Source organism: Sphingobium sp. SJ10-10 (assembly GCF_036038995.2).
Taxonomy (GTDB): Bacteria; Pseudomonadota; Alphaproteobacteria; order Sphingomonadales; family Sphingomonadaceae; genus Sphingobium.
Genome location: NZ_CP158132.1, coordinates 2,950,716 through 3,008,386, shown reverse-complemented (window position 1 = coordinate 3,008,386; position 57,671 = coordinate 2,950,716). Strand labels below are relative to the sequence as shown.

Sequence of the window (57,671 nt, the reverse complement as noted above, 5' to 3'; positions counted from 1 at the left end):
AATAGGGGCCAGCAGCGGTTGTTTCAAAAAGCGTTACGGCCTCGCCCCAATGGTTCCCCCTATGGCGCCCGACCGGAAAATTATGCAAGCTCGCAAGGCCCGCGAAATTTCGGGTGGAAATCATCGCACGTCTCGCGATGTAGCGGAAATTGCCCGGAAATTGTGCCCAGAATGTCGGTTCGATGGCTATGTCCTCGCGCACCGCGACAATCCCGAGATCGGCCAGGATCGCCGTCACCTCGGCAACATGGCCGTTCAACGCCTCAAGATTTTCCGCCCACAGGACGATCGAAGCGTGATGCTCTCCAAAACCGGCCCGTCGCGCGGCGACGTCATCCTTTGCTCGCGACAGTTCATCCCGCAATGAGAGGGCTTCGTCCTCCACCGCGCGCATACGACGGAGCGCAAGATTCATGCGCCCCAGAGCCTGACCTCGCTCGACGAAAGCGAAGGATTGGCTCACGGTCATCTCAAAAGGCAGACGACAGAGTTCGTCGAACATGCCCGGAAAGGTCTGACCGGGATAATCCTTGATCGAGACCACGGCTCCGAATTTGCGCGGGTATATTCCCGCACCGGCAAGTTCCAACGCATCCTGGCCGAAACTTATGCGACGAAACGGCAAATAATCGGCGAGAGGGCCATGCGGCAGCCCCATGGGGCGCATTTCGGCGTTGTAGATATACCCGAGGAATTCGAGTGGCTCCGAACGCGGGCCAGTGGCGGATTGCTGCACCGAAAGCATCCTTGGCCCATAATTTGCCAGTGAAGCCATGATCGCTTCGCTTGCGGCCTGGAGCGATCGCTTCGCGGCCGCGAACTCCGCTGCTGCGCCCGTCATGTTTCGCGCAGCAAAGTTCCGGAACCGGTCCAGCAAGCCGGATCGCCCCTGCATAGGACGCCGCACGATCGTCAGAAACAGGTCGTTCACATACATCTGGCGGGATGCCAGCCGTTTGCGCCATCGTTCGTCGAGATCACGGGAAAATGAGTCTGGATAATGCGCGTCGAGCGTCATCTCCGCCTTGCGGCGTATGACGTGGTGATAGATTGCAAATTGCGGTGTCCCGACAGCCTGGAGCATCGCGTCGCGAAGCTGGGCGCGGTAATTGACCTCGTTGGTGTCCGCCGTCTCGAACAGCAGGCCATCGAGGCATATGGTCTGCATCAGGAAACCGTCGACAGTCTCGATCGTCACATCGTCCACGTGCCGCAGATAGGGCAGGTGCGAGGCGCCCGGTTTCTCGCGCGCGATGACCTTCGGATCGCGTGTCAGGGGCGGTAAGAGTTGCATTTCCACACAGCATGATTCCGGACACGCGGGCATCGGCTCACCCGGGTGATCCACAGGTCAAAGAAGCGGGGCTCGCGGAGGCACAGCAGAACACCGACAAAATGGACAATCAGTGCGACTGCGATCGTCCAGGGGGATTTGAAGATCAGGAACAGCTCTGTGGCCAGGATGCCGTTGAGGATGAAGAAATTGAAGGTGACCCCCGCCAGCATCTGTGGCCTGGTCAACGCCACGAACACCGTGTCACGCGTCAGGCCATCCGCCACGGGTTAGCCGACCACCGCTGCGGCCTGAATTCCAGCAACGATACTAGCTGCGCCGAAGAGAATGAAGCACCCGAGTATGACGATCGCGCCATGCCGCCAATTCATGCGGCCCGTGAGCATCATGAAGCCCACTGACGCCACGGCGATGACAGCAATGACGGTCGCAACCGTGCCAAGCAGCGTCCCTTCCAGCCAGCGTACCGCATTGACCAAGGCCCCTGAGCCCTCTGGGTCCACCACGACCGTCGCATAAGCTGGATTGGCGATGGCACTGAGGGCCAAGAAAAAGCCGCAAAATTTGAACCCGCTATCGCTCACCCCATTTATCCCCCACAAGCCCAAGCTTTGATTTTTGTCATAGATATAGCGCAATCGCTACGATTTTTATCTCCCCTCATCTGAAATCTGGATGTCGTGTTCAGGCGTCTCGACCAATGCAAATTTCATCTCAGTTCCTGCATAAGATGAACCGAAATACCAAATACACAAGACAAAATCATAAACCGTATCTGGCTTTATGATCCATCTGATGCAATTTTAAAAATCCGATCATACGCCTAATTACCAATATTATCCCTGCCTGGGCATGGATCATCGTGATCTAATCTTAGATTTAGTGCGCCACCGCCAAATTAAGTGTGCCATCCCAAATCCAAAGATAAATGCAACGCCAGCAATGCGCTTATCAACAAAATTTGAAATTAAGAAATGAGAAACTAAAAATAATCCGATCCCTAATCCAAAGATAATTAGAATAGCTGATATCAACGAACCAATTGCAAATCTATGCATAGAAGATATTCTATTAAACCTTCCAAGAAGAGAATAAGAAATTATATTAGAAAATTGCGCCCATAATTCTAACATTATCCCGATAAAGATGCATGCCGCAATAGGCGCGATATAATTCATTGACCGTTTCCTAAAATGCCACCTAGAAAGTTCCGAATGACACCAGATCTGGTAAGAGCATTTCCGATTCGGTCCCATTCATTCACGCCGCGGCTGATAGCAGGATCTGCGACATCGTGAATGAACTGAGTACGCCCGTTTGGTGCGTAACCAACGCCACCTCCTACCGCGCCACCCAGAATACCTGTGCCGGCTGAGATTAGAATGTCGTCTGACGTGGTGCACTTTCCGTTGAACCAATTTGCCAGCGCCGATTGGGCAACATTGGAAATTCCGCCAAGCCCGATCGCGCCAAGTGTGCCAGGAGCAGCCAGAGGCGCAACGAAGCCCGTTACTCCTCCAATTGCCGTAGCCACTATCACGTCGCTGACATCGATATCGGAAAAATGGCCACCATTTTTGTAAAGTTGTGCCGCAATATTGCTACCGCCGCCGACTATAGCTCCAATAGCACCGGTAACGATGTTCAATGCGACCTTTCCGTCGGGATCGACCTGAGTTATCGGGTTTCCGTTAACGTAAATATACGGATTGACCCCGCCATAGAGACCTATTGGATCGGTCTCAAGATACCGCCCTGTGGCAGGATCATAATCACGGAAGTAATTATAGTGCAGTGCGATATTAGGATCGTATTGCTGTCCAGGGAATCGCAGCGGATTAGCAGCCGTCGTACCAACCGGCTGGGATACGGTATCACCGAATATTCCTGCAATACGCTGCCAGGAAACCGTCCCGCCAGGATTGAGCATCTTCTGAGGCTGCCCGACCTGATCGTTCAGCAAATAGCTGATCGTGCCGGCCGCATCGATCACTGCCAGCGGCTGGCCTTCAAGGTAGACGTAGTTGCGTACCAGGGTGCCAGCGGTCGCGTGCTCAGCGAGCAGCAGGCCATCCGGCGAGAACAGAAAGTGGGTACCGCCGCCGGTGATCGTCTCGACCGAACGCTCACCGAAGGCATTGTATTTGAGGGCTGTTGTGCCTGAAGCCGAGAGGCGCGCATCGGCATTGTAGGTGTAGCTCGCCTGTGTGGTGTTGCCCAGCTTGCGGGTGAGCAGAGCGCCATTGGCATCGTAGGCGTAGTTCAGCGTCGAGGAACCGGTCACCGCCTTCGTCAGTTGGGTGTTGGCCGTCGCATAGGTATAGGTGGTCAAGGTGGTTCCGCCATTGATCAGCGAACGGGTCAACCGGTTGCCCACGGCATCGTAGGTGTAATTGTCCGTGCCCCACACCCCGGTGCCCTGCGTAATCCGGCCCGTCAGGTCATACTGGAAGGTCTGGCTGAGGCTGCCCGAGACGCCATCCGTGATCGAGGAGATATTGCTGGCCGGATCATAACCCAGTGTCAGGTTCTGCATCGTCGCAGAACCCACAGCCTGTCGTCCGCTCAGGCGATAGTCGAGGTCGTAGCTGTCGGTCAGTTGCACTCCGTTTCCGAGCAGCGCCGCCTTGAGGGGGCCGAACGGCATGTAGGTGACATTGCTGGCAAGCGTCACCGCTCCTGCGGCAGCGTTGGCCTGGGTGGTTACCCCCGAAACCTGTCCCAGCGTGTCGCGCTGATAGTTGACGATCCGACCCGAAGGATAGGTGATCTTGGTCAGCTTGCCGGCAAGATCATAGGCGTAGCTGGTGCTATAGGCGACGCCCGCGATTGTGCGCGTCTCCGCCACCCGGTTGCCATAGGCGTCATAGGCGAAGGTCGCCGTCCCCGCCGCATCGGTCAGCGAAGTCAGCCGGCCCACGCCTTTATTGCCGCCGGTGGTCGCATCGTAGCCATAGGTCACGTTCTCGGTCGTGCTCGAGGGATAGGTCCTCGTCAGCGGCCGGTCGAGCGCGTCCCATGTATAGTTCGTGACGATCTTACGGGCATCCTTGCGCGACAGAACGTTACCGGCAAGGTCGTAAGTGTAGGTCGTGGTGCCGTTGTCGGGGCTCACAACCTGGGTCACGAAGCCAAACCCGTTCACCGTATAAGTTGTGGCATGCGGCTTGGCGTCGGTGATCGATGTGACGTTATCTCGTCCGTCATAGGCAGTCTGGGTGACGGCATTGAGCGCGTCGGTTGTCTGCTTGATCCGATTGAGCGCGTCGAACGCGTTCTGGGTGACCGCATTGCGAGGATCTGTCACTCGCGTAAGATTGCCGTTGTTGTCGTACTGGTAGCTCGTGGTCTGGTTGGCAGCCCCAATGCTGGTCAGCAGGCGTCCCAAACTGTCGAACGTCGCACTGTTGGCCATCAGCACCTGGGAGCTGACGTCCTGGATTTGCATCTGCGTGCGATTGCCCATGGCATCAAGTGCGAACACCGTCTTGTTGCCGGCCCCGTCGGTGATGCTGGTCAGGCGGTGAGCAGCGTCGTAACCGTAGGTCAGGACCACCCCGGTGGGTGAAGTCACCGAAGTCAGCAGGCCGTTGATGTCGTAGCCGAATGTCGTGATGGCAGGGGTGGGGCCCTGTACCGTTACCCCGGTGACACGCCCCAAGGGGTCGTAGGTCATGTTGGTCACGACACCGTTCTGATCGGTAATCGCGGTCGGAAGCCCGGCCGCATTTACCGTGTTGATCGTGGTGACGCGGTTGAGTGCGTCCTTTGCCGTGGCGAGGTTGCCCTGCGCATCATAGGTATAAGTTGTGGTCTGGGTGACATCTGTGCGCGGACCAGTGACGGTCGCGAGCAGACCTAGCGTATTATAGGTGTAATTCCAAATCCGAACAGGACCATTTCTGACGCTGGTATCGGTTTCCTTGCGCTGGGTGATTCGGCCGGATGTGTCATAGGTCATATCGACCGTCAGGTTCGGCGCGACGATCTTTGTGGGTACCCGAAAGTTGTTCGACCAGGTCGTGGTCGTGGTGCGCGCAAGCCCATTGACGTCCTCGGTGCGGCTTGTCTCGTTCTGCTGGGTGTCGTAAGCCAGCGGGGTGACGATCCCGTTCCAGTCGGTCTTCGTGAAGCTGCCGAAGTTGCCGGTCAGTGACATCGATGCGGCGGGCACGGTCGCGCTTTGCTGGCGCGCAATAGCGGTCATAACGAGAAGATGAAGGTTCGGATCTCCCGGATAAACCGGACCCGCCTTTGCGAAGGTGTAGACTTCGACCTGACCGTTAGCGTTCGTGACCGTTCTCTTTGTGGCCTGATCGTCGTAAGAAATGCTGACCGCGTTGGCGCCTAGAGGGCCTTGAGCAGTGAGCACCCGCCCAATCGAATCATAAGTCGTGGTGTCTATCGCTACTCCAGCGGCGTCGGTCACACTCGCCAGCAGCGGCACCTGCGTGCCTGACTGCGAAGCCGCATACTGATAGCCGCGGCTGTCAATCAGCGTCCCATCGCTCTTGCGCCTCACAACTTGGGTCAGGACCGAAGCGCTCGGAACATTCCCGTCCACAGCGCGGGCCTCGTAGGTATACTCCAGCCTCGTCCCGTCAGGAAGGTCAATCGCCGAGATCAGATTGCCATTCCAGGTGATGTTTACGACCCGACCCAAGCTGTCATTTATCTGGATCGGACGGGCGTAACTGTAATCGCCAGCAGCATAGACATAATTGCGCTCGTATCCACCCTTCCAGCGGGTTTTGATGAGACCGCCCGACGAAAAAGTGTCGATTCGGTCATGTTCATCCTGATACTCATAGATTCCTGCACTGACACGCCGGAAGCGATCACTGCCTTCGTCGGCGGCTCCGCTAGAGCACTGAACATAATCATTCCCGTTTTGAGTGAATGATTGGGTAGAACAGGCTGGCCAATCGACACCATCAGCAGCACTGTTGAGGTTCAGGAAACGCGTCTGGGTACCGTCCTCGCGAGAAACGAGGATATTATAATCAGGATAACTGGTTTGTATTTTGCGGCCGATCAGGTCGGTTCGCCAAGCCAGACCGAACCCGACGCTTTGCGCATCGCGAGGCATCAGTAGACTGCGATAATAGCGCTTTATCTCTATTGGATAGGCCCCGCCACTAGCGTAGTCGGTGACTTCTTCAACTTTGGCACCGCTCGAAAGTGAAACTGGATCACCCACAGAGGGGAATTGGCCAGGAATGCCACTGCAGCCATCGCAGGCAGGCTCGGCCCGGGCCACATAGCTCGGCGGGAGGCAGGCTCCCATGGCATAGAGAGCGCCATCGCTGCAACTCTGTACCGATACTATTCCGTCGACCGTATTTTGATCGGAATTGTATTGGCACAGATACGTAGGATGAGCGACGTTGTTGATAATCGCGTCAGAGTACGGTGTCGCAGAAATCAGGTTAGTAACTGAGTGCCCGAAAGCCGGGATGTAGGTGTTCTGGTTCGACTCACAGGCTTGTTGGGCGGTAGCGAACCCAGCCACGACCCCGCCGGACTGCCCGGCCCATTGGAGGGTGGCCCCGGTTGTCTGGGCCACGACGGCATTGCCGAAGGAGAGTGCCAGCACAAGCGCGAGCGGAGTTTTGCTCAACAGATTCTTAGACGTTCGAACGAGGCGGCGAACACTCTTCGAGCCAGCCACTTGCTCCAGATCAGTGCAGAGATAATCGTTAGGCACGTGACACCCCCTACAATTAGTCAGCCCATATTGTTTTTGATTCTCTTGTTACGCAATAGAAATATTTCTGTAGTAAATTCTTATTTACCTTAATTTATAGGATGACTTGACATTCGGAATGATTACGGCAAATTTCAGACTTTCACCCGGCAGCTACAGAAAGGCGAGCTGTGCCCAAACTCCCCATCAGATTTGGAATAGGTATAATCCTGGGCGGACTCTGCGTGGGTTCACCTTCGTTCGCTCAGGAGAAAAGCCAAGCTGATCAAAGCGGGCCTACAGCGGATAGTGTCGCGCCCGCTGCGCCTCGCAACCTGCTTGTCCTGAGCCTGCCGGAAACAGGCAGTAAGACGGAAAGCGATCACAAGAGTACGGGTGCGGTCACAGTGACGTCAGCACCCGTCCGCCCGACGAACGCACCGGTGGCACCCCCACAGTAAGGCTCGGTTCAAGAGGGTAACCGGATCCCGGTTTGCAGGGCTTCATCGTAGATTGCGGCCCGGATCATTCTTTTCCCAGCCTCCTTTTGCTCTACACCCGTCGCGCGCGTCGCTATCCATTCGGGTACATGCCAGCCTTCTGGTAGGGACCGGGCAACTGCGCCCGGCAGAACTGACCAGAGTATTATGCCGAAAAGGAAAGCGCCCGCGTCGACCCAAAGCAGAAGCTCAAACTGCTTGTCGGTTGCGCGCATTCGCCTCACGGCGCCAATGGTCACCTGTCGTTTGGGCGGATCCCGATCTCGAACCAGATCGGCGCATCCGCGACATGAAGCGCTTCCCGGGCGGGCGAACGACGATGGCCGCGCGCCGTTCTTGCATGATTAGGGCTTCCCTATCCTGATAAGGCATCGCACCGGCTCCTTGGCCGTGGCGGCAGCCCTTTCGCAAGCGGCGACGGTCTCGCGGTTCTCCTGCCGCATCTCGGCGGCATCCACGATCGCTTTCCAGCTTTCCGGGTTCCCGGCGCGCATGAGGCGGATACCGGCATCCCATAGCGACGCCTCGCCCAGGGTTCGACGTGCAACCCGCTCGGGCCAGAGCCAGCTTTGCGGGCCGATGCTGGCCGCCCAACCGGGATAGATCAGCCAGAAAAGCATGACGACCACTGCCGCGCCTATGCCGGTGTAGAGCATGTGCAAGCATTGCTGCTGCTTCGTGCGAATCGTGCCGATCGCGCGCATCTGGTCCGCGTGGGTATGGTGGTGCAACTCCTGCGATTTCTTGATGGCGGCCCTGTCGGTCTCGCGCGCCGCCTCCGCCGCCGCGCCGATGCGCTTTGCCATGCTCTCGGGCGTCAACTGCAAGGCGGGTGCGTCCATGATGGTCTTCGTCTGTCCCGCCAGCATGGCGAGATGGCCGCCCATCCTGGCGAGCGTGGGGCTATAGTCGGGTATCTCGATGCTCTGCTTCTCGATGGCGATATGCTCCAGCGCGCGCGTCATCATCGCCATGCGTCCGTCCAGCCGCTCCTCCATCCCGGCCACGCGCTCCGACAGTCGCGCAAACGCCTCGGCCGCCGTGTCGTCTGGAACGGCGTCGGGGCCACTGAGTAGCGATTGTTCTTCGTCGTCCATGCCGTTGTCTCCTTGGGTTAGCGGCTCATGCCACGGCTGATGTCGCGTCCGTGATCGAAGGGAATGGAGGATGCGAGGTCGCGGGACAGGCTGCGGCCCATCTGCTGGCCGATCTCCAACCCCAGTTCGCGGCTACGCAGGCCCAGCACCGATTCAAGCTGGGCGTCGCGTTCGAGACTCTTCGCCATTCCCGCCATCTGCTGCGCGGCACTCTTCGCGCCCCGGAAATTGCCGTCGCGCACAAGCTCGGCATGGGTGCGCTGCAACTGCTGCCAGCCTTCCACAAACCGGTCGGCGCGTTGGAACGGGTCCATGCGGATTTCGGCCTCCAACTGCATGGCGCGCATAGCGGCCTGGCCGCGCCCCTCGGCGGCCTCACGAACAAGTTCAGGGCTGCCCTTGAACGCGTTGCCGAGGTCCGATGCGCCCTCGGGCCGGATCGCGTTCAGGGCGTCGCGCGCCTGGGCCAGCGCCTCGCGCTGGTGCGGCATGGCGTCGAGGCCCTGCGCGCGGGTCTGCTGTATGGCGTCGAACGCCCTGGCGTAGCGTTCCACCGCGCCGCGCATGCCGCCCGCGCGGATGGGCTGCATGTCCCGCTGCGGCAGCTTCTCGCGATCCCCTTCCTGCTCGGGCTTCTTCTCCGTATTGGGCTGGAACCCCGCGAATATGTCGCGCTCCTGCTGCGCCGGAATCTGGGGCCGGAAATTGTCGAATATCCCGCGCGCCTTCTCGACCGCGGGCCTGACGATTTCCGCGACCCGTTCGCCGAAGCTGATGCCGCGCCGCTCGGCGAAGTCGCGGGCCGGATCGGCCTTCGCATAGTCCGTGGCCATGTCCTTCGTCCGCTCACGGCTGAGCGTGCGGACAAGCCGGGACTGATCGCGAAAATCGTCGCGGCCATAATGGAGCGCCATGCCGTCGCGATGACGGGACATGCCGACATAGGCGCCGTGCCGGTCCATCCCCGGCGTCGCCAGCACATGCGTCCGGTCCACGGTCATGCCCTGCGCCTTGTGGATCGTGGCGGCATAGCCATGGTCGAAGTCGCGATAATCCTTGGTGTCGAAGGTGACGCTGCGCCCGTCATCGGTGCGCACGACCATATGCCCCTCGCTCACATGTCCGATGGTGCCGAGCGTGCCGTTCTTGACCTCAAGGCTGCGCTCGTTGCGCAGGAACATGATGCGGTCGCCAGACGCGAACTGCCGCTCGCCGCGCTCGGCCTTGATCGTCACATCGTCGCCCAATTCACCTGCGCCGCGCATCGCCTCCCGCGCGGCCTGATTGAGTTCGCGCACCTCGTCATTGGTGTGGGTGAGAATGATGCGGCTGGCTTGCGGATTAGTCTGCCGCTCGCGGTCCCAGCGTTCGACAAGATCGCTGCGCGCTGCCTCGCGCGTCTCGGCCTGATGCACCATGTCCTTGTCGGCATAGGCGGCAATCGCCTCGCCGGTCCTGCCGGTGGCGAGATGGCGGGTGGCGTCGCGCTGCCAGTCGAGGCGCTGGCGGCGAACCTGGGTGATCTCGACCCCGCCATGCCGTTCATGGAGCGCGCGGAACGCCGCACCCGCCTCGATCGACTGCAATTGTTGGGGATCGCCGACCAGCACGATCTTCGCGCCAGCCTTGGCGGCATGGGACAGCACGCGCTCCATCTGGCGCGTGCCGACCATGCCCGCCTCATCGATCACCAGCACGTCACGGGCGGTCAGAAGATCGCGGCCCTGCACCCAGCCATGCTCCATGCTGGCGATGGTGCGCGAGGCGATGCCGGACCCATTCTCCAGCCCCTCGGCGGCGATGCCCGCGAGCGCCGCGCCACGCACATTCAACCCCGCGCTTTCCCACACGTCGCGGGCCGCGCCCAGCATGGCGCTCTTGCCGGTTCCGGCATAACCCAACACCAGTGACAATCCACGCCCGCCCGTTATATGGCGCAGCGCGGATTCCTGCTCTGCTCCCAGAGCAAGGCCCTCACTCCCGGCGGCACGAATGGCGTAGTTCGCTGCCGCCGGGAGACCATCGCTCCGGTCCATCGCAAGCCGGTCGGCGGCACGGCTCATCCGCTGTTCGGTCTCGATCATGTCGCGCGAGGTGAACCGATCGTCGCCGCGCCCGTCCTTGCCCAGGGCAATGAGGTCGGGCGAGCCGCGCACCGCGCGCATGGCGGCGTCGAACTGCGCTTTCCCGTCCGAATGCCGGTGGAGGAACACCGCCATGTCGCGGCGTGTGAACGTGGCTTGGCTGTGGGTGATGGCGTCGAGCGCGATGCCGGGATCGGCGATGATGCGTTCGCCGTTCGCGCGTGCGATCTCGCGGTGCATTTCGGCGCGGTTGGCTTCGAGGCCATGCGCGTCCATACGATGCGCGGGGCCGCCGATCTTGCTTTGCGGCTCAAGATCGATGCCCTGATCGGCCAGGCTGCGATGATCGATGCGGGCGTCTATGTCGAGTTCGGCGAGGCGCGCATTGACATGATCGGCCCACCGCTCGCGCCATTGCTCGACAAGTTCCGTGCGGTTCCATTCGCGGACCTTCTGCCCGAAACCATCGGGACCGACTTCGCGCATGGTGAGCATGACATGGGCATGGGGCTTGGGCTGGCCGTCCGCGTCGATGTCCCGATGCACATTGAGATCTGCGATCATCCCGCGATCCACGAACTCTGCCTGGACGAAATCGCGCGCCAGATCGATGCCCTGGTCCCTGGTCATTTCGCGCGGAATGGCGAACTCGACCTCGCGGGCAAGCTGGGCGTCCTTGCGCTTCTCGACGGCCTCGACCTCGTTCCAGAGGGTTGCGCGATCCGAAAAGCGTTCGGGCGCGCCATCGGGCAGCATGATTCCGCTATGCTCGACGCCGGAGCGGGCGCGGAAATCATGTGTCCGATCGAGGCGCTCGTCGTGCAGGCGTTCGCCCGCGCGATAGGCGGCGGCGGAGACCGCGCTACGTCCCGAAGCACGCCCTATGACCTGAGCTGAGAAATGGAAGATCGCCATGATGGCGATACCATTTACACGACAAAGCGCACGTCGGAACGACGTATAAGCGCGCCCTTCTCGAAATTTTCTCGGAAGGGACTAGGCGGTATCAGGCTGTCCCGGCGACTCTACTGTGCAGCGGAGAAGTTTATCTTATCATCGGCGCATCGTCACTCAATGGAGACTTTGCGATGCGTAAACCGCGCGACTTCGATTCGGAACTCAAAGCCCTTGCCGACAAGGCAAAGGCGCTCAAGGAACGCCGCGTGCGCCAGTTGGGCGAACTGGTGGCGGCGTGCGGAGCCGATGCCCTCGATGCCGATCTGCTCGCCGGGGCGTTGCTGCAGGCCGTCGCAGCGAAGGACTCGGCGACGAAGGAGGGTTGGCGCAAGACGGGCGCGGCCTTCTTTCGCGGCGAGAAGCGCCAGCCTGCGAGCGGAACTGAACGCGGGCCTACCGGCACTTTCCCGCTTGAAGGCGGCTCGGCATCGGCTTGAGGCACGAAAGGCGCGAACCGACATGCGCGAATGGGCCATCAAGCGCCGCGAACGCACGCGGCACCTAATCGAGCTGGGCGGCCTCGTCATCAAGGCCGGATTGGTCGATCTGACCGACGATGATCGCGCCATCCTCTACGGCGCCTTCCTCACCGTCGCCGACAGGCTGCGGGGGCCAGAGCGGAGCAATGCGCTGGCGCTGTGGCAACGCAAAGGCAAACGCGCGTTCGAGGCAGAGAAGCCATCGGCTAATTGATCGTCGCAGGTGCGGAAGCCACATCGCGCAACCACTGTTCGAACCGATCCGGACCTCGCATGATATGGCGAATGGCACGGAGCATGCGATGCCGCACGATCCATTGGAACGTTCCCATGCGTTCGGAAATCTGCGCGTAACTCAGTTGCTTGACGCGATTGAGGAAGAAGGTGTCGTAAACGCGTGGAGGCATGGCCGCGACGATCATCTGCATGAGTGTCTGGTCATCGTCGCCATCCTCGGACCATGGGATCGGACCAGCGATGCCCAATGCCGCTAACCGTTCCTTGCAATAGGCGCGATGGCGCCGATGCAGGTCAGCCTCGGCAAGGGCGATGCGCGGATCGTTCCGGCGTCGGGGTTCTGCCCCATCAAGCATGATGCGGATCATGCCGAGCGCCTCGACGAGGCAGGATTCCACTGTCTGCGGGTCGATGGACAATCGGCGGGCGATTTCATCATAGGACAGGGCATCCAGACGAACGAGCAGGAATATGACGCGCGTCAGGACCGGCAGGCGGTCGACGGCTTTCCTGTAGGCGGCGAGCCGCTCGACCTCGGGGTCAGGCGCATCGGCCATGACATGCCTCTCGATGAACCGAGACCATGTCGTTCAGCCGCTCGCGGCAGAACCGTTCGGTCAGGCTGTGTAGCAGCGCCACGCGTTCCATCGCCCATGCCAGTTCGTCGGAACCGATGCGATAGGAACGGCCATAGCGGACTTCGATATAGGCACGGCGAATGCAGCCGAAGGCGCGGCGCTCGAACGGGGTTGCGCGCGGCCATGCGATGGACAGGCGCGCGTCCAGCCCCTCGGCCCTTTCGCGCAGTTGATCCAGCGCATGGGTGCGCGGACCATGCAGGGTGATCGTCCAGACGATGCACTGGTAAAGATGCTCGCACGCCTGATGCAGCAACAAAGCCGCCATGGGCGCATTGCCCTCGCTCCGGTAGAAGACCGCGCCCAGCAGGAAATCGCTTGCCCGATCATGCCAGCGGGCGAACTCGGACTGTCCCCGCGCACGCCGTTCCGACAGCGGCAGAAGACGTGGCGACGGGAGGTGAAAACCTTCGATCTCATAGAGCGGGATGCCTTCGCCCGCGATGGCCACGAAATGGGGAATGCCCTCGGCCAAGGCGTTGTTGACCTGTTCGAGGCTATGGACGGTCAGCCGCACAGGACGGGCGATCTCGCCAAACTCCCATGCGCGGCGCAGACGGTCGCGCACCAGCCACCAGTCTTGTTTCCTGCGCGCAAGCCTCGGATGATTGACGATCGCCAGAAGATGGAAGGCATCCTCCGGCGCGACATTCCACGCATTGGACCGCGCATGGGAGCCGTGCAGGATCAGGGTAAGGATACGGCCTGATCGATATTGCTCGGACAACCTGCCCTTAAGGCTTTCCGCGAAGGTTTCGAACAGCATCGCCGTGACGCGGCACAACTCCTGCCGCATCGGCCATGCCAGACGTTCCCTGTCGGTGGACGGCGTCATGACCGGGCTTCCCGCTGTTCGCGGCGCCAGCCGTTCGGGCGGCGATGGCCGGTGACGTCATGGACGCGGTCGAGCAGGGCGCGCAGCAGCGGGCGAACCTCGTCCACCGTGAACCCGCCATTGTCGGGGGGCGGCATATCGATCCGATGGGCATGGCCCCATTTCCAGTAGGGGGAAAGAACGGCAGCGAGCCGGGCCATCTCGGGACAGTCATGCCCGAAACCGGTCGCGTTAGCATGGGCGAGCGATTTGGCGACATCCAGCCGGATATGACGGGCGTTCCACTCATCGGCAAAGCCAACGTCGAGCAGGTGAGAGGACAACGCGAGCTGGGCGACAATGCCGGATCGGTAAAGCATCTCACCGCCGTCATTGTCATAGAGGCCGTGCTCCAGTCCCTGATAAAAGGACTCCGCATTGTGATAGCGGAAGCGGCTCAGGCTTCGCCCCGCCTTGGTCCGAACAAGGACTGCCGGTGAATCGCCATAATGGTCGTGAAGATCGGCCAGAGCCTCACCCCATGGCGAGGCGATCAACGGAACCGCAACAGGTGTGGCGATCAGTGCCCGGAGCAGCGCGCGGCGCGATGTACCGCCTACCGAATCATCAGAAGGAAAATTGGGTGAGGTCATCGGCCTGCCTTCCTCATTTCGCCATCCTGAAACGCCGAATGGCGATCCAGAGATATTAAGCGGCACCGCTTATAACTCGAAATGGGGGAAATATGCAATAACCGGCACCGCTTAATCTGCTTCCGGTTGAATGGGTGTCGTGCGCGGTTACGACACAATTATGGGAAGGCCACCGCTCAACGTGAAATCGACCAACATCCGTTTGCCGGAAGGCCTCGGCGAGCGAATTGACAAGCTGGTTGGCCGGCAACGCAGGGCCGCGTTCATCCGCACTGTGCTTGAACGGGAAGTGGAGCGGCTGGAGGGTGAACAAAGTGCAGCCGGGAAGGGCAGCGGGTCATTCCCCGCTTGACGGAAAACCCCAAACGACGGCTTTCGAGTATTCGCTCAACGCGGCGGGATTTCCGTGTTTTGCCAATACTGGTAGTAGCAAAAGCGCCCGGCCATGCCGGGCGGCCTTTCGATCCAGGTGCGCTTATCCGTCCCGATCCCGATTGTAGCTAGGCGAAAATAACCCGGAGCCGATGTCGTCTCCGGGTTGAGCAGGGTTAGGCGGCCTGAGCCATGGACTGATCCTCAGCACTTTCATCCGAAGGCTTTCCGATTTCCAGCAGCGGGGCGATCAAGTTCCACCGTTCGACGCTGCCGACGCCCCCCCGGTCGGTATAAGCTCTGGGCGGAAAAGCCATCCAATGCGGCACCCAACCTTCGTGCCTTGCGCGCCCGCCCGTTCCCGCAAGATAGTCCCGGACGATCTGGCGCTGTACCTTGACGCTTTCCCCGGCATTGGCCGCCGCGACGGTCTTGCCCGCCACCTCGGCCACGAGATGGCCGATCACCTCCCGGTCGCGAACGAGATCGAGCAGGGCATCGTCGACCTGCCAGACCTTCGCCATATCGACGTTGAGCAGCGCGCCCAGCAATTCGACCGTGGTGCTGCCCGCTTCCAGCGTCTCGCCCATGACGATGGCGAGAATGTCCAGCACGGCGTCGTCGGTCAACGTCATCAACTGGCGAAACAGGCTGGGCAGGCCGTGATCGCCCGCATAACCGTTGGTGACGGTCGGTGTATCGGCGTCGAAGCCCAGCGAGGCCAGCACGGCGCGGCGCTTGCTGTCGAACAGCACTTCCGACGCGCTGGTTTCCACGCTCTCGGCAATCGCATCATTATGGGTACGCTGCCGCTCCACATCGGTCCGCCATAGCGACGATCCGACAATGGCGTGGGTGACCATCAGGCGAAGGGCGATCGCAGGCTGTGACAATAGCGAGGCGCGCACGGCGGCATGGCGATGAAGATCGACATAGTTCTGGATCGGCGCACTGACCTCCGGGCGAACCGGCTTGGCGACAGTCTCGCCTTTCTCCCGCTTCCGTGCTTCCTTGATGGTGATGTAGCCTTCCTGAAAGGTGACGTCCCCACGATGGCCGATGGCGGCATAGACTTTTCCGCCCTTTTTCTTGGGGCAGCGCTCATGCTCCCATGTGTGGAAATAGTCTCCCCGCTCCAGAATGACGACCTCGGTCCATCCCGCTTCGCGATAGGTTTCGGCGCGCTCCTCGACCGCCGCCATTTGCGCGGTCCAGAAATCGGAAGCGCAGGCGAAATAGGCATCTTCGCCGAACAGGTCCGAGACGATCTCACCGCCATAGCTGGCGAGATCGAACAGGGCCGCCTTGGTGGAGATGGTGGCACCGCCCAAAAGCCATGCCCGTAAATTCTGGCCGACCGGGGCATGACGATCATCATCGTCCAGCATGGCCAGCCACTCGCGCTGCTGCGCCTTCGAGGCGAGGGTCAGGTGGCGGACGGTCACGGCGTCGATCCGGTCGGCCCGGTAGAGATTGCGGATGCGAGGCAGGAGATTGCCCAACGCGAGGGTGCGCTTCACCTGCAGGACGGTAAGGCCAAAGGTCAGGGAGATATCCTCCACGCTTCGCCCCTCCCGGACCAGCCGGGTGAATGTTTCGTGCCGGGTCATCTCATCGGGGTCCAGCCGGGCGATATTCTCGATCAGCGAGGCCTCCAGCGCCGCCGCGTCGTCGCCTGCCTCCATGACGGCGCAGGGCAGGGACGCGATACCATCAGTCTCCCCCGCGACGGCCAGCGCGGCATGGTAGCGCCGCTTGCCCGCGACGATCTCGTACGTCTCCGGTGATCCATTCTGCCGCACGATCAGCGGCACAAGCACACCCCGCGCGCGGACGGAGGGCAGGATGTTGGTGAGATCAGGCGTCTTCTTCACACCCCGCATGTTGACGGGCGAGACCGAGAGACGGGCGATATCGATATGCTTGAGTTCCATGTTTCTTCCTCCTTGCCAAAGACCGGCCCCGGACTGCGGGGTGGGCGGCAAGAGCGCACCGGCAGGCACGTCGGCAGAGGCGGGCCGCACCCGCAGGGCTGGAACGAAGAGGAAGACCCGGCGAAGACGGGTTGCCGCGCGCCGCGACGGGCCTAAAGGGGAGCGACAGCCCACACCGCTTGCCGGAGCCGGTCGACTTCATCGCGCAACGCGCGATGGCCGCCAGTAACGGCGAAGCCGTTCCCCTGCGTCAATGATCGTCACGCCAGGGGCGACGAGACGGTGCGCAGCACCGGCTCGGTGGAGCGAAGCGGAATAGAGCATGACCGCGCGGAATGCGCGGGGACGCCCGCTATTCTGTCATGCCCGAGAATAGGCTCGGAGCGATCCGTTCAACCATTCCCGTCGTTTATCTCCTGTGGCCACATGCGCGCGCCATGAATGACGCGAAGCAAGCGCACCGTGTCCCCGACGATCTGATAGGGTACGACATATGGGGTCCGGGCCACCACGAGTTCCCTCGTGCCTTCGACCCGGCCGGGGCGGCCACTTTCCGGAAAGTCGATGAGCCGGCGTGCCGCATCCTCCAGTCGGTCATCGACAAGCGCGGCCGCTCTCGGATCGTCTTCCGCGATCCAGGTGAAAATCGCCATGCGGTCGGCGGCCGCGCGTCGCGACCAGGCCAGTTTCATTGCGGGGGAAGGCCTTTGCGCGCCTTCTCTCGAAGCGTTGCGAATGTCGCCGAGATGTCCTCATCGGGAATGTCGGGCCGTTCGTCGTCCAGCGCCTCCTGCACCCGTGCCCTGAACCACTCATCATAGGCCTGCTTCTCCACGAGCAGCTCCATGGGGACGATGCCCTCGCGGGCCGTCCGGGTGAGCAGGATACGGACGGCATCGGACACGGTCAGCCCCATCTTTTCGAAGATGGCGGCGGCTTGCTCCTTCACATCCGCGTCGATTCGCGTCTGGATCAGCGCATTATTGGCCATGTGCACACTCCTTCGCCTCCAATGTAATGCAATCGCATGACGATTGCCACCGGGAAGCGGTGGAGGGTGAGCATTCCGGCGGCACTGAAATGCCCAAATGGGCACAGAAATGCGCAAAGCGGCACTTCAATGCCTCCCCCCTTGCGAGGCGGGATCGTTTGACGCAGGCTGATCACTGGCGGGCAGACCTTCGTAATTTGGAGGAGTTGCCATGAACGAATCGACCTGAGCCAAGCGCCCGGTCGCATGAAATGCGGCTCCGGCAAAACGTTGAGCGCTGTGTCCTTGGGTTGCGGTGGGAAAAAATCTGCGCCGTCCATTTCGCGCGGCCAGCCCTACGCCGATTTCCACCCTGTTCCGCCACGGACCGCCAAAGCCTGCCAGCGTTTGCCGTCCTGAACCCCAACGCTCCCAATTGATCCGTTCTGCCCTCTTGCCGGGCGAACGGAGCCGCTCAATGCTGACCTTTGGGGGCGCGTCCAGCAACATGAATTGAAAGAACTGCCCCATGAACAATCCTGATCGTATCATCCGCATGAAGACCGTTCTGGCCCGCACCGGGCTTTCCCGTTCTACCCTCTATCGCAAGATCGCGGAGGGGACGTTCCCCAAGCAGATACCGATCAGCGTCCACGGCGCTGGCTGGCACGAATCTGCCGTCAATCGCTGGATTGCCAATCCGGCCACCTATCGGGAGGAGGGTTGTACCTCGGGATGATCGGTCGAGAAATCTCGACCGCTGGTACGCATCTGCCGAACGATTTCTCTCAAAGACCTCGATTGCTGGTCTGCCATGGCCATACAAGGAATCATCCTTGACGGGCGCTTTTCCGATTGCAGCGGCGCCCGAACTGCCCATTCATTTACGGTAAAGGCTGGGACATGCTCGGTCCGGTTTCGAGAAGCATCTGCCGAGTAGCGGAGATCCATCGGCGATAGAGACTACAATATCCTTTCGCGCGAGAGCCTTACTGCGCTGGCTGCAGAGCAAGATCGCTGGGCAACATCCGGAAGAAGCTGACCGCATCGTACGCTGCCGGAGACTTGCGGACTCTGAGAACCACGAGACAATCGGTCGCGCGGGTCTGGACGCGGACATATTTGGCGATGTCACGCGCGTGCTCGTGCCAGAGGTCAGCGCTGAAATAGGGATCGCGTTCCAGGGTCAGCGCGAGTGCGAAGATACGGTCGCCGATCTCGATATAGACGAACATCGGATCCTGGGTCGCGCGCCCGAGTCCGCTGTTCCAGCGCCGCGCACGCTCCTCCATGCCTTTCAGCGTACCCGGATTCTGATTGAAGATCGCCTCGATCATGTCGAACCGATGCCGGCTGTCGCTTGCATAGAGCTCGGCCCCGAGCCGCCGCCAATAGGGCGGCAGGTGCAGTCCCGGCGTATCGAACCTGCGTCGGTCCACGCGTGCTTCCTTATGACCGCGCACCGGCGCGTCGGCCTTGTGGAAGAAGACCTGCTTATCCTTGAGCGCCTCGCTGTCGATGCGAAAGCCGTTGGTGATGTACAGGGATAAGAGATCCTGCTCATCGCCCATGAAAACGAGCTGTCGCTCGATCACCGCGCGGCGCGTCAAATAGTGGAAGAAGGCTGGTTCGCTGTCGAGAAAGGCCGTGAGCATCCTGAGATCGCCAATCGAAAAGCTCGGCGACCAAGGATCGCTCGGACCGATGAGACCGATCTCCTCAAAATTGCGCCGTGTGCTGGTGATCGCCGCGAAATGCTCGATGCACACCCCAAAGCTGTTGATGACGACGGGCTTGGACAGATCGATCGGGATCGGCTTGCCGGACGCATCACGCAGCAAGGCCTCCGCGCTCTTGCCGCGCCTAAGCAGCGTCTCGAGGCGCGCGGCCTGCTCGCCCGGCTCGACATAGAGCCGCTTGAAATTTTTGCGCAGCGAGCTTTCGCCGCCTCGTCGCGACGCCGGATTGACCTTCCCCGATTTGGCCTCGAACAGGAAAATGTGGTTGCCGAGCTTGACGACCAGATCATTCTCATAGCCTTTTCTTGTGTCAGGGTCGGTCCAACGGACCGATCGATACAGGCTCGCGGACGGCAGCGCTGTCCCCACCAGATCGGCCGCCGCATCCTCCAGATAGCGCGTGCGCGCCGCTGAATAAGCGGCGTTCAGCACCTCGTCGCCCTCAAAGAGCCCTTCGATGATCGCGAACGGGAAACTCACCAGCAACGGCGTGAACGGCAAGAAGAGTGCATCGTCCGACAAGCGTATGAACGGCTTCCGACGAATGGGGCTGTCGAGATATAGGCCTCCTCCAGCGCCATCGACCAATTCGCCGAACCCGATCGACGCCGAGAACAGCGCGCCGGTCACCGCTTTGCCGAACAGGCCTTCGAGGTCGGTTCGGGTAAAGGTCAACACCGCGCCCCAGGCGAGCTCGCTCAACTGAAATGCCGCCCATGAGCGGTATTGATGATCGGTCCGCTTTTGGCCGACGAAGCGCCAGGCCCGGCGGCAGAGGTCTGAGCGATTTAAAAGGCTACCAAGCGCATGTGGGTCGACCTTGCCATCGTGGAAGCCCGTGGGCACGCTTCGAAACCCGTCGATCCGGTCTGGGATGAGCTCCAAGAACCGGAATAGCGCGCGTGCGACGTCGGAGAGCCGGTAGCCAAGCCGATCGAGCGACGCCTGATCCATGTGAGACAGTAACGCCGGTACAACCGCCTGCGCATCCTCGCTGCTGAAGATGTTGCGATAATATAGTGTCTGGACGCGTGCCTGCCGGCTGATCCGCTCAGCGGCGCTCCCGTCGGGACCCGGCCGCGGCGTCGATTCTGCATAGGCGTGGATGTTGCGCTCGGCGAGATCCCAAGCGCGCACCATGTTACGCGGCGAGGTCGGCACGCTGGGGCCGCGCGGAAGCGTCAGCGCGATGCTCTGCAAAAGCTCCGCGCCCGGCTGCTGAAGTCCCTCGCCGCTGTCGCTGCTCGGATCCTTTGCTAGTTGAAGTAGCAGATGCAGTCCGGTTCGGGCGAGGAACGCCACCGGATCGCGCCCTGCGAGGAAGCTGCGGAGCTCGGCGCTCGTGGCGGCCAAGGTTCGCGCGGGGTCTTCGTTTTGCGGTTCCGCCAGGGCTTGGTCGGCCGGACCCGAAAAACCGAAGCCAGGCAGGGCGTTCGCGATCGGGTCGAGAGGTGGCAGCTTCTTCTTCATTCGGCCGGCCTCTTTCGCAGGTGTTGACTATGATCTCGGTCGACCTGCCTGTTCATCCGGATGTGTACACGGCACCCGGGGTTCGGTGCGAACCGCAGATCCCGCTTCGAGAGCAAGTCAAGCACAGCTTATGAAATTGCGCGAGCCCGCGCGAGGCTAAAGGGCCTTCGTGGCGAGCGATCGACGCCGCGCTACCTGCAGTAACGGTCGGTCTGCCGTGAGAGAGCACAATTAACCCGTTGAGCGGCCGACAATGGTCGGTCCGCCGCGGTCGTGTCCCCGGTGATGGTGTAGCTCGACGGTTAGCGAAGCTGACCGGACGCGCGCTCATCGATCAAGCGCAGTAGCGGCCGGTCAGTTTCGCGGGTGGCCATCGGAGATCTCGGATAGATTTGGGTTGCGAGACTCAAGCTATGGAGATCCCGATGACCAAGGAGATGATGGACGTTCAGGCGCTGCTGGGAAAGAGTGCCGACAGCGATTTTCTGCGCGAGATGATCGGCTTTGCCGCGCAGCGGCTGATGGAACTCGAGGTCGGTGGGCTGACGGGCGCCGCTTATGGCGAGAAGAGCGCAGAGCGGCAGGCCCAGCGCAATGGCTACCGCGATCGGGATTGGGAGACGCGGGCCGGAACGGTCGAACTGCGCATCCCCAAGCTGCGCACCGGCAGCTATTCCCCCGGCTTCCTGGAGCCTCGCCGGTTGGCGGAGAAGGCGCTGACGGCGGTGATCCAAGAGGCGTACATACAGGGCATCTCGACGCGCTCCGTCGACGATCTGGTCAAGGCACTCGGCATGAGCGGCATCTCCAAGAGCCAGGTCAGCCGGCTGTGCCAGGAGATCGACCAGCGGGTGAAGGCGTTCCTCGATCGGCCCATCGAAGGCGACTGGCCCTATCTCTGGGTCGATGCCACTTACCTCAAGGTACGGCAGGCGGGGCGGATCGTCTCAGTGGCGGTCACCATAGCGGTCGGCGTCAATAGCGACGGCCGGCGCGAGGTGCTTGGCATGGCGATCGGCGCATCGGAAGCCGAGACTTTCTGGACCGACTTCCTGCGCAATCTGGCGCGGCGGGGCCTGCGCGGTGTGAAGCTCGTCATCTCCGACGCCCATGAGGGTATCAAGGCGGCGGTGTCGCGTGTCTTCAATGCCACCTGGCAGCGCTGCCGCGTGCATTTTGCCCGCAATGCCATCGCTCATGCCGGGCGGAGCCGGAACCGTGTCGTCTCCGCGCTGATCGCCACCGCTTACGCTCAGGAAACCGCCGAGGCCGCCACGATCCAGTGGCGCAAGGTGGCTGATCAGCTTCGACCGGCAGTGCCCAAGCTCGCCAAGCTGATGGATGATGCAGAGCAGGATGTACTGGCATACATGTCCTTCCCGCCCCAGCATCGCACGAAGTTGCACTCGACCAATCCGCTCGAGCGCCTCAACGGCGAAATCAAGCGGCGAACAGAAGTGGTCGGCATCTTCCCCAACGAGGACGCCATCACCCGCTTGGTCGGGGCTATCCTGCTGGAACAAAATGATGAATGGGCCGTCCAGCGCTCACGCTACATGACACTGGAAAGCGTCGCCCAAATCGGCGATGATCCCCTCGTCACGCTGCCGCCTATGGCAGCATGATCAACCCGGCTCTAGCCGGAGATCGCCATGGCTCCGCCGGCGAACCTACACCACGTGTTGGGACACGATCCGCGGAGCCTTCGCCGCTCAACTACTAGGGATCGGCTCAGCCAATCTTGAAGGACCGAATTTGGGGCACACAGAAGTCCAGCTGCTTAATTGCATTTCAACGACCGGTTTCGGCCCGATTGGACATTCGAGCGTGGAGCGCGGGATGACTTGAACTGGGTCGGCGGCCGACAGATACCAGACCATCCGCACCTGGAGATCAAAAATTATGTGCTGAATGACCGACAAGGGTCGAACGTGTCGCTTATTCCGCCTTTTTGAATGGGCCTTTGAGGATCTTTGCGCCGTGGCGCAGGAAGTCGATGTGATCCGACCAATGCTGCATCATGCGGACGCGCTCGTCCCAATATTCCCCGCGCGTGTAGGCGCGGCGCACGGCATTGTTGTCGCAATGGGCGAGTTGACGCTCAATCGCGTCGGGATGCCACAGGCCCATTTCGTTGAGGAGTGTGGCCGCCATGGCCCGGAACCCGTGGCCGGTCATCTCATCCTGCGCGAAGCCCATGCGACGCAAGGCGGCGTTGATGGTGTTTTCCGACATGGGCCGGTCCACTGATCGCAAGGACGGGAACAAGAAGCGGCTATAGTCCTTATCGTGCTCGATGGTCGCGAGAATGGCGAGCGCCTGACGGGAGAGGGGGATCGTATGCGCCCTGCGCATCTTGGTCTTGTGCGGCGGGATGGTCCAAAGCGCCTTGTCGCAATCGAAGTCAGCCCATTCGGCGTACCGCAGTTCGCCGGGACGGACGAACACATGCGGGAGCAGGCGCAGGGCGGCCTTGGTGTTGGCATGCCCCTCGAACGCATCCAGCGCGCGTAACAGTCCGCCAGCCTCCTTGGCATCGGTGATGGCGGCGCGATGAACGGGCTTGGGCGCGATCAGCGCACCGCGCAAGTCGGCGGCCACATCGCGTTCGGCGCGGGCCGTGGCGATGGCGTAGCGGAATATCTGTGAACAGGTGCTGCGCAGGCGCTTGGCCGTCTCATATTTGCCCTTGCCCTCCATCTTGCGGAGCATCACCAGCAATTCCTGCGCGGAAATGGAGGCGATCGGGCGCTTGCCGACCGATGCATTGATGAAATCCAGCAGCCAGCGCAGCTTCTTCATGGTGGCGGCGGAACGGTCTTCGCGCTCAACCTTGACCAGCCATTCGTCGGCCACCGCCTTGAAGCTGTTGGACGCCGCCATCGTCGCGGCGAGCCGGTCCAGCTTGATCCGTTCCGCTGGATCTTCGCCCCGTGCCAGCAGCTTGCGGGCAGCGTCGCGTTGCTCGCGGGCATCGGCAAGGCCCGTGTCGGGATAGACGCCGAAGGCCAGGGTCTTCTGCTTGCCGAGATGGCGATAGTTCATTCGCCAGTAGCGTCCGCCATTGGGGGTCACATAGAGGAACAATCCGTCGCCATCGGTGAGCTTATAGGGCTTGTCGCGACCCTTGGCCGCCTTGATGGCAACAGCAGTCAGACCCATGATGGTATCTCCCGTCAGGGGAGCTTAGCTCTACCATCATATCTACCATTGGATTGTTGGTATGAGGTGGTATCTGCCTGCTCCGTCTGAGACGGTTATATCACAGAAAATCCGCAGAAAACAGCCATTTACGAGACGTAATGACACCTCCCAGGAGAGGAAGGTGGTGACCCCTACGGGAATCGAACCCGTGTTTCAGCCGTGAAAGGGCCGCGTCCTAGACCGCTAGACGAAGGGGCCACTGCAGTTCCACTTGGGCGTCACTGCGAAGCGAGGCGGGCATTAGGCGGTGGCTTCGGAGCGGTCAACCCCCTTTTCGTCATGTAAATGACGCAGAGCAAAAAATTGCCGATCCCCTCTTCAATCGGCCCAGGCGGCATCCTCCAGATGCAGTTCGGCAGCCGGGCGCGACCCCCAATCGTCGATCTTCGCCCGGCCCGCAATCCACAGCCGCCGGTCACGGGGCGCGCCCAGAATGGCCTGACCGAGATCGGATTCGGCCTGGCGGAAAGCGATGGTCTTGATCGAGCGGCCGTCGTCGCCCGCCATGATCGCACGCAAATGACCATTGCCGACGACATCCGCCTTGATGACCCGCATTGGCCCGGAAGCGATCAACGGCGCAGGCCAGCCCGCGCCATAGGGGCCGCCCGCGTCGATGGCGGCGACGAAGTCCGGATTGACCCCCGCAGGCGCCAGGACCGCGTCGATCAGCAGCGCCCGGTCGTCGCGAGCCTTGGCCACTGCGTTGGCAAGCCGCTCATCCAGAAATTCGGCCAGCGCATCGATCCTGTCCGCCGCAACCGTCAGCCCCGCCGCCATGGCATGGCCACCGCCCGCGACCAGCAGGCCGCTGTCTTTCGCTGCCAGCACCGCCGCGCCCAGATCAACGCCGGAGATCGAGCGGCCCGATCCCTTGCCGGTGCCATTCTCATCGATCGCGACGACGATGGCTGGGCGGCCCGCTTTCTCCTTGATGCGCCCGGCGACGATGCCGATCACGCCCGGATGCCAGCCCGCGCCCGATACCAGGGCCACCGCCCGATTGCCTTGCGCGGCGAGAAGCTCCTCCGCCTCAGCCTGAACGGCGGCCTCTATGGCGCGGCGTTCTTCATTGAGCTGGTCGAGTTCGGCGGCGATCTTCGCGGCCTCCGCCGGGTCTTCGGTGGTCAGCAGCCGCACGCCCAGATCCGCCTTGCCCACGCGCCCGCCCGCATTGATGCGCGGGCCGAGCGCAAAGCCCAGATCATGGCAGAGCGGCGCCCGCGTCAGGCGGCTGGCGTCGATCAGCGCGGAGAGCCCGATATTGCGGCGCTTCGCCATGATCTTGAGACCCTGCGCGACGAAGGCGCGGTTGAGACCCTTGAGTTGCGCCACATCCGCGACCGTCCCAAGCGCAACGATGTCGAGCAGTTCCATTAGCGGCGGTTCGGATCGCTGGGCGAACCAGCCACGCCCGCGCAACACCCGGATCAACGCCGCGCCGAGCAGGAACGCCACGCCCACCGCCGCCAGATGTCCGTGGGCGGCGGCTTCTGCCGCTTCATCAAGACGATTGGGGTTCACCAGCGCCAGCGCGTCGGGCAGCGACGCGCCACATTTATGATGGTCGACCACTACCACATCGACGCCTGCCGCCTTCGCCATGGCGAGCGCCTCGAAAGCCTGCGCGCCGCAATCGACGGTAACGATCAGTGTGGCGCCCTCGCCCGCCAGCCGGACCAGCGCTTCGCCTGATGGGCCATAGCCCTCCATCAGCCGGTCGGGAATATAGGGGCGGGCAGCCAACCCAAGATCGCGCAGCAGGCGGATCAGCAGCGCGGCGCTGGTGGCGCCGTCCACGTCATAATCACCGAAGATGCGGACATCCTCCCCGCGCGCCACCGCGTCTGCCAGCCGTTCGGCGGCGGCGTCCATGTCGCGGAACAGGCTGGGGTCGGGCATGAAATGACGGATGGTGGGATTGCGATGCGCCTCTACCGCGTCGCGCGGACAACCCCGCGCCAACAGCAATTGCGTCACCAGATCGTCGGGCCGATAGCCCGGATCGCGCCCGTCCCCATTGCCTCCACGCCACCGCCAGGGCTGACCGAGGATCGAATGGGTGATGTTGAGCGCAATGGTCATGGGTCCGCTCTAGACCGGTTGGGATTCGGAGGGAAGCGGTCGCCCTCATGACGCAAGCGGAACCGAAGCAACTTATTGCGCGTATTGCTATTCCCGCCCGCAACGGGCGCCGGGCAAAAAGGGGCAAAGCGGTTTCCATGGGTTCAAGGCAGAAGCGGGTCCGGCGAGCCTTGGGTCTGATGATGATGGCGGCCTCCCCCCTCCCCCTGATGGCCCAAACGCCCCCGCCCCAGCAGGAAGAACCGATCCTGCCCGACAGTGAGTTCGAGGCGCGGCGGCCCAAGACGGGCGAGGCTCCTGCGAACAGCAGCGCGCCCTTGCCGTCGATCGATCAATGGATCGATCAGCAAATGCCCGAGGCGAGCGCGACGCAGGAACTGCCGCCGGCAGTCGAGCCGCAGGAGGAACGCGAATTGGCGCAGCCGCTGCCGCCGCTCGACAGCGTGCAGGTGCCGCTGCAAGTCGCGACCGACGCCAACCCTCATGAAAAGACCGAAGCGGTGCGTTATGCGGTGGCGGTCGAGGGCTTCGGCAAGACGGGGCTGGAAGACGAGTTCCGCGACTCTTCCGCGCTGATCGATGGCGACGGCAAGGCCGACACCGCCGCGATGGTGCAGGCACGCGCCCATGAGGACGAGGCGCTGGCCATCCGGCTGCTCTATTCAGAGGGCTATTATGACGCGACCGCCCTCGCCTCGCTGGATCAGGCGGGCGACGCAGGGCTAAAGGCCATCGTCTCGGTCACGCCGGGCAAGCGCTACAGGATCGGGGACATCGTCATCCATGCTGGGCCGACGGTGCCGCCGAACCTGGTCCGCGACAGCCTGCCGCTCCAGACCGGCAACTTCATCGTCGCGGCGGCGGTCGAGGGCGCGGAGGCCAATGTCGGCGTCAAGCTGCCGGAAAACGGCTATGCCTTCGCCAAGGTCGGGCAGCGCGACATATTGCTCGATCCCGCGACAGCGACAGGCGACTATACGCTGCCGGTGGAAACGGGGCCGCGCGGATCGTTCCGGAGCATCACCACCACGGGCGAGAAGCAAGCCTTTGGCGCCGATCATATGAAGGGCATCAGCCGCTTCAAGCCGGGCGAACTCTATGACAGCCGCAAGGTCGACGATCTGCGCCGGGCGCTTGTGGCCACGGGGCTGTTTTCGAGCATTTCGATCGATCCCGTGCGCACTAACGAGCCGGGTCCGGACGGCACCGAATATGTCGACCTGAGCGTCACGCAGGAGGCAGGCAAGCCCCGCACGCTGGCCGGGGAACTGGGCTATGGCACGGGCCAGGGCTTTCGCGCCGAGGGCACCTGGACCCACCGCAACCTCTTCCCGCCCGAAGGCGCGGTGATCGCCAGCGTCATTGCGGGCACGCAGGAACAGGGCGCGTCGGGCACCTTCCGCCGCTCCAATGCGGGCAAGCGCGACAAGAGCTTCCAGACCGGCATCACGCTCAACCATCAGAATTACGACGCCTATGAAGCCTATACGGCGGGTCTCAATATCGGCTGGTCGCGCCAGTCGACGCCGATCTTCCAGAAGCGCTGGACCTACAGCTATGGCGCGGAAGTGTTGCTGAGCAACGAACAGGTGGTGGTCGACCCGGCGACGGCGAACAAAGCGCGGCGGACCTATTTCATCGGCGGCCTGCCGGTGCAGATCGGCTATGACCGCTCCAACGATCTGCTGAACCCGACCAAGGGCTTCCGCGCCAATTTGCGCGGGGAGCCGGAAGGGTCGCTACATGGTCGCTTCTCGCCCTATCTGCGGGCGACCTTCGACCTTACCGGCTATTATCCACTATCCGACAGTCTGGTGATCGCCGGGCGAGCGCGGGTCGGCACGATCAGCGGGGTGAAGCGCGACGATGTGGCGCCCTCCCGGCGCATCTATGCCGGCGGCGGCGGATCGGTGCGCGGCTATGGCTATCAGGAACTGGGGCCGAAGGACGCGAACAACGATCCGATCGGCGGCCGATCCGTCAACGAATTCGCGGTCGAGGGCCGCTACCGCTTCGGGGACTATGGCGTGGTCGCCTTCGTCGATGCGGGTCAGGTCTATGAAAGCTCCATGCCGCAATTTTCCGACGTTCGTTACGGCGTCGGCATCGGCGGGCGCTTCTACACCAATTTCGGACCCTTCCGCGCGGACATCGCCATGCCGGTCAACCGGCAGCCGGGCGAGTCCAAATTCGCGCTCTATATCGGCATCGGGCAGGCATTTTGATGGTGGATCAGACCCCTCCCACCGAAACGATCATCATTCGCGAGAAGCGGCCGCTCTGGCAGAAGATCGCGCTGGGCGCGGTCGGCCTTGTCATCGCGCTGGTGGTTTTGGCCGCCGGGCTGCTGCTGTTCCTCAACACCCAGCCGGGCAAGACATTCCTGATCCGCCAGATCGCCGCGCTCAAGCTGGAATCGGGCATGGCGATCGAGGTCGGCCGGATCGACGGGTCGATCTATGACGACATGACGATCCGCAATCTGGTGCTGCGCGATCCCAAGGGCATCTTCGCGGTCAGCCCGGAAGTGCATGTGGTGTGGAACCCCTTCCGCTACATCAACAACCATATTTCGGTGCGGCTGCTGGAAAGCCCGATGGTGGTGCTGGCGCGTAGCCCGCAGTTCAACGTCACCAGGACCGATCCCAATGCCCCGATCCTGCCCGACCTCGACATCGACGTCGACCGGCTGAAGATCGCCCGTTTCCTCGTCGCCAAGCCCGTCATCGGCCAGAAGCGCGAGATCGCCATCGACGGCGTCACGCATATCGCGGACGGCCGGGCGATCCTGTCGGCCAATGCGGTGGTGGACAGCGGCGACCGTTTGGCTGCAAGCTTGGACGCCGTGCCCGCACAGAACCGCCTTGCCATGAAGGGTAGGCTGACCGCGCCCAAGGGCGGCGTGATCGCGGCAATGAGCGGCCTGACTGACGGCTTCACCGCGACATTGGACGGCAAGGGGACATGGCAGGCGTGGAACGGACTGCTGGTCGCGACCTCGGGCAAGGGAGAGTTGGCGAAGATCGCGCTCGCGGCCCGGGACGGCAATTTCACCGCAAAGGGACCAGTGCGCCCCGGGCTGGTCTTTGCCGGGACGGTCGACCGGCTGACCACCCCAGCATTGGACGTCGATCTGTTCGCTGGCCTCAACGAGCGGCGGGTGAGCCTCAAGGGATCGCTGAAATCTCCCGCTCTTTCCGCCACGGCGCAAGGTCTGGTCGACCTCGGCAAGAGCCGGTTCAGCGCGCTCAAGATCGATGCCGCGCTACTCACCCCCGGCGCGATCATGGAAAAGGTGAAGGGCCGCGACGTGCGCGCCTCCGTGATCCTTGACGGGCCGATGGCGACGCCCTTCATCGACTATGACATCACGGCGAAGCAACTCGCCTTCGACGCCACCGGCATCGAAAATCTGAAAGCCAGCGGGCGCGCTGTGATCGATGCCGACCGCATCCGCATTCCCGTGAGCGCCACCGCCAGCCGCGTCACCGGCCTCAATGCGGCGGCGGGCGGCCTGTTGCACAATCTGCGGGTGAAGGGCGACTTCGCTTATGCCGCGGGCAAGCTGATCAGCGACAATCTGAAGATCGACAGCGACCGGGTGGACGCCACCGCCATCGTGCTGGCCGATCTCGACAACGCCATTTATCGCGGCGCGCTCAAGGGCCGGGTGAACGACTACAAGATCGATGGCGTCGGCATCGTCAATCTCAACACCGATGTGCATCTGGTGCCGGGGCCGAGGGGTGGCTTCGGTCTGGATGGCAGGTTCGGCGTCCGCACCGCGCGGTGGGAGAATGCCTCGGTCCGCGATTTCCTGGGCGGCAATGCCGTGATGTCGGGGCGCATCGGCATGACGCCGGAGGGCAAGTTCACGCTCGCCGGGCTGAAAGGCGCGGCACCCAATTTCAAAGTCCATTCCGGGTCGGGCAGCTATGATACGGACGGCGCGATCAGCTTCGACGCCAAGGCTTCGTCCCGCCAATATGGTCCGTTGGCGCTAACCGTGCGCGGCACGATGGAACGACCGCAGGCGGTGCTGCGCGCTGCCCGGCCCAATATCGGCGTGCAGTTGCATGACGTGGTCGCGAAGCTGCATGGAGAGGCGGCAGGCTATCGGCTCGAAACCATCGGCGGGTCGCCCTATGGGCCCTTTTTCGCCAATGTACTGATCCGCACCGCGAAAGGCCCGCTGATCGTCGACATCACCAGGGCGCGTTTCGCCGGGGTCGACATGAACGGTCGCGTGCAGCAAAGCCCGGCTGGTTCCTTTACCGGCCAGCTTGCCATGAATGGCTCCGGGATCAGCGGCGCGGTGAAGTTGATGGCAGTGGGTAAGGCGCAGGGCGCGCAGCTCAATGCCATCGCGAGCAATGCGAAGCTGCCGGGCGAAGCCGATGTGGCGATCGGCCGCGCGCTGATCGCGGCGAATATGGTGCTGGCCGACCAGCCTCAGATCACCGCCGACGTACAGATGGCGAACGCCGCCTATGGCGGTTATGTCGTGCGCAAGGCGCGTGGGCGGATCGACTATCGGGGCGGGCGCGGCCGGGCGCAGCTCGTCGCGGACGGATCGACGGGCGCCCCCTTCTCCATTGCGATGAACACCGCGCTGCGGCCAACCCTCTACGCCATCGCGCTGGAGGGCCGGGCGAGCAACATCCCCTTCCGCTTCGCCCAGCCCGCCATCATCCGTATCGAACGCGGGGGCTATCGCCTCGAACCCGCGACCTTGGTGCTGCCGCAGGGCCGCGTGGATCTCGCAGGCCGCTTCGGCCAGCAGACGGCAATGCAGGCGCGCTTCAAGGATTTCGACCTGGCCATCGTCAATATGGCGACGCCGGGCCTGGGCGTCAGCGGCAAGGCCACCGGCACGCTGGACTTTACGCAAAACGGATATGCTTTCCCGACCGCAACCACCCGCCTTGCAATCAGCGATTTCCGCCGCTCCAGCCTGACCGCCGTGTCCGATCCGGTATCGATGGCGATCGAGGGCAAGCTGTCCAGCGCGGGCGGCGACATGCGCGGTCTCATCCGGCGCGGCAATGCGACGTTGGGCCGCTTCGTCGCGACGCTCGCCCCACCGGGACCGGGGGCGAACTGGAGCGAACAACTGCAGTCCGCGCCGCTGGGCGGCGGCATCCGCTATGCCGGACCGGCCGATGTACTTTTTTCCTTCGCCGGGCTGGCGGATCAGCAATTGACGGGGCCGATTGCGGTCGCGGCGGATTTCGGCGGGCGGCTGACCGCGCCGCGCCTCAATGGCCTGGTGCGCGCCAATGCGCTGACTTATGAGAATGAGAGCTTCGGCACCCGGGTCACGCAGATGCGGCTCGATGGGCGGTTCACCAACGACCGGCTCGACCTGCGCGACTTTTCCGGGCGTGCAGGGGACGGGACCGTACAGGCAAGCGGCACTGTAGGGTTGGCGGCGGAAAGCAGCTATCCGATGGACATAGCGGTGAAGCTGAACCGTGCGCGGCTGGCGCGCAGCGACGCGATCACCAGCGTCGTCAGCGGCACGCTCAACATCGGCAACAGCGCGGCCAATGGCGGCCTGATCAAGGGCGACCTGTCGCTCCCGGAAACCCGCTATCGCGTCGCCTGGCAGGGCGGCACCGATATACGCCAATTGACCGGCGTCCGGCGCAAGGGCGAAGGCTCCGACCTGCTCGACCAGCGCCTCGCCGTGCGACAGGCAGCGGCCAAACCGACGCCATGGAAACTCGATGTCCGCGTGCGCGCCGATAACGAAATCTATGTGACCGGCATGGGACTCGATTCCGAATGGAAGACGAACATGCGCATCACCGGCACCGCCACCGATCCTCGCGTGATCGGAAAGATCGAGGTGATCCGGGGCCGCTACAGCTTCTCCGGCCACCAGTTCGATCTGGAACAGGGCGTCATCACCTTCAACGGCCCGATGATGAACCCGGCGCTGGCGATCCGCGCCGACACCCGGATCGACGATGTGACGGCGGGGATCGCAGTCGGCGGCACGGCGCAAAGGCCCGATATCGCCTTCGTCTCCACACCGACGCTGCCGCAGGACGAAATATTGGCGCGCATCTTGTTCGGGGACAATGTGGCGAACCTCTCCGCCACGCAGGCGATCCAGTTGGCGGCGGCGCTCAACGGCCTGCGCGGGGGCGGCGGCGGCCTTAATCCGATGGGCAAGCTGCAAAACGCCTCAGGCGTCGACCGCATCGGCATCGTCGGCGGCGACGAAGCGACCGGGCGCGGAACGTCGCTCTCGGTCGGCCAGCATATTTCCAACAATATCTATGTGGAGGTGATCACCGACCCCAAGGGTTTCACCGCCACGCAGCTTGAAATCTCCCTGTCCAAGACGCTCAGCCTGTTGTCGAAGACCGGCACCAACGCAGGGTCGTCGGCCAATCTGCGCTATTCGAAGGATTATTGAGCCCGTTCGGCGGTAGCGGGCGATGGGACCAAAATTGACTGTCGGCCTTGAAGAAAATCGAGCAGCTTTGGGTGCACGGCGGATCTTCAATTTCCGTTCGCCCTGAGCTTGTCGAAGGGTCTTACTGAGCGAAGGCGAAGCATGGGAACCTCGCTCCTCTCGGCTGAAGGCTTCGACTTCGCTCAGCCCGAACGGATATCTCGCGTCAGCAATTGGCCATTTCCAGCCACGATAGCTCTGCCACCGTATCGCTTCAATGCCACCAGCGAATTTCTGGCGCATATATCCTTACGGTAAAAGGCCCGCTGCGCCAGTCGCGCAGCGGGCCTTTTCAGTGCGTGAAGCGACAGGCGGGCAGTGTCGCGCCGAGGTTCTCCGGTTGATCTGGCCGGAAAGCCTGTCAGCGCTTATTCGCCATCATCCTCCGCTTCGGGTCCGGCCATCATCCCTTCAGCCACTTCCTCGGTCTTGCCGCGGATCGCCTTTTCAAGGCGTTCCGCCATCTCGGGATGTTCTTTCAGAAAGGTTTTCGCATTCTCGCGCCCCTGGCCGATGCGAACCGAGTCATAGGAGAACCAGGCGCCCGATTTCTCGACCAGACCCGCTTTCACGCCAATGTCGAGCAGTTCCCCGATCTTGGACACGCCCTCGCCATACATGATGTCGAATTCGACCTGCTTGAATGGCGGAGCCACCTTGTTCTTGACCACCTTCACCCGGGTCGCGTTGCCGACAATGTCTTCGCGGTCCTTGATCTGGCCCGTGCGGCGGATGTCGAGACGCACCGAGGCGTAGAATTTGAGCGCATTGCCGCCGGTCGTCGTTTCGGGATTGCCGTACATGACGCCGATCTTCATGCGGACCTGGTTGATGAAGATCACCAGGCAGCGCGAGCGCGAGATGGAGCCGGTCAGCTTGCGCAGCGCCTGGCTCATCAGGCGGGCCTGAAGGCCGACATGGCTGTCGCCCATTTCGCCCTCGATTTCCGCACGCGGCACCAGCGCGGCGACCGAATCGATCACCAGCACGTCGATCGCATTCGATCGCACCAGCGTGTCGACGATCTCCAGCGCCTGTTCGCCGGTATCGGGCTGCGACACGATCAGTTCGTCGATGTCGACGCCCAGCTTCTTGGCATAGCCGGGGTCGAGCGCATGTTCCGCATCCACGAAAGCCGCGGTGCCGCCGGCCTTCTGCGCTTCGGCAATGGCATGCAATGCCAGCGTGGTCTTGCCCGAGCTTTCCGGGCCATAGATTTCCACGATGCGCCCACGCGGCAGGCCGCCAATGCCAAGCGCGATGTCCAGTCCCAACGATCCGGTCGAGATCGCCTCGATCTCGATCTTCTCGCGGCTGCCCAGCTTCATCGCAGAGCCCTTGCCAAAGGCACGGTCGATCTGGGAAAGGGCCGCTTCCAATGCTTTCTGTCTGTCCATTGTCCCTGTCTTCTTGGAATCGATGAGTGAGAGCATTGCTGTCATCGGCCTATCCCCTGTCAAGCGGAACACGCCGATTTAAGTGGCGCGTGGCCACCATGTATCCCGTTTGTTCTTATGGAACAAGAGGGGAACGAAAATTTCCCTTTATATTCCCAGCGCCTTGTTCAGCGCGCGTTCGACCGCGCCGATGGTGAAGGGCTTGGCCAATGTCGGCCGGTCCGCATGGCCGGTCGGCAGATCGTCCGCCATGCCCCCCGTCGCAAAGACGAAGGGTATGCCGCTCTGCGCCAATATGTCCGCCACCGGCCAGCTTTTCTCACCATGCAAGTTGCAGTCGAGCAGCGCCGCGTCGAAGCCGCCCTCACGCGCCTTGACGCAAGCCTCATCGACCGATTCGGCAATGGCATGCAGCCGGTAGCCAAGCGTGTCGAGATAATCCTCCAGCATCATGCCGATCATTGCTTCATCCTCGACGATCAGGATGGTCTTGCCGTCAGACATGCTTGCGGTCCCCAATATTGCCCATCGCTGCCCCAAACGCGATTTCCGACCAGCATAATTCCCCGGCTGCGCAGAAGTTCATTCTCCAAACTCACTCCGGCGCCGGCCGCATCGCCAGTGCATCCCGCGCCGCTTCCGCCAACTGGCTGACAGAAAAGGGTTTTGGCAGGAAGGCCACATTGGCGATATCGATCGATTTACGCAACTGCTCCTCGGCATAGCCCGACATGAACAGCACCGGCAGGTCGGGATGGCTGGCCCTGGCCCGCGCCACCATGGACGGGCCGTCCATATTGGGCATCACCACGTCCGAAATGAGCAGGTCGATCTTTTCATCGCCGCCCAAGACTTCCAGCCCCTGTTCGCCGTCATTGGCGGTCAGCACCTTATAGCCCTGCCGCGTCAGCGCGCGTTCGGCAACGGCGCGCACCATATCCTCGTCCTCCACCAGCAGCACCGTGCCGGTGCCCCAGGTTTCGCTGCGGCGGACCGGCGCCTTGGGCTGGGCGGCCTGATCGGCATCGGCGCCCTGATAGACCGGCAGGTAGATGACGAAGCTCGCCCCGCGCCCCAGCTCGGACTCCGCGAAGATGAACCCGCCCGACTGCTTGACGATGCCGTAGACGGTGGAAAGGCCCAGACCGGTCCCCTTCCCCAATTCCTTGGTGGTGAAGAAGGGCTCGAAAATCTTCGAGAGAATATCGGGCGGAATGCCGAGGCCAGTGTCGGACACCCGCACCGCCGTATAATCGGCAGGCGGCAATATGTCCGATCGCATCTCCCGCACTTTGGCGGCGGGCACGGCATAGGTCTGGATATTGAGCGTGCCGCCTTCCGGCATGGCGTCGCGCGCATTGACCGCCAGGTTGACGATCACCTGCTCCAATTGGCCAGGGTCGGCACGCACCGCGCCCAGATTGCGGCCATGGGTGACTTCCAGCTTCACGCTCTCGCCCAGCAGGCGCTTCAGCAGATTGGAGACGTCCGCGACGATATCGGGCAATTGCAATATCTGCGGCCGCAACGTCTGCTGGCGCGAGAAGGCCAGCAACTGCCGCGTCAGCCCCGCCGCGCGGTTGCTGTTCGACTTGATCTGCTGGATGTCGTCATAGTCGCTGTCGCCCGGCGTATGACGCATCAGCATCAGGTCGCAATGGCCGATGATCGCGGTCAGGATATTGTTGAAGTCATGCGCCACGCCGCCCGCGAGCTGGCCGATCGCCTGCATCTTGGTCGCCTGCGCCACCTGCCGCTTGAGCTTGCTTTCCTCGCTATTGTCCTTGAGGGACAGCAGCACCGCCGCCTCGCCCAAGCCCCGCACACCGGCAAGGCTGAGCGCGATCGGCTCGTCGGGCTGGCTGCGCATGCGCACGGCGACGTCGCCCGACATTTGCGGTCCGACCGCAAAGCGCCGCACCGCATCGGCCACCGCCGCCTGATCCTCCCGCACCACCAGATCGCCAGGATAGCTCGGCTTTTCCTCGACCTTGAGGCCCGCCGCCCGCGAAAAGGCCTTGTTCATGAACAAAACCCGTCCGTCGCGATCCGCCATGGCCAGACCGAAAGGCAGCAAGGACAGCAGGGTTTCGATATAGGAAAGCGCTGATGTCCCACCCGCATTGCCCGCCGGCTCGTCGATCAGCAGCAGCAGCATCGGCCCGTCCTGCGCGCCCGATTGCGCGCCGGCGGGCTGGGTGGCGCGCTTTAGCGGCACCTGCAACAGCCGCAGCGGAATGCCGCCCGATTCCTCCCGCGCCAGGAACAACCGCGCCTTGTCGTCCACCCGCATATGCGCGGCGAAATCGCGGCCGGTGATATTCGCATCGATCCGCCCGGCGGCGCGCAGCAGGAAAGCGCCATTGGCCGCCCGGATGCGCCCTTCGCCGCCGATCATCACCGCCATGATGCCCGCCTCGCCCAATTGCCGCCCGGCTTCCCCGGTCAGCAGGCGATGCACGTCATCCAGCGCGCTCGGCTGGCGCACCGGGGAAAAGCGCCACAGCAGATAATCTTCCGACCGGCCGGTGCGGCCAATGAAGGCGTCCAGACGCAGCGCGCCCTGAACGATCCCCTCGACCCGCGCTTCGCCATCGCGCCAGGCGGCGCGGGCGGCATTGCCCAGATTGTCGGACAGGGCAGCATCGCTGGTGATATGCGGCGGCGCGGGAAATCCGGGGAACCACTCCCCGAACAGATCGCTGGCGCAGACCAGCCGCCCGGCGCGGTCAGTGACGGCGATCGCCATGTTGGACGCATCCGCCGCAGCCCGCGCCACCGTCCAGTCGGGCACGGCCTCGCCCACCGCCACTTCCTGCGGATGGAGCTTGCGATACCAGCTCAGCAGCGCCGCCCCGGCCAGCACCGCAGCGCCGAAACCGGCGCCCAGCGCCCAGTTCCCGGCGGCATAGACGACCAGCCCCGCCGAAATCAGCGCCAGCAGGATCAGCAGAGGCAGGATCAGAGGCGACGGCCGGTCAGCCGCCCAAGCGTCTCCATCCCTGATCACACGCGCGGACACGGCCCGGCTATCCCCCTGCATTCACAATGGACTTGCCGCCCCTGCCCGTCAGGCCGAAGCGACTTCCTCCAATGCGCTGCTTTCGAGTGCCTTGCCAATCCTCAATTTGCGCGCATGCCATTTCCGGCCCATGCGATGGCGCCAGATCCAGTCGGCCAGGAAATAGCCCACCACCGCGAAAGCGAGGGAAATCAGCGCCAGCCCCAGCAACATCGCCGGCGCCGCTTCGGAAAAGAGCCAGGCGCACCAGTCGCGGATCGAGGCATGTTTGTCGACCAGCGCCATGAAGCCCGATGCGTCGGCGCTGCGTCCCAGCATCCAGTTGCCCATCCACACCGACGCCATCAGGAACAGCGGCGTCGTCGCGGGATTGGAAAGGAAGGTCATCGCCGCCGCCAGCGGAATATTCGCACGGAAGGGCAGCGCCAGCAGCGCCGCGCCCGCAATCTGCACGCCGGGGATCAGCAGGAAGATGCCGACCAGCAGCCCCAAGGCCACGCCACGCGGCACCGACCGCCGGGTAAAGCGCCACAAGGACGGCTCCAGCACCCGATGCGCCACCGGGGCCAGGAAGCGATTATGTTCCAGCGACTCGCGGGTCGGGGCATTAGCGTGCCACCAGCGGCTGAGTCTATTGTCCATCAGCGATGCGCCTTCATGATGCGCTGCTGATCGCGCTTCCAGTCGCGTTCCTTGATCGTCTCGCGCTTGTCATGGGTCTTCTTGCCCTTGGCCAGCGCCAGCTCGACCTTCGCCTTGCCGCGGCTGTTGAAGTAGATCGACAGCGGCACCAGCGTCATGCCCTTGCGCTCCACCGCGCCGTGCATCCGGGCGATCTCCCGCTCATGCAACAGCAGTTTGCGGGGCCGCTTGGGCTCATGGTTGAAGCGGTTGCCATGGCTGAATTCGGGGATGTTGCTGTTGACCAGCCACACCTGCTCGCCCTTCAGCTCGGCATAGCTTTCCGCGATATTGCCCTCGCCAAAGCGCAGCGATTTGACCTCCGTGCCCTGGAGGGCAATGCCCGCCTCGAACACATCCTCCAGGAAATATTCGAATTTCGCGCGCCGGTTCTCGGCAACGATCTTCTTCTTGTCGAAGGCTTCGGGACGGGGTCGGGCCATCAGTCTTTTCTAAACTTCCGTTCGATTATGGCGTTCGTGTCGAACCCAGTCGCATCCTATACGCACTGCGCCCGGTCCTTATTCCGGGCACGCGGCCCGAAAGAAGGGGATATGGGGACGGCGCAGCCTTATACCAGTCCGGCAATCTCCAACGCCCGGTCGACGGCGGCGCGGCTCGATTCCGACGGCCAAGTGATCGGCAAGCGGACATCGCCGGGCATGTCGGGCCGGACGCGCGTAAGGGCGTATTTGACCGGGCCGGGTGAAGAATCGCTGAACAGAGCATCATGCAGCGGGTAGAGACGATCCTGAAGCGCCAAGGCACCATCCCAATCTCCGCACGCAATTGCTTTCTGGAAATCGGCGCACAGGCGCGGCGCGACATTGGCCGTGACCGAGATGCAGCCCTTCCCCCCCATGGCGTTGAATCCCAGCGCGGTTTCGTCATTCCCGGAAAGCTGGCAGAAATCGGGCCGGCAGGCGAGGCGCTGTGCGCTGACCCGCCCCAGATTCCCGGTAGCGTCCTTGATGCCGACGATGGACTGGAATTCTTCGGACAGGCGGTGGATGACGGGGACGCCGATATCGGTGATGGTGCGGCTCGGCACATTATACAGCACGATCGGCAGGTCGCAGCGCTCGGCCAGATAGGCGAAATGCTGATAGACGCCGTCCTGATTGGGCTTGTTATAATAGGGCGCGACCACCAGCGCCGCATCGGCGCCCGCCGCCTGCGCCGCGAACATATGCTCCAGCGCGATTCGCGTGTCGTTCGACCCGCAACCCGCGATCACCGGCACCCGGCCCGCCGCCTGGTCGACGCAGATGGCGATGACGCGATTATGCTCCTCGACCGTCATGGTCGCGCTTTCGCCGGTCGTGCCGCAGGGCACCAGAGCGCTGCTGCCCTCGGCAATCTGCCAGTCGACAAAGGCGCGGAAAGCCGCCTCGTCCACGGCGCCATCGCGGAAGGGCGTGATCAGCGCCGGAATCGACCCGGAAAACATCGCAAACAAACTCCTTCAATTCACCGGGATTCCGGGGCATCATAGCGTCAAACACGCGAACGGCGCGCTATAGCGCGTCATTCAGGGCCTGATAAGGATGCAATTGCGATAATGTCCAGTAGGGTGACATCTCGTAATCCTGAATTAACCCCAGAAACCGTCATGGTCCGTATGCCTTTGATTGCTCTTTTGCTTTTTACCGCAGGCGCCAGCGCCCAGACGGAAACGCCCGTGCCAGCACCCGCTGCGGCCTATCCGCCGGGCGCCGTGGTGCAGTCGATTCCCAATTCCCATGAGCCGAGTCCCTGGCAACAGGCGCAGGGCCGAATCGGCATGGCGAGCGATCCCAGCATCTCCGGCACGATCAGCCAGTGGCGCGGGCTCCAGCAAAGCGATGCCCTGGGCTTTTCGACCTATGCCAGCTTCATCATGGCCAATCCCGGCTGGCCGGGCGAGGACCGGATGCGGCGGCTGGCGGAAACCGGCATCAACCCCAACAGCTATGATCCGGGTCAGGTCGTCGCGTTCTTCACCCGCTTCCCTCCGCGCACCGCCACCGGCAATGCGCGCTATGCGCTGGCGCTGATGCAGCAGAATCGCATGGGCGAAGCGCGGGTCGCCGCGCGCAATGCCTGGATCGGCGGCACGCTGTCGCCCGATGACGAAGCGCGGCTGCTCCCGCTCTTCGGTTCAAGCTGGACCTCGGTCGAACATGACCTGCGCGCCGACATGCTGCTGTGGAAGGGCGACATCATGGGCGCGCAGCGGATGCTTGGCCTTGTCTCGCCCGCCCGCCGCCCGGTCTATGAGGCGCGCATCGCTTTCCGCCAGAAGGCGCCCGATGCCCCGATGAAAATGCAGTTTGCGGAAAGCATCGGCGCGAGCGACGCGGGTTTCGTCGCGGACAAGGCAAGCTGGCTGCTGGGCACCGGCAACTGGATCGCCGGCCGCCAATATCTCGCCAACCGCCCGGCGCTGACCTTCCGTCCCGGCGACGCGGAAAAATGGTATGAGACGCTGCTCACGCAAGCCCGCGCCGCCGCAAATGACAGCCAGTGGAGCTTCGCCTACGGCATCGCCAGCAAGCTGGACGACGCCTATCTGCCCGGCACCGACGTCAACACGCGCCCGATTGGCGAGCGCGACGATTATACCAGCCTCGCCTGGCTGGCGGGGTCGACGGCCTTCTACAATCTGAACCGGCCCGCCGACGCGGTGGAGATGTTCCGCCGCTACGCCACCGCCGCCAAATCGCCGCAGACCCAGTCCAAGGGCTTCTATTGGGCCGGGCGCGCCGCGCTCCAGGCGGGCGATGCCGCCAGCGCGAACAGCTATTTCGCCCGCGCCGCCGTCTTCCCGGACCAGTTTTACGGCCAGCTCGCGCTCGAACGGCTGGGCAGCCCGATCCCGGCCCCTGCCGCTGTCGAGCGCCCGGTGGAAATTTCCGCTGCCGAACGCACCGCCTTCGCCAACCGCTCGGTCGTCCGGGCGGTGAAGGCGCTGGGCGAAATGGGCTATTGGGAGGATCAGAGCAAATTCGCCCGCGCCATCGCGAACAATGCCGACAGCGACGCGGACCATTATCTGGCCGTCGAACTGGCGCAGAGCATCGGCCGTCCCGACATGGGCGTGATGGTCGGCCGCCGCGCCGTGTCGAGCGGCCTCACCGGCTATGGGACAAGCGCCTTCCCGCGCGTGCCGGTTCCGACCGAAGCGCAAGTTAACTGGACCATGGTCCACGCCATCGCCCGGCAGGAAAGCCAGTTCGACCGGCAGATCGTCAGCCATGCGGGCGCGCGCGGCCTGATGCAGCTCATGCCCGGCACGGCGCGGGAGCAGGCGGGGAAACTGGGCATGAGTTATGACCCCGGCGCGCTCAACGATCCCAGCTACAACATCATGCTGGGTTCCTCCTATTTCCAGCGGATGCTCGACTATTATGGCGGCAGCTATCCGCTGGCGGTGGCGGCCTATAATGCCGGGCCGGGCAATGTGAACCGCTGGATCAGCGCCAATGGCGACCCGCGCCTGCCCGGCGCCGACATGCTGCGCTGGATCGAGCAGATTCCGCTGTTCGAGACGCGCAACTATGTCCAGCGGGTGCTGGAAAATGCCGTGGTGTACGAAGCAATGAACCCGCAGCGCGCGCGTTTCCGGGGCACCACGACGCCGCTGTCCAAATATCTCGGCAAGCAGACACCGGGCTGAACTTGGTTTATGGGCAGGGGCATGAGCACCGCCTATCCCAATTACATCAGCCCCGAAGGCTTTGCGAAGCTGCGCGCCGAATATGACCAGTTGCTCGGCGTCGAGCGTCCGAAGATCGTGGAAGTGGTGAGCTGGGCCGCGGGCAATGGCGACCGCAGCGAAAATGGCGACTATCTCTACGGCCGCAAGCGGATGCGCGAGATTGACGGCCAGTTGAAGCGCCTGTCGCGCAAGATGAAGGACGCCAAGGTCGTGGACCCGCGCCAGCAGCCCGACAAGAGCAAGGTCTATTTCGGCGCCACCGTCACCATCGCGGACGAGGACGACCAGCATCGCACCGTGACCCTGGTCGGCAATGACGAGACGGACGCCAGCGCGGGCCGCATCGGCTGGGCCACCCCCATCGCCCGCGCCCTGCGCGGCGCGGCGGTGGGCGACCTGCGCCGCGTCATGCTCCCGGCGGGGGAGAAGGAGTATGAGGTGATGGCGATCCGCTATCCGGAGTGATTATTTGTCAATTTCCGCCATTAAGCGCATCCGTGTTCCTGCGAAGGCAGGAACCCAGTCCCGCCGTTTGCGGATCATCGCACCGCAGGAACTGGACTCCTGCCTTCGCAGGAGCACCATGCGCTTCAAGAAAAACAGCGCGAAGCAGACCGTCCGCCTTCCACCCTCACTCGCCAACGCGCCGGCCGCTAATCATGCGGTCGCAACGACACGTTGAGCCGCTCCATCACTTCTCCGATCGGCTCGACCACGGTCACGCTGCGCCCCTCTCCGAAGCGGATGCGGGTGCCGTCGGTGACCGATGAAACGAAGGTGACCTGCGCGGCATTGACGGCGGTTTCGGTCCGGTCGGCGCCCACGAACATGACGAGCATGCATCCTCTCCTTCTTTTTGGAAGCTGAGCCTAACCCGATTTGCCGCCGACGCCAGCCCGTTTTCTCTTCAGGCCGCCTGAATCGCCCGGATGAAGGCACTGGCGCGATCATCCAGCCGGTGCGCTTCTTCCGACAAGCGGCTCGCCGCGTTGCGCATGGCCTGCGCACCTTCCACCGCCACGCCCGCATTGACGCTGATCTGGCTGGCGCTGGCGCGGATATGTTCGCTGGCCTCGCCCGCCTCCTCCACGCTGCCCGCAATCGCCCGGCTGAAGGCTCCGTGCCGCGCCACCGCCTGGAATACGGAAGCCGACAGCCGGTCCGCCGTCGCGATCGCCGCGTCCATATGCGCATGGCCCTGCGCGACATGGCCGACGGTGACGCGAATATGGTCGATCCGCTGCGCGATCTCCGCCGCCGCCTCCCGCGTCTGCCCGGCAAGCGATTTCACTTCCCGCGCAACCACCGCAAAGCCGCGCCCGGCATCCCCGGCACGCGCCGCCTCGATCCCGGCATTGAGCGCCAAGGTCGTCGTCGCCCGCGCAATCGCGTCGATCAGCGCGGTCACTTCACCGATCCCGTCGGCCTGCACGCTCAGCGTCCGCGTCTGCGCCGCGCCCGATTGCGTCTGGTCGACCGCTGCACGAATGGCGGCGCCCGCCTCCCGCACTTCTTCCTCCATCGACTGGAACAACAGCCCCAATTCCCGCCCCGACGCCGCGATGCCCGACAGATTGTCCGCCGTCTGCGCCGCCGCCACCGCCATCCCCGCCGAAGCATGGCCATTATGCGCCGACCGCTCCGCCGCATCCTCCGCCAGCCGCGAGAGCATGTCCGCCATAGCCACCAGATCCGCGATCAGCGTCTGGATATCGCCCCGGAAGGTCGCGCTTTCACGCGTCACCATCTCCAGCCGCTCGACCCGCGCCAGCGCCACCCGCGCATCCCGCTCCGCCGCGAGCTTGAGCAGGAGCTGCCCTCCGGCGATCCCGGCATAGCGATCGCCATCGACCACGATCAGCCCCTCGCAGCCCTGCCCCTGCGCGGCATAAAGGTCGATCAGCGCTTCGATGCTGGCGCGCCGCTCGACCGTCGCGCAAGTCCGCACATGATCGTCCAGCCGGCCGCCAAAACTGGGATTGCGCAACAGAGCATGGCCGAAGGGATTGAAGAGGATGCGCCGCATGTCGCGCTCGTAGATCGCGCCCACCGGTCGGTCCGCGGCGTCCAGCACCGGCAACAGCCGCAGCGCGGGATCATGCTGAAAATGGTCGACCGCTTCGCTGAGCGGGCGCCCCAGTCGAATCGCCGGACTGGGCGTCACAGGAACCAGGCCTGTCCCCTGGGAAGGGATCGGTTTCGGCGGAGATCGGTCGAGCATCTGGGGCGCGTACATAAGCGCCGATTAGGCCCAAAATGGTAAATGAGCCGTTAGAATTTGATGACAGTTTTGTTACAAGGCACTGATTTCACGATATTTTCTATGGCACCTTATAACCATAGGCCTTGGCCGCCAGCTTCACGACTTCCGGATCGGCCTCCGGAAAGTCCATCGGCACCAGCTTTTCCAGGCGCTTGACCACATAAGCCAGCGCGGCGATCCGCCCGGCCCGGCGATGATTATTGTCGATCGCCTGCCAGGGCGCCGCTTTCATATCGGTCTTGCGGAACATGTCGTGCATGGCGTCCAGATAATCCGCCCGCCGCGCGCGGTTGCGATAGTCGTCGGCCCCGGTCTTCCACCGCTTCCACGGCGTGTCCAGCCGCTGGGCGAGTTGCTCGTCCTGCACTTCCTGCGTGATATGGACGAACAGCTTGATGATGTTGGTCCCGGCGTCGACCTGCTGCTTTTCGAAGGCGTTGATCTCGTCATAGGCGCGTTTCCATTCGCCCTTGGAACAGAAACCCTCGACCCGCTCGACCAGCACACGGCCATACCAACTGCGGTCGAAGATGGAGATGTTGCGCCCGGCTGGCAGCCGCGTCCAGAAACGCCAGAGGAAATGATGGTCGCGCTCCGCCTCATTGGGCGCTGAAATGGGATGGACCTGATAATAGCGCGGGTCCCATTCGGCGGTCATGCGCTTGATGATGCCGCCCTTGCCCGCCGCGTCCCAGCCTTCCAGCAGGATGACGCTGCGCCGGTCATGAATGATGTGCGCGACCTGGATTTTCGCGAGCCGCTGCTGGAGCTGCGCCAGCTTCTCCTCATAATCGCCCTTGAGCTTCGCACCCTTTTCATAATCGGCAAGGTCGATGGTCATGTCTGCACCTTCCACTGGCCACGGCGGCAGAGCACCAGCTTATACCAAAGAATCGAACCTGCAATCTGCGCGGCGGTGGCGATCAGGCCGGGGCGCCCTTCCTCTACATCGAGCCAGCTCGTCCAGGTGACATAGGCCAGAGCCAGCAAGGTCACGATGGGCGCAATGGGATAGAGCGGCATCTTGTAGGGCGCATGGGCGCTCGCCCTGCTGCGACGCCCGGCCAAAGCGGCGAACGCGATGCCGCCATAGATCGCCACCAGCCCGGTGCCGTTCAGCACCAGCAGCAACTGCATCGGCAGGAAGCAGGCGAGCGTCCCCAGCCCGCCGACGATCAGCGTGCCGATCCAGGGCGAATCGAAGCGCGGATGGATCGCCACCAGCCAGTCATCGATGCGCGGAATCCACGCTCGGTCCCGCCCGGTCGAATAGAAGAAACGTGCGCAGGCCAGCACGCAGGCGATGATCGCGTTGACGATGGCGAGCACGATGCCGACCGACACCAGAGCCGACAGCCCCGCGCTGCCCCTTTGCCGGACCAGCAGGCCGAAGGGGTCATCGACGGTCAGCAGGGTCGCAAGGTCGATCTTCACCAACAAGAGCGCAAGCAGCGGCACCCCTTCGAACAGCAGCGCCAGCCCCAGAGCGGCAAGGATGGTCCTGGCGATCCGCTTGGGCGCCTCATGCATTTCCTCACCGAAATAGACGGCCATGCCATAGCCGTTGAGCGCAAAGATCGCGATGGTCGTGGCGACGCCGATGGAAGCGGCGCTGGCGGGCGCCCAGCCGTCTCCCGCAATCGCGACAGGGTGGGTAAGGAACTCCAGCGCCGGTCGCGCATGATCGGCAAAGCCCAGCACCACCACCACGGCCACCGCCAGCAATTCGACCAGCAGGAACAGCCCGGTGATGACGGCATTCACCCGGATATTGAGGATCGCGACCAGCGTCGACCCGATCATCACCGCGACGGCGACCGGGACGGCGGGCAGCCCCGGCACGACCGTCGCCATGACCGATGCGATGCCGAGCGCCGCGACGGGCGGAAACAGCACATTGTTGAAGACATTGACGCCCAGCATGACAAAGCCCGCCATCGGCCCCAAGGTCTGCGCCACCGCGACATATTCGCCGCCCGCGACCGGCCAGGCGGAGGAGAGTTCGGCATAGATGAAGGCGGTGGTGACGCAGATCAGGCTGGCGAGGATCATCGCCCAGATCGCGCCGGTTCCGGCCTCCTGCAACATGCCGGGGATGATGACGAAGACGGAAGAAGCGGGGGTGGTCGCGGACAGGGTCAGGAACAGCACGCCCGCCACGCCCAGGCTGCGCGCAAGGCCGGTCTGTTTGTCCGGCAACATCTGTTCGTCAAGCATGGCGGTCCCCCTTGCCCTTCCTTACATCGAAAGGGCAGAAAGGAAGCAAGCCCCGCTTGCACCGTGCTCCTGCGAAGGCAGGAGCCCAGTTCAGACGGCGGGACTGGGCTCCTGCCTTCGCAGGAGCACGATACCCTAAAAAGGAAAGGTCAAGCCTTGGCCTGCGGCTCCACCACCCGGACATGCAGTTCCCGCAACTGCTTGAACTCCGCAGCGCTCGGCGCCCCCATGAGCAGGTCCTCCGCCCGCTGGTTCATCGGGAACAGCGTGATCTCGCGCAGATTCTGCGCACCGCAAAGCAGCATCACGATCCGGTCCACGCCAGCGGCCATGCCACCATGCGGCGGCGCGCCATATTGGAACGCGCGATAGAGGCCACCGAAGCGCTCCTCCACATCCTGCTGGCTCAGACCCACCTTCTCGAAGGCCTTCACCATCAGCTCCGGCGACTGGTTGCGGATCGAGCCCGAAGCAATCTCATAGCCGTTGCAGACCATGTCATATTGATAGGCATTGATCGTCAGCGGGTCCTGATGCTCCAGCGCATCCAGCCCACCCTGCGGCATGGAGAAGGGATTGTGCGCAAAGTCGATCGACTTGGTCTCTTCATCATATTCGTAGAAGGGGAAGTCGACGATCCAGCACAGTTCGAAGCGATCCTTGTCGATCAGGTCGAGCTGCTCACCCACGCGGATGCGCGCCAGACCCGCCAGCTTGGCGGCCTGGCTTTCCTTGCCCGCCGCGAAGAACACGCCGTCATTCGGCCCCAGGCCCAGCGCGTCGATCAGCTTGGCCGTCCGCTCCTCGCCATGATTCTTGGCGATGGGGCCGCCCGGCACGCCATCCTTGATGTTGATATAGCCAAGGCCCGAATAGCCCTCGCTGCGCGCCCAGTTGTTCATCTCGTCGAAGAACTTCCGGCTGCCCGCACCGGCACCCGGCGCCGGGATCGCGCGGATCACGCTGCCGCTCTCGACCAGCGAGGCGAAGATGCCGAAGCCCGAACCCACGAAATGCTCGGTCACGTCGGTGATGACGATCGGGTTGCGCAGGTCGGGCTTGTCCGAGCCATATTTCAGCATCGCCTCGGCATGCGGGATGCGCGGAAAGCTGCCTGCGGGCGTCACCGGCTTACCGTCGGCGAACGCCTCGAACACCTGCGCGATCACCGGCTCCATCGTGTTCCAGACGTCTTCCTGCGTGACGAAGCTCATTTCGAGGTCGAGCTGGTAGAATTCGCCCGGCAGGCGATCGGCGCGCGGGTCTTCGTCGCGGAAGCAGGGCGCGATCTGGAAATAACGGTCGAAGCCCGCGACCATGAGGAGCTGCTTATATTGCTGCGGCGCCTGTGGCAGCGCGTAGAATTTCCCAGCATGGATACGGCTGGGCACCAGGAAGTCGCGCGCGCCTTCCGGCGACGATGCGGTCAGGATCGGCGTCGAATATTCGGTGAAGCCAATGCCTTCCATGCGGCGGCGCATGTCGGAAATGATCTTCGTGCGCTTGACGATATTCGCGTGCAGCGTTTCGCGCCGCAAATCGAGGAAGCGGTAACGCAGGCGGATGTCTTCGGGATATTCCTGCTCGCCCGCGACCGGCAGCGGCAGGTCGGCGGCGGCAGAGAGCACCACGGCGTCCAGCGCGCGAATCTCTATCTCCCCGGTCGGCAGGTTCGGGTTCACCGCTTCCTTCGCCCGCGCCACGACCTTGCCCGTCACCGTCACGACGCTTTCCGCGCGCAGCGATTCGATCACCTGGAACACCGGCCCGTCGACCTCGGTGACGATCTGCACCATGCCATAATGGTCGCGCAGGTCGATGAAGACCAGGTCGCCATGATCGCGCTTGCGATGCACCCAGCCGGACACGCGCACCTCATTGCCGACTTCGGCAGAGGTCAGGGCGCCGCAGGTATGAGTGCGATAAGCATGCATGGCGATCTATTCTTTCAGCTACGTTTTACGGAAATGACAAATTGTTGCAGCGCCGCTATGGGCAGTCTTGTCAAGCATTGACGAGCCCGTGCGCGACGGGCCAGCCCATAATAAGATCGAAGACCATATGCAAATCCATCCGCTGATTACCGACAGCAAGACTCTCGCCCAATTCTGCGCCCGGATCGCCAAATCGCCCTATATTGCGATCGATACCGAGTTCATGCGCGAAAACAGCTATTGGCCCGATCTCTGCCTGGTGCAGGTCGCGGACGAGAATGAAGCAGCGGCCATCGATCCCAAGGCGCCCGGCATCGACCTTTCCCCCCTGCTCGACCTGATGGTCGACAATGAGGATGTGCTGAAGGTCTTCCACGCCGGCGGCCAGGATCTGGAAATCATCTACAACCTGACCGGCAAGACGCCCCATCCGCTGTTCGACACGCAGATCGCGGCAATGGCGCTGGGGCTGGGCGAGCAGATCGGTTACGGCAATCTGGTCGACGCCTGGCTGGGGGTTCAACTCGACAAGGGCGCCCGCTTCACGGACTGGGCACGCCGTCCGCTCGACAAGCGGCAGATCGACTATGCGATCGGGGACGTCACCTACCTCATCCAGATATTCCCCAAGATGCTGGAGGAACTGCGCCGCACCGGCCGGGGCGACTGGCTGGATCAGGAGATGGAGCGGATCAGCGACGCTTCCAATTATGAGAACAAGCCCGAGGAGGCGTGGCAGCGCGTCCGCATCGCCAGCCGCAAGGCCGATGTGCTGGGCCGCCTGAAGGCGCTCGCCGCCTGGCGCGAAATGGAGGCGCAGGACAAGAACCTGCCCCGCGGCCGCATCGTCAAGGACGAGACGCTGGCCGATATCGCCAGCCATCCGCCCCGCATCCAGGAAGATCTTGGCAAGGTACGCGGCCTTTCCGCCACCTGGAAGACCAATGACATCGGCAACCGCCTGATGCTCGCGCTCAACAACCACACGCCGCTCGCCAAGGAAGAAATGCCCGAGCGCGACCCCAAGCGCCCGGGCCTGGGCAAGGACGGCGCGCTGGTGGCGGACCTGCTTAAGCTGCTCCTCAAGATCCGCTCGCGCGACATCAACGTCGCGGCGCGCCTGATCGCCCGCAGCGACGATATCGACGCGCTGGCGGCGGGCGTGCGCGAGGATCTGTCGATCCTCGAAGGCTGGCGCTATGAACAATTCGGCCGCGACGCGGTCGATCTGGTCGAGGGCCGTCTTGCCTTCGCGGTCAGAAACGGCCGCCTCAAGATGACCCGCACGCAATAGGAGCCAAGACGGATGCGGACGGCAGCACTGATCCTTCTTCCCCTGCTGGCCGCCTGTTCCGGCACCCAAGGCCCCGCCACGCCGCCGCCTGCCGCCGAAGGACCGTGCCGCAACGAAGGGCTGGACCGCTTCGTCGGCCAGACCGCCAGTGCCGATCTCGGCGCGCAATTGCTCAAGGCGTCGGGCGCCCGCACCCTGCGCTGGGGGGCGCCCGGCATGGCGATGACCATGGATTTCCGCGCCGACCGGCTGACCGTCAGCTATGACGATAAGATGGCGATCATCTCCGCCCGCTGCGGCTGAATCCCTCCCCTCAGAAAGCGGATGCGGATCGCGATGGAATAAACCGCTCGCGCCGGTCGTATTCCCCCCGGCACCGGTCGCGATCCCCTGATCATGGCCGGTCGCTCCCATGGGTGGTCCCCTAAGGGCGGCGTAGCGGTGGCGCCAAGAGGCAGGCCCCTCCCGGCACCATCGCTACGCCATTCCGGTTTCGCCGCAATCTGTTAGGGTGCCGCCATACAGGAGGCGCCGATGGACAAGGATGCACCCTCCGCGCTGATCGATGCGCGGATCGCGGCACTGGACGATTGGCGCGGAGAGATGCTGGGGCATGTCCGCGCACTGATCAAGGAAGCCGATCCCGAAGTGGTCGAGCAATGGAAATGGCGCGGCGTCCCGGTCTGGTCGCATGACGGCATCTTCTGCACAGGCGAAAGCTACAAGAGGGTGGTCAAGCTGACTTTCGCGAAGGGCGCATCACTGGAAGACCCGGCGGGCCTGTTCAACGCCAGCCTGGAAGGCAATGTGCGGCGCGCCATCGACATCGTTGAAGGCGAGAGGATCGACGCGGATGCGTTCAAGGCGCTGATCCGCGCCGCCGTGGCGCTCAATATGGCCAAGCCGCGGAAGAAGAAGGGTTGAGATTGAGAACCAGCGTGCTCCTGCGAAGGCAGGAGCCCAGTTCCAACGTCTGATCTAGACTGTCGCGAGCCGCTCGTCTCGCTCCACTCAGGAACGAGGACATCCGATGGAAGCGCGGCCCACGCCCGATCAACATTCCAGCCCGATCAAAGTCCCGCTACCGATCCGCCCGACATAGCGCTTGCCGTCAATCTCCAACCAATCCGGCGTCACTTCCAGCCGCCGTCCCCTGATCGTGGTGCGCAGATGCTCCACCGCGATCCGGTTGCGCGCCACGATCCGCAGCACCGCCAGCCCCTCGCCCCGCGCCGCCATCATCGTGTAGCGGTCGCCGCGCAGCAGAAAGTGCCAGCTCCCGTCGGTCGGCATCCATTCATTGCCGTTCACGACCTGCACCGGCTCGCCATCGGGACCACCCATGCGCACGCTGATTCGCGTGGCGCCATTGCTCCGGCGCGGCGGGGCGAAGATCAGGATCGGCTCGCCCTCCAGCGTCAGCGGGATCGGCGTATCCCTCAACAACTGGGAGCCGCCCATGATCAGCGTCGGCAATTCCGGCGAAAAGGGCAGCCGGTCACGCGCGAAATGGCGCTGCCGCACGACCGGATTGGCGTGGAAGCCCTGCACCTGCATCGGCGTCAACCGCCCTTCCTCGACCAGCCCATGGCAGGTCGGGCAAAGCAGCGTCACCCCATGACTCTCGGGCAAACGCAGATAACGGTAAATCGTCACGCCGCAGCGGACACAGGCAAAACCGCAAGTCTGACGGATTTCGTCCTGCTGCTGCGCAGTCAGACCTGGCAGCGACGGCATCACGCGAAAGCCCATGCAGACGACCCCTTGCAATCACCTGCCCGCGCCACTGCGGACCGGCGTTCCTTCGGCGTCCTTCCTGCTGGTCTTGGGGGCGTTTCGAACCGCCCCTCTCGCTATTGCACTATCGTTGAAATAAATGCGGACAAGTCAAGAGGCGGTTCGGCATTCTCCTACCGCTGGGGCAGCAGGTCCAGGTTGCGCGATGCGGCAATCGCCCGGATGCGGTCCGGCCGCGGCATGGATTTGATAGCGATTTCCGCCATGTCGCCCGCGCTGAACAATTCCACATTGCCGACGTTGAAAATCCGCTGGCCCAGCGTCTGGGTGATGCGCACGCTGCGGATGCTGGACAGCGCGATCTCCGTCCGCTGCTTGGCGAGCAGGCCGCGTTCGAACAACACTTCGCGGTCGGACAGTGCCAGACGCTCGCCCTTGTTAAGCACCCACCATATGCCGATGGCGACTATGCCGACGACGGAAATCAGCAGCAGGACGAACAGAAAGGGGTGTGCGCGGAACATCGCGGGATGCTCATCATACAGCCAAGTCTCGCTCATGCCGGTCCCCTGCCGCTAACCGTTTTGCATTGACCATGGACGCTCCACCGCCGTCAAGGCCGCCCAAGCATGATACGCTTCGGACTAGTTCTCGTCCCCCATGCGCAGCGCCGCGATGAAGGCCTCCTGCGGAATCTGCACGCTGCCATATTCGCGCATCCGCTTCTTGCCCTCTTTCTGCTTCTCCAGCAGCTTCTTCTTGCGAGTGATATCGCCGCCATAGCATTTGGCGGTCACGTCCTTGCGCATCGCCGCGATAGTTTCGCGGGCGATCACCTTGCCGCCGATCGCCGCCTGAATCGGAATCTTGAACAGATGGCGGGGGATCAGGTCTTTCAGCCGCTCGCACATGCCGCGTCCGCGCGATTCGGCGGTGCCCCGGTGGACGATCATGGAGAGCGCGTCGACCGGCTCGTTATTGACGAGGATGCCCATCTTGACCAGATCGCCCTCTCGCGTGCCGATCTGGTGATAGTCGAAGCTGGCATAGCCACGCGAGATCGACTTCAGCCGGTCGTAAAAGTCGAACACCACCTCGTTGAGCGGCAGTTCATACGTCACCTGCGCCCGCCCGCCAACATAGGTCAGATTCTTCTGAATGCCACGCCGGTCCTGACAGAGCTTCAGGATGGAGCCGAGATATTCGTCGGGGCAGTAGATCACCGCCTCGATCCACGGCTCCTCGATAAAATCGATATGGTTGGCGTCGGGCATGTCGGCGGGGTTGTGCAGGTGCCGCGTCGTCCCGTCGTTCATATGAATCTCATAGACCACCGACGGCGCGGTGGTGATGAGGTCGAGATCATATTCGCGCGTCAGCCGCTCCTGGATGATCTCCAGATGCAGCAGACCCAGAAAACCGCAGCGGAAGCCGAAGCCCAACGCCGCCGACGTCTCCATCTCGAAGGAGAAGCTGGCGTCGTTCAGCCGCAGCTTCGAAATCGAATCGCGCAGCTTCTCGAAATCATTGGCGTCCACCGGAAACAGGCCGCAGAACACCACCGGCTGCACTTCCTTGAAGCCCGGCAGCGGCGTCTTAGCCGGATTCTTGACCGTGGTGATGGTGTCGCCCACGCGGGTCTGGCTGATATCCTTGATCTGCGCGGTGATGAAACCGATCTCGCCCGGCCCCAATTCGGCCAGTTGCTCGATCTTCGGCCGGAAACAGCCGACGCGGTCGATCAGATGCTCGGTCCCGCCGATCATGAACTTGATGTTCTGGCCCTTCTTGATGACGCCGTTCATGACGCGCACCAGAATCACGACGCCCAGATAGGGGTCGTACCAGCTATCGACCAGCATCGCCTCCAGCGGCGCCTCGCGGTCGCCCTTGGGCGCGGGAATCTTGGCGACCACCGCTTCCAATATGTCGTCGATGCCGATGCCCGACTTGGCGCTCGCCAACACCGCTTCCGACGCGTCGAGGCCGATCACTTCCTCGATCTCCGCCTTCACCTTTTCCGGTTCGGCGGCGGGCAGGTCGATCTTGTTGATGACGGGCACGATCTCATGGTCATGCTCGATCGACTGATAGACGTTGGCCAGCGTCTGCGCTTCCACGCCCTGCGCCGCGTCGACCACCAGCAGCGCGCCCTCGCAGGCGGCCAGCGACCGGCTCACCTCATAGGCGAAGTCGACATGGCCCGGCGTGTCCATCAGGTTCAGCTCATAGGTCTCACCATTTTTCGCGACATAGTCGAGGCGCACGGTCTGCGCCTTGATGGTGATGCCACGCTCCTTCTCGATATCCATATTGTCGAGAACCTGCGCGCTCATCTCCCGGTCGGTGAGGCCTCCGGTGCGCTGGATCAGGCGGTCGGCCAGCGTCGACTTGCCATGGTCGATATGGGCGATGATCGAGAAATTACGGATGTGCGAGAGATCGGTCATGGCCCGCGCCGATAGCAGCCATTTGCGGGCGTGTCAGCAGGCACGCGCATCGGTCGCCCTTTGAAGGCAATAGCGGTGATAACCATTCGCATTACTTGCGCGCCCACGCGGTTGTGCTAGAGCTTGGGTCAAATATCGGGGCGCCACAAAAGCAAAACGACTTCAGCAACTTTCAGGGGTGCATGACAATGCGTGTATTCGCGAAATTCGTCGCTGCCGCAGCCGGCCTGGCTGTCGCGGCTTCTCCGGCGATGGCCGCCGACAAGGGCTCGTCCGCCCGGCAGCAGCAGGCCAAGAAAACCGCCGAAATTCCTCATTGCACCCGGCGCCTCGGCACGGTGGCGATCGTCGAGCCGGACAACCAGTGGTGGCGTGAGCTGAACCTGGGCAGCCCGGAGGCGATCCTCAAGGTGTTCATCCAGCAGTCGGGCTGCTTCGGCATCGTCAACCGTGGCCGCGCCATGGCCAGCCGCAACCTGGAGCGCGCCATGGCGGACTCCGGCGAATTGCAGGCGGGATCGAACCTGGGCAAGGGCCAGGTGAAGGCGGCGGATTATTATCTGCAGCCCGACATCGTTTCCTCGAACAAGAATTCGGGCGGCAATGCGCTGGGCGGCATGCTCGGCGGCTTCCTGGGCGGCCGGACCTTCGGCGCGCTCGCCGGCGGCATATCGGTCAAGAAGAGCGAGGCCAATGTGACGCTCTCGATCGTCAACGCCCGCACGACCGAGGAAGAGGCGCTGACCGAGGGCTATGCCCGCAAGTCGGACCTCAGCTTCGGCGGCGGTGGCGGCGCAGGCTGGTGGGGCGGTTTCGCGGCGGCTGGCGGCGGCGGCTATCAGAACACCGAAATCGGCCAGGTGATCGTGCTGGCCTATCTCGACGCCTATACCAAGTTGGTGACGCAACTCGGCGGCCTGCCCACCAACGCGGCAGCGGCGGCGCCCCGCGCGCAGTAACGAGCGGCATTGCACGGAAAGGGCGCTGCCGGAGCTTCCGGCGGCGCTTTTTTTTGCGCTCGGCTTTCGCTTACGACTCCACAGCGGGCCCGCATTGGGCCATTTCCGGACATTTTCGAAGTTCGTCATCCCCGCCTTCGCGGGAATGACGAAACAGGAAGCGTCCCCTATCCACCCAAATTCGGACGAGCCGACGGCTTCAAGCAAAAAGCAGGCGAGTCTCATCCCCCGTCTGCTGCAAAAACCCAACCGGCCCGCCAATCTCCACGCCCGCGGGCAAGCTCTCCACCGTCATCCCGCACAAGGCCAGCCCGCTCTGACAGGCGAGGATGACAACCCCCAAAGCCAAGGCTTCCTCAATCACCATCGCCAGCGAAGGCAGCCCCGCCGCCCGATGCGCCTCATCCTGCGGCGCCCCAATCGGCGTCCGCAGCAATCCCACCGCATCCAGTTGCAGGAAAAGCGCCGCCTTGCCGCCCAACGCAGCCTGCGCCGCCGCCATCACCAGCGACCCGCGCAGCCGCTCCGCATCCGCCGTCGCGACGACGATCCTCAGCTCGCGCATAGTTCCACGGCGCAACCCGGACAGGCCGGATCCTTCGGCACCGCCACAGTTCGAAAGCGCATCGACAGCAGATCGGCCAACAGCAGCCGCCCCGCCATATCCTCGCCAAAGGGCACCAGCGCCCGGATCACTTCCAGCGCCGCCAGGCTGCCCATTACGCCGGTCAGCGCCCCGATCACGCCCGTCTCCGAGCAGTTCCGCTCCGGCGCATCCTCCGGGGATCCGACCAGGCAGCGATAGCAAGGCTTGCCCGCTTCCCACCCGCGATAGGTGGCGAGCTGCCCCTCGAACGGCCCGACCGCCGCCGACACCAGCGGAACCCTCAACCTCTGCGTGCAATCCGCCACCGCCAGCCGCGTCGCGAAACTGTCGCAGCCGTCCAGCACCACATCCGCCTCGCGCAGCATCAGCGCGGCATTGTCCGCATCGATCCGCGCATTGATGGGGATCAGCTTCACATCGGGATTGAGCCGCGCCACCGCCGCCATCGCGCCCTCGGCCTTGGGCGCGCCGATATCCTCGGTCCCGAACAGCACCTGCCGCTGCAAATTGGAGAGGGCGACCGCATCGTCATCGATCACCCGGATCGTGCCGACACCCGCCGCCGCAAGATAGAGGATCGCCGGACTGCCTATGCCCCCGGCCCCGATCACCGCCACATCCGCCGACAGCAACCGAGCCTGTCCCGCCCCGCCGATCTCCTTCAGCACGATATGGCGGGCATAGCGTTCAAGCTGCTCGTCGGTGAGCGGGGATGGGGTCATGATTATTTCACTCCCGTCGACCCGAAACCACCGGAACCCCTGACGGTCTCGTCCAGTTCCTCGACTTCGGCAAAGGTGGCGATCTGCACCGGCGCCGCCACCAGTTGCGCGATCCGGTCGCCCCGCGAGATCACAAAGGGTTCGCCGCCCAGGTTGATCAATATGACCTTCAATTCGCCGCGATAATCGGCGTCGATCGTACCCGGCGTATTGGGCAGGCTGATCCCATGCTTGAGCGCCAGGCCCGAGCGAGGCCGCACCTGCACTTCATAGCCTTCCGGAATCGCCATAGCGAAACCCGTCGCCACCGCATGACGCCCGCCGGGCACCAGGATGACGTCCTCCGCCGCCACCACATCCATCCCCGCCGCATGCGCCGTCGCATAGGCAGGCGCAGGCAGCCCCTCGCCATGGGGCAGGCGCTTCAGACGGATTTCAATCGGAGCGAGAGGAGAGGGCATCAGCGACCTTTTCTATCAAACGAGTGGCAACAGCGTCCTTGGGCAGATTTTCCCAACTTTCGACGCCGTCCTTGGAAATAATATGCACGCTGTTGGAATCGCCGCCCATCACGTCACCAGACACATCATTGGCAACGATCCAGTCAGCCCCCTTACGCGCCAGCTTGGCCTGCGCATGCTCAGCAACCTTCTGCGTCTCGGCGGCAAAGCCCACCAGCAAGGCCGGGCGCCTGGCATGCTTTCCCAGCGTGGCGAGAATGTCCGGATTCTCGACCAGGGAAAGCGGAGCAGGCTTGCCCGACCCATCCTTTTTGAGCTTCTGATCCGCCGCATCCGCCGTGCGCCAGTCCGCCACCGCCGCCACCATGATCGCCGCATCAGCGGGCAGAGCGGCTTCCACCGCCGCCAGCATCTCCCGCGCTGTCTCGACATCGACGCGATCCACGCCGGAGGGTGTGGGCAAATGCACCGGCCCCGCGACCAACGTCACCCGCGCCCCGGCCCGCGCCGCCGCCGCCGCAATGGCAAAGCCCTGCTTTCCCGAGGAGCGATTGGCGATATAGCGCACCGGATCGATCGGCTCATGCGTCGGCCCGGCCGTCACCAGCACATGCCGCCCGGCCAGCGGCGCATCCGCCGTTTCAAAATCCGGTTGGCCCGCCAGAGGATCCGCGGCCAGCGGCAAGGCCAGCAACCGCGCCACCTCCGCCGCGATCGCCTCCGGCTCGGGGAGGCGCCCCTTGCCGAACTCGCCGCATGCCATTTCGCCGCTGTCCGGTTCCATGATGTGCACGCCATCGGTCTTGAGCTGAGCAACGTTCCGCCGGTTGGCTGCATGATGCCACATCCGCACATTCATCGCGGGCACGGCCAGCACCGGCTTGTCGGTCGCGAGCAGCAACGTCGTCGCCAGATTATCGGCAATACCTGCCGCCATCTTGGCAAGGATATTCGCCGTCGCGGGGGCCACCACCACCAGATCGGCCTGGCGGCTGAGCTGGATATGCCCGATCTCGCGCTCTTCCTTGAGGTCGAACATGTCGCCATAGACATGATCCTCGGTCAGCACGCCCAGCGAGAGCGGCGTCACGAACTGGGCCGCGCTCTCGGTCAGCACCGCGCGCACGGCCAAGCCCCGCTTGCGCAGCAGTCGCACCAGCTCCAGCGACTTGTAAGCCGCGATGCCGCCGGAAATGATAAGAAGGATGCGCTTGGTCATGACAGGCCCATCATTTGGGCAAGCGGGACGCCCTTGTCCAGCCCGCACCTTGAGCTTGCCTGGTCATTCCCACGAAAGCGAGAACCCATCTCGGGACGTTTCCACATGCGAGGGGGACGATAAAGGGTGGAAGACGCAACCAGCTACCCCCTAGACTTTGCTCGGCGCCGCCTCGCTCAACACCGCCTTCTCCCGACGCCGCCGCCACCAGTCCAGGATCGCCTCCCCAGCCGGCCGCTCGACCAGACGGTTGATCAGCGTGCCCAAACCCAGCGCCACCGCAAAGGCCGTCGCAAAACCCGCCCAGGGGCTGTACCCCGCCTCGGCCA

At 63.2% G+C, this 57,671-nt stretch carries 47 protein-coding genes and 1 tRNA gene (2 of these 48 cut by a window edge); 12 read left to right on the top strand and 36 right to left on the bottom strand.

Annotated features, from left to right (window positions below; genetic code table 11):
* The 7 genes from VVT58_RS14630 to traA form a co-directional block, all read right to left on the bottom strand.
* Window positions 1-1,294, bottom strand: partial view of a VirB4 family type IV secretion/conjugal transfer ATPase gene (locus VVT58_RS14630; protein WP_327752208.1) — the 5' portion only. The gene continues 1,079 nt to the left of window position 1, outside the view; 1,294 of the gene's 2,373 nt are visible here — the first part of the coding sequence; its start codon is at window positions 1,292-1,294; its stop codon lies beyond the left edge, outside the window.
* Entirely contained in the window at window positions 1,273-1,506 is a 234-nt protein-coding gene (locus VVT58_RS14625; protein ID WP_327752219.1) for a VirB3 family type IV secretion system protein, read from the bottom strand. Before VVT58_RS14625 ends, VVT58_RS14630 begins: the two co-directional genes overlap by 22 nt.
* Before the next feature lie 57 nt (window positions 1,507-1,563).
* Window positions 1,564-1,932: a TrbC/VirB2 family protein gene (locus VVT58_RS14620; RefSeq protein ID WP_405053708.1), complete on the bottom strand. Its 369-nt coding sequence runs from the start codon at window positions 1,930-1,932 to the stop codon at window positions 1,564-1,566.
* A gap of 219 nt (window positions 1,933-2,151) precedes the next feature.
* Window positions 2,152-2,472 (bottom strand): hypothetical protein, encoded by a 321-nt coding sequence (locus tag VVT58_RS14615; protein ID WP_327752207.1) that lies wholly within the window; start codon window positions 2,470-2,472, stop codon window positions 2,152-2,154.
* Entirely contained in the window at window positions 2,469-7,001 is a 4,533-nt protein-coding gene (locus tag VVT58_RS14610) for an RHS repeat-associated core domain-containing protein (RefSeq protein ID WP_327752206.1), read from the bottom strand. The genes VVT58_RS14615 and VVT58_RS14610 overlap by 4 nt, the downstream gene beginning before the upstream one ends.
* Window positions 7,002-7,824: 823 nt before the next feature.
* Window positions 7,825-8,577, bottom strand: coding sequence for a DUF6118 family protein (locus tag VVT58_RS14605; protein ID WP_327752205.1), 753 nt, complete (start codon window positions 8,575-8,577; stop codon window positions 7,825-7,827).
* 17 nt (window positions 8,578-8,594) lie between these two features.
* A complete protein-coding gene (gene traA / locus VVT58_RS14600; protein WP_327752204.1) occupies window positions 8,595-11,576 on the bottom strand; it encodes a Ti-type conjugative transfer relaxase TraA in 2,982 nt (993 codons plus the stop codon).
* Between the two features lie 173 nt (window positions 11,577-11,749).
* On the opposite strand from traA, the gene traD reads away from it, so the two are divergent.
* Both traD and VVT58_RS14590 read left to right on the top strand, forming a co-directional pair.
* On the top strand, window positions 11,750-12,055 hold the full coding sequence (traD, locus tag VVT58_RS14595; protein ID WP_327752203.1) for a conjugal transfer protein TraD: 306 nt from the start codon (window positions 11,750-11,752) through the stop codon (window positions 12,053-12,055).
* A 22-nt stretch (window positions 12,056-12,077) separates the two neighbouring features.
* Entirely contained in the window at window positions 12,078-12,311 is a 234-nt protein-coding gene (locus VVT58_RS14590; protein ID WP_327752202.1) for a conjugal transfer protein TraD, read from the top strand.
* Here the strand turns inward: VVT58_RS14590 and VVT58_RS14585 are convergent.
* The 6 genes from VVT58_RS14585 to VVT58_RS14560 all read right to left on the bottom strand — a co-directional run bounded on the left by VVT58_RS14585 (window position 12,304) and on the right by VVT58_RS14560 (window position 17,736).
* On the bottom strand, window positions 12,304-12,891 hold the full coding sequence (locus tag VVT58_RS14585; protein ID WP_351999995.1) for a sigma factor-like helix-turn-helix DNA-binding protein: 588 nt from the start codon (window positions 12,889-12,891) through the stop codon (window positions 12,304-12,306). The two genes, VVT58_RS14590 and VVT58_RS14585, sit on opposite strands and share 8 nt — an antisense overlap.
* Window positions 12,875-13,807, bottom strand: coding sequence for a DNA-binding protein (locus tag VVT58_RS14580; RefSeq protein ID WP_327752440.1), 933 nt, complete (start codon window positions 13,805-13,807; stop codon window positions 12,875-12,877). The genes VVT58_RS14585 and VVT58_RS14580 overlap by 17 nt, the downstream gene beginning before the upstream one ends.
* Window positions 13,804-14,439 carry a hypothetical protein gene (locus VVT58_RS14575; protein WP_327752441.1) on the bottom strand — a complete coding sequence of 212 codons (636 nt, stop codon included), beginning with the start codon at window positions 14,437-14,439 and terminating at the stop codon, window positions 13,804-13,806. The genes VVT58_RS14580 and VVT58_RS14575 overlap by 4 nt, the downstream gene beginning before the upstream one ends.
* Window positions 14,440-14,987: 548 nt before the next feature.
* Window positions 14,988-16,745, bottom strand: coding sequence for a ParB/RepB/Spo0J family partition protein (locus VVT58_RS14570; protein WP_327752442.1), 1,758 nt, complete (start codon window positions 16,743-16,745; stop codon window positions 14,988-14,990).
* Between the two features lie 392 nt (window positions 16,746-17,137).
* Window positions 17,138-17,437, bottom strand: a complete 300-nt coding sequence (locus tag VVT58_RS14565; protein ID WP_327752443.1) for a type II toxin-antitoxin system RelE/ParE family toxin — start codon at window positions 17,435-17,437, stop codon at window positions 17,138-17,140.
* Entirely contained in the window at window positions 17,434-17,736 is a 303-nt protein-coding gene (locus tag VVT58_RS14560; RefSeq protein WP_327752444.1) for a type II toxin-antitoxin system RelB/DinJ family antitoxin, read from the bottom strand. The genes VVT58_RS14565 and VVT58_RS14560 overlap by 4 nt, the downstream gene beginning before the upstream one ends.
* A gap of 508 nt (window positions 17,737-18,244) precedes the next feature.
* Here VVT58_RS14560 and VVT58_RS14555 point away from each other — a divergent pair.
* Window positions 18,245-18,454, top strand: coding sequence for an AlpA family transcriptional regulator (locus VVT58_RS14555; RefSeq protein WP_327752446.1), 210 nt, complete (start codon window positions 18,245-18,247; stop codon window positions 18,452-18,454).
* Between the two features lie 250 nt (window positions 18,455-18,704).
* Here the strand turns inward: VVT58_RS14555 and VVT58_RS14550 are convergent, their stop codons facing one another.
* Window positions 18,705-20,924, bottom strand: coding sequence for a hypothetical protein (locus VVT58_RS14550; RefSeq protein WP_327752447.1), 2,220 nt, complete (start codon window positions 20,922-20,924; stop codon window positions 18,705-18,707).
* 425 nt (window positions 20,925-21,349) lie between these two features.
* Between VVT58_RS14550 and VVT58_RS14545 the strand changes: the two genes are divergently transcribed.
* Window positions 21,350-22,549 carry an IS256 family transposase gene (locus VVT58_RS14545; protein WP_327752448.1) on the top strand — a complete coding sequence of 400 codons (1,200 nt, stop codon included), beginning with the start codon at window positions 21,350-21,352 and terminating at the stop codon, window positions 22,547-22,549.
* A 313-nt stretch (window positions 22,550-22,862) separates the two neighbouring features.
* On the opposite strand, the gene VVT58_RS14540 is transcribed toward VVT58_RS14545, so the two are convergent.
* The 3 genes from VVT58_RS14540 to recJ all read right to left on the bottom strand — a co-directional run bounded on the left by VVT58_RS14540 (window position 22,863) and on the right by recJ (window position 26,213).
* A complete protein-coding gene (locus VVT58_RS14540; RefSeq protein WP_327752449.1) occupies window positions 22,863-24,086 on the bottom strand; it encodes a phage integrase central domain-containing protein in 1,224 nt (407 codons plus the stop codon).
* Window positions 24,087-24,250: 164 nt separating this feature from the next.
* Window positions 24,251-24,326, bottom strand: a tRNA-Glu gene (locus VVT58_RS14535).
* A 120-nt stretch (window positions 24,327-24,446) separates the two neighbouring features.
* A complete protein-coding gene (gene recJ, locus VVT58_RS14530) occupies window positions 24,447-26,213 on the bottom strand; it encodes a single-stranded-DNA-specific exonuclease RecJ (protein WP_327752450.1) in 1,767 nt (588 codons plus the stop codon).
* A 137-nt stretch (window positions 26,214-26,350) separates the two neighbouring features.
* Here recJ and VVT58_RS14525 point away from each other — a divergent pair, with 137 nt between their 5' ends.
* Window positions 26,351-28,438 carry a BamA/TamA family outer membrane protein gene (locus VVT58_RS14525; protein WP_327752451.1) on the top strand — a complete coding sequence of 696 codons (2,088 nt, stop codon included), beginning with the start codon at window positions 26,351-26,353 and terminating at the stop codon, window positions 28,436-28,438.
* A complete protein-coding gene (locus VVT58_RS14520; RefSeq protein WP_327752452.1) occupies window positions 28,438-32,640 on the top strand; it encodes a translocation/assembly module TamB domain-containing protein in 4,203 nt (1,400 codons plus the stop codon). The genes VVT58_RS14525 and VVT58_RS14520 overlap by 1 nt, the downstream gene beginning before the upstream one ends.
* 407 nt (window positions 32,641-33,047) lie before the next feature.
* On the opposite strand, the gene recA is transcribed toward VVT58_RS14520, so the two are convergent.
* The 6 genes from recA to dapA form a co-directional block, all read right to left on the bottom strand.
* Window positions 33,048-34,121: a recombinase RecA gene (recA, locus tag VVT58_RS14515; RefSeq protein ID WP_066560453.1), complete on the bottom strand. Its 1,074-nt coding sequence runs from the start codon at window positions 34,119-34,121 to the stop codon at window positions 33,048-33,050.
* 102 nt (window positions 34,122-34,223) lie between these two features.
* The gene (locus VVT58_RS14510; protein ID WP_066560455.1) at window positions 34,224-34,580 is read right to left on the bottom strand and encodes a response regulator; all 357 of its coding nucleotides are present in this window, start codon (window positions 34,578-34,580) and stop codon (window positions 34,224-34,226) included.
* Window positions 34,581-34,671: 91 nt separating this feature from the next.
* A complete protein-coding gene (locus VVT58_RS14505; protein ID WP_066562023.1) occupies window positions 34,672-37,098 on the bottom strand; it encodes a response regulator in 2,427 nt (808 codons plus the stop codon).
* Window positions 37,099-37,146: 48 nt separating this feature from the next.
* On the bottom strand, window positions 37,147-37,740 hold the full coding sequence (locus VVT58_RS14500; RefSeq protein WP_327752453.1) for a DUF2062 domain-containing protein: 594 nt from the start codon (window positions 37,738-37,740) through the stop codon (window positions 37,147-37,149).
* The gene (smpB, locus tag VVT58_RS14495) at window positions 37,740-38,222 is read right to left on the bottom strand and encodes an SsrA-binding protein SmpB (RefSeq protein WP_066560460.1); all 483 of its coding nucleotides are present in this window, start codon (window positions 38,220-38,222) and stop codon (window positions 37,740-37,742) included. The genes VVT58_RS14500 and smpB overlap by 1 nt, the downstream gene beginning before the upstream one ends.
* A gap of 128 nt (window positions 38,223-38,350) precedes the next feature.
* Window positions 38,351-39,229 (bottom strand): 4-hydroxy-tetrahydrodipicolinate synthase, encoded by an 879-nt coding sequence (dapA, locus tag VVT58_RS14490; protein ID WP_066560463.1) that lies wholly within the window; start codon window positions 39,227-39,229, stop codon window positions 38,351-38,353.
* Between the two features lie 171 nt (window positions 39,230-39,400).
* On the opposite strand from dapA, the gene VVT58_RS14485 reads away from it, so the two are divergent.
* Window positions 39,401-41,437, top strand: coding sequence for a lytic transglycosylase domain-containing protein (locus VVT58_RS14485; RefSeq protein ID WP_327752552.1), 2,037 nt, complete (start codon window positions 39,401-39,403; stop codon window positions 41,435-41,437).
* 21 nt (window positions 41,438-41,458) lie between these two features.
* Window positions 41,459-41,944, top strand: a complete 486-nt coding sequence (gene greB / locus VVT58_RS14480) for a transcription elongation factor GreB (RefSeq protein WP_087575970.1) — start codon at window positions 41,459-41,461, stop codon at window positions 41,942-41,944.
* Between the two features lie 188 nt (window positions 41,945-42,132).
* On the opposite strand, the gene VVT58_RS14475 is transcribed toward greB, so the two are convergent.
* The 5 genes from VVT58_RS14475 to aspS all read right to left on the bottom strand — a co-directional run bounded on the left by VVT58_RS14475 (window position 42,133) and on the right by aspS (window position 47,893).
* Window positions 42,133-42,318 (bottom strand): hypothetical protein, encoded by a 186-nt coding sequence (locus VVT58_RS14475; RefSeq protein WP_066560473.1) that lies wholly within the window; start codon window positions 42,316-42,318, stop codon window positions 42,133-42,135.
* Window positions 42,319-42,386: 68 nt separating this feature from the next.
* Window positions 42,387-43,643 (bottom strand): methyl-accepting chemotaxis protein, encoded by a 1,257-nt coding sequence (locus VVT58_RS14470; RefSeq protein WP_269465588.1) that lies wholly within the window; start codon window positions 43,641-43,643, stop codon window positions 42,387-42,389.
* Window positions 43,644-43,800: 157 nt separating this feature from the next.
* Window positions 43,801-44,583 (bottom strand): polyphosphate kinase 2 family protein, encoded by a 783-nt coding sequence (locus tag VVT58_RS14465; protein WP_087576227.1) that lies wholly within the window; start codon window positions 44,581-44,583, stop codon window positions 43,801-43,803.
* Window positions 44,580-45,959, bottom strand: coding sequence for an APC family permease (locus VVT58_RS14460; protein WP_327752454.1), 1,380 nt, complete (start codon window positions 45,957-45,959; stop codon window positions 44,580-44,582). The genes VVT58_RS14465 and VVT58_RS14460 overlap by 4 nt, the downstream gene beginning before the upstream one ends.
* Window positions 45,960-46,108: 149 nt before the next feature.
* The gene (gene aspS, locus VVT58_RS14455) at window positions 46,109-47,893 is read right to left on the bottom strand and encodes an aspartate--tRNA ligase (RefSeq protein ID WP_327752455.1); all 1,785 of its coding nucleotides are present in this window, start codon (window positions 47,891-47,893) and stop codon (window positions 46,109-46,111) included.
* Between the two features lie 127 nt (window positions 47,894-48,020).
* On the opposite strand from aspS, the gene rnd reads away from it, so the two are divergent.
* The 3 genes from rnd (at window position 48,021) to VVT58_RS14440 (ending at window position 50,111) form a co-directional block, all read left to right on the top strand.
* Window positions 48,021-49,187, top strand: coding sequence for a ribonuclease D (gene rnd / locus VVT58_RS14450; RefSeq protein ID WP_327752456.1), 1,167 nt, complete (start codon window positions 48,021-48,023; stop codon window positions 49,185-49,187).
* Window positions 49,188-49,199: 12 nt separating this feature from the next.
* A complete protein-coding gene (locus VVT58_RS14445; RefSeq protein WP_066560479.1) occupies window positions 49,200-49,490 on the top strand; it encodes an I78 family peptidase inhibitor in 291 nt (96 codons plus the stop codon).
* 231 nt (window positions 49,491-49,721) lie between these two features.
* Window positions 49,722-50,111 carry a DUF1801 domain-containing protein gene (locus tag VVT58_RS14440; RefSeq protein WP_327752457.1) on the top strand — a complete coding sequence of 130 codons (390 nt, stop codon included), beginning with the start codon at window positions 49,722-49,724 and terminating at the stop codon, window positions 50,109-50,111.
* Between the two features lie 129 nt (window positions 50,112-50,240).
* Here the strand turns inward: VVT58_RS14440 and VVT58_RS14435 are convergent, their stop codons facing one another.
* The 3 genes from VVT58_RS14435 to lepA all read right to left on the bottom strand — a co-directional run bounded on the left by VVT58_RS14435 (window position 50,241) and on the right by lepA (window position 53,374).
* The gene (locus VVT58_RS14435; protein ID WP_066562040.1) at window positions 50,241-50,924 is read right to left on the bottom strand and encodes a hypothetical protein; all 684 of its coding nucleotides are present in this window, start codon (window positions 50,922-50,924) and stop codon (window positions 50,241-50,243) included.
* A 173-nt stretch (window positions 50,925-51,097) separates the two neighbouring features.
* Window positions 51,098-51,484 carry a PH domain-containing protein gene (locus VVT58_RS14430; protein ID WP_176596724.1) on the bottom strand — a complete coding sequence of 129 codons (387 nt, stop codon included), beginning with the start codon at window positions 51,482-51,484 and terminating at the stop codon, window positions 51,098-51,100.
* A gap of 84 nt (window positions 51,485-51,568) precedes the next feature.
* Entirely contained in the window at window positions 51,569-53,374 is a 1,806-nt protein-coding gene (gene lepA, locus VVT58_RS14425; RefSeq protein ID WP_327752458.1) for a translation elongation factor 4, read from the bottom strand.
* Window positions 53,375-53,562: 188 nt separating this feature from the next.
* On the opposite strand from lepA, the gene VVT58_RS14420 reads away from it, so the two are divergent.
* The gene (locus VVT58_RS14420; protein ID WP_066560491.1) at window positions 53,563-54,333 is read left to right on the top strand and encodes a CsgG/HfaB family protein; all 771 of its coding nucleotides are present in this window, start codon (window positions 53,563-53,565) and stop codon (window positions 54,331-54,333) included.
* A gap of 199 nt (window positions 54,334-54,532) precedes the next feature.
* Here the strand turns inward: VVT58_RS14420 and VVT58_RS14415 are convergent, their stop codons facing one another.
* The 5 genes from VVT58_RS14415 to VVT58_RS14395 all read right to left on the bottom strand — a co-directional run.
* The gene (locus tag VVT58_RS14415; RefSeq protein WP_066560494.1) at window positions 54,533-54,898 is read right to left on the bottom strand and encodes a DsrE family protein; all 366 of its coding nucleotides are present in this window, start codon (window positions 54,896-54,898) and stop codon (window positions 54,533-54,535) included.
* Window positions 54,886-55,662, bottom strand: a complete 777-nt coding sequence (locus VVT58_RS14410; RefSeq protein WP_066560497.1) for a HesA/MoeB/ThiF family protein — start codon at window positions 55,660-55,662, stop codon at window positions 54,886-54,888. The genes VVT58_RS14415 and VVT58_RS14410 overlap by 13 nt, the downstream gene beginning before the upstream one ends.
* A gap of 2 nt (window positions 55,663-55,664) precedes the next feature.
* Window positions 55,665-56,123 (bottom strand): dUTP diphosphatase, encoded by a 459-nt coding sequence (gene dut / locus VVT58_RS14405; protein WP_066560499.1) that lies wholly within the window; start codon window positions 56,121-56,123, stop codon window positions 55,665-55,667.
* Window positions 56,098-57,342: a bifunctional phosphopantothenoylcysteine decarboxylase/phosphopantothenate--cysteine ligase CoaBC gene (gene coaBC, locus VVT58_RS14400; RefSeq protein WP_327752459.1), complete on the bottom strand. Its 1,245-nt coding sequence runs from the start codon at window positions 57,340-57,342 to the stop codon at window positions 56,098-56,100. Before coaBC ends, dut begins: the two co-directional genes overlap by 26 nt.
* 150 nt (window positions 57,343-57,492) lie before the next feature.
* On the bottom strand, window positions 57,493-57,671 hold the final stretch of the coding sequence (locus tag VVT58_RS14395) for an acyltransferase (RefSeq protein ID WP_327752460.1). The gene runs 862 nt beyond the window's last position; 179 of the gene's 1,041 nt are visible here — the last part of the coding sequence; the start codon falls outside the window, past its right edge; the stop codon is at window positions 57,493-57,495.

What these genes read in the sequence shown, in the direction of transcription:
- VVT58_RS14520 (WP_327752452.1), top strand. Translation starts at nt 28,438, where the DNA reads ATGGTGGATCAGACCCCTCCCACCGAAACGATCATCATTCGCGAGAAG.
- traD (WP_327752203.1), top strand. Translation starts at nt 11,750, where the DNA reads ATGCGTAAACCGCGCGACTTCGATTCGGAACTCAAAGCCCTTGCCGAC.
- VVT58_RS14550 (WP_327752447.1), bottom strand. Translation starts at nt 20,924, where the DNA reads ATGAAGAAGAAGCTGCCACCTCTCGACCCGATCGCGAACGCCCTGCCT.
- VVT58_RS14410 (WP_066560497.1), bottom strand. Translation starts at nt 55,662, where the DNA reads ATGACCCCATCCCCGCTCACCGACGAGCAGCTTGAACGCTATGCCCGC.
- VVT58_RS14415 (WP_066560494.1), bottom strand. Translation starts at nt 54,898, where the DNA reads ATGCGCGAGCTGAGGATCGTCGTCGCGACGGCGGATGCGGAGCGGCTG.
- VVT58_RS14590 (WP_327752202.1), top strand. Translation starts at nt 12,078, where the DNA reads ATGCGCGAATGGGCCATCAAGCGCCGCGAACGCACGCGGCACCTAATC.
- VVT58_RS14435 (WP_066562040.1), bottom strand. Translation starts at nt 50,924, where the DNA reads ATGCCGTCGCTGCCAGGTCTGACTGCGCAGCAGCAGGACGAAATCCGT.
- VVT58_RS14625 (WP_327752219.1), bottom strand. Translation starts at nt 1,506, where the DNA reads ATGCTGGCGGGGGTCACCTTCAATTTCTTCATCCTCAACGGCATCCTG.
- VVT58_RS14545 (WP_327752448.1), top strand. Translation starts at nt 21,350, where the DNA reads ATGACCAAGGAGATGATGGACGTTCAGGCGCTGCTGGGAAAGAGTGCC.
- VVT58_RS14560 (WP_327752444.1), bottom strand. Translation starts at nt 17,736, where the DNA reads ATGGCCAATAATGCGCTGATCCAGACGCGAATCGACGCGGATGTGAAG.
- VVT58_RS14420 (WP_066560491.1), top strand. Translation starts at nt 53,563, where the DNA reads ATGCGTGTATTCGCGAAATTCGTCGCTGCCGCAGCCGGCCTGGCTGTC.
- coaBC (WP_327752459.1), bottom strand. Translation starts at nt 57,342, where the DNA reads ATGACCAAGCGCATCCTTCTTATCATTTCCGGCGGCATCGCGGCTTAC.
- VVT58_RS14580 (WP_327752440.1), bottom strand. Translation starts at nt 13,807, where the DNA reads ATGACGCCGTCCACCGACAGGGAACGTCTGGCATGGCCGATGCGGCAG.
- aspS (WP_327752455.1), bottom strand. Translation starts at nt 47,893, where the DNA reads ATGCATGCTTATCGCACTCATACCTGCGGCGCCCTGACCTCTGCCGAA.
- VVT58_RS14525 (WP_327752451.1), top strand. Translation starts at nt 26,351, where the DNA reads ATGGGTTCAAGGCAGAAGCGGGTCCGGCGAGCCTTGGGTCTGATGATG.
- VVT58_RS14475 (WP_066560473.1), bottom strand. Translation starts at nt 42,318, where the DNA reads ATGCTCGTCATGTTCGTGGGCGCCGACCGGACCGAAACCGCCGTCAAT.
- VVT58_RS14585 (WP_351999995.1), bottom strand. Translation starts at nt 12,891, where the DNA reads ATGGCCGATGCGCCTGACCCCGAGGTCGAGCGGCTCGCCGCCTACAGG.
- VVT58_RS14430 (WP_176596724.1), bottom strand. Translation starts at nt 51,484, where the DNA reads ATGAGCGAGACTTGGCTGTATGATGAGCATCCCGCGATGTTCCGCGCA.
- VVT58_RS14575 (WP_327752441.1), bottom strand. Translation starts at nt 14,439, where the DNA reads ATGACCTCACCCAATTTTCCTTCTGATGATTCGGTAGGCGGTACATCG.
- VVT58_RS14605 (WP_327752205.1), bottom strand. Translation starts at nt 8,577, where the DNA reads ATGGACGACGAAGAACAATCGCTACTCAGTGGCCCCGACGCCGTTCCA.
- VVT58_RS14540 (WP_327752449.1), bottom strand. Translation starts at nt 24,086, where the DNA reads ATGGGTCTGACTGCTGTTGCCATCAAGGCGGCCAAGGGTCGCGACAAG.
- rnd (WP_327752456.1), top strand. Translation starts at nt 48,021, where the DNA reads ATGCAAATCCATCCGCTGATTACCGACAGCAAGACTCTCGCCCAATTC.
- VVT58_RS14565 (WP_327752443.1), bottom strand. Translation starts at nt 17,437, where the DNA reads ATGAAACTGGCCTGGTCGCGACGCGCGGCCGCCGACCGCATGGCGATT.
- VVT58_RS14485 (WP_327752552.1), top strand. Translation starts at nt 39,401, where the DNA reads ATGCCTTTGATTGCTCTTTTGCTTTTTACCGCAGGCGCCAGCGCCCAG.
- recA (WP_066560453.1), bottom strand. Translation starts at nt 34,121, where the DNA reads ATGACAGCAATGCTCTCACTCATCGATTCCAAGAAGACAGGGACAATG.
- VVT58_RS14445 (WP_066560479.1), top strand. Translation starts at nt 49,200, where the DNA reads ATGCGGACGGCAGCACTGATCCTTCTTCCCCTGCTGGCCGCCTGTTCC.
- VVT58_RS14440 (WP_327752457.1), top strand. Translation starts at nt 49,722, where the DNA reads ATGGACAAGGATGCACCCTCCGCGCTGATCGATGCGCGGATCGCGGCA.
- smpB (WP_066560460.1), bottom strand. Translation starts at nt 38,222, where the DNA reads ATGGCCCGACCCCGTCCCGAAGCCTTCGACAAGAAGAAGATCGTTGCC.
- VVT58_RS14510 (WP_066560455.1), bottom strand. Translation starts at nt 34,580, where the DNA reads ATGTCTGACGGCAAGACCATCCTGATCGTCGAGGATGAAGCAATGATC.
- dut (WP_066560499.1), bottom strand. Translation starts at nt 56,123, where the DNA reads ATGCCCTCTCCTCTCGCTCCGATTGAAATCCGTCTGAAGCGCCTGCCC.
- lepA (WP_327752458.1), bottom strand. Translation starts at nt 53,374, where the DNA reads ATGACCGATCTCTCGCACATCCGTAATTTCTCGATCATCGCCCATATC.
- VVT58_RS14570 (WP_327752442.1), bottom strand. Translation starts at nt 16,745, where the DNA reads ATGGAACTCAAGCATATCGATATCGCCCGTCTCTCGGTCTCGCCCGTC.
- greB (WP_087575970.1), top strand. Translation starts at nt 41,459, where the DNA reads ATGAGCACCGCCTATCCCAATTACATCAGCCCCGAAGGCTTTGCGAAG.
- VVT58_RS14460 (WP_327752454.1), bottom strand. Translation starts at nt 45,959, where the DNA reads ATGCTTGACGAACAGATGTTGCCGGACAAACAGACCGGCCTTGCGCGC.
- VVT58_RS14615 (WP_327752207.1), bottom strand. Translation starts at nt 2,472, where the DNA reads ATGAATTATATCGCGCCTATTGCGGCATGCATCTTTATCGGGATAATG.
- VVT58_RS14465 (WP_087576227.1), bottom strand. Translation starts at nt 44,583, where the DNA reads ATGACCATCGACCTTGCCGATTATGAAAAGGGTGCGAAGCTCAAGGGC.
- recJ (WP_327752450.1), bottom strand. Translation starts at nt 26,213, where the DNA reads ATGACCATTGCGCTCAACATCACCCATTCGATCCTCGGTCAGCCCTGG.
- traA (WP_327752204.1), bottom strand. Translation starts at nt 11,576, where the DNA reads ATGGCGATCTTCCATTTCTCAGCTCAGGTCATAGGGCGTGCTTCGGGA.
- dapA (WP_066560463.1), bottom strand. Translation starts at nt 39,229, where the DNA reads ATGTTTTCCGGGTCGATTCCGGCGCTGATCACGCCCTTCCGCGATGGC.
- VVT58_RS14555 (WP_327752446.1), top strand. Translation starts at nt 18,245, where the DNA reads ATGAACAATCCTGATCGTATCATCCGCATGAAGACCGTTCTGGCCCGC.
- VVT58_RS14500 (WP_327752453.1), bottom strand. Translation starts at nt 37,740, where the DNA reads ATGGACAATAGACTCAGCCGCTGGTGGCACGCTAATGCCCCGACCCGC.